The sequence below is a fragment of the Rhizorhabdus sp. GW822-FHT03C02 genome (genome assembly GCF_058801765.1).
Map to the genome: position 1 here is coordinate 142,935 of NZ_JBXANN010000004.1, position 48,605 is coordinate 191,539.

General features: G+C 69.4%; 43 protein-coding genes and 1 tRNA gene (1 of these 44 only partly in view). 23 read left to right on the forward strand and 21 right to left on the reverse strand.

The annotated features are described in order from the left end of the window. The 3 genes from AC1RM6_RS13080 to AC1RM6_RS13090 all read left to right on the forward strand — a co-directional run. Nucleotides 1–241: the final stretch of a PstS family phosphate ABC transporter substrate-binding protein gene (locus tag AC1RM6_RS13080; RefSeq protein WP_493101837.1), read on the forward strand. It extends 965 nt beyond the left edge of the window; the window shows 241 of its 1,206 coding nt (coding positions 966–1,206); its start codon lies beyond the left edge, outside the window; the stop codon is at nt 239–241. Nucleotides 242–342: 101 nt separating this feature from the next. Beyond that, nucleotides 343–1,035, forward strand: coding sequence for a response regulator transcription factor (locus tag AC1RM6_RS13085; RefSeq protein WP_493101838.1), 693 nt, complete (start codon nt 343–345; stop codon nt 1,033–1,035). A gap of 204 nt (nt 1,036–1,239) precedes the next feature. Further along, a complete protein-coding gene (locus AC1RM6_RS13090; RefSeq protein ID WP_493101839.1) occupies nt 1,240–1,653 on the forward strand; it encodes a winged helix-turn-helix domain-containing protein in 414 nt (137 codons plus the stop codon). An 85-nt stretch (nt 1,654–1,738) separates the two neighbouring features. Here AC1RM6_RS13090 and AC1RM6_RS13095 read toward each other — a convergent pair whose 3' ends face one another. The 8 genes from AC1RM6_RS13095 to AC1RM6_RS13130 all read right to left on the reverse strand — a co-directional run bounded on the left by AC1RM6_RS13095 (nt 1,739) and on the right by AC1RM6_RS13130 (nt 13,358). After that, entirely contained in the window at nt 1,739–2,380 is a 642-nt protein-coding gene (locus AC1RM6_RS13095) for a response regulator (protein ID WP_493101841.1), read from the reverse strand. A gap of 62 nt (nt 2,381–2,442) precedes the next feature. Beyond that, nucleotides 2,443–3,024 carry a winged helix-turn-helix domain-containing protein gene (locus AC1RM6_RS13100; RefSeq protein WP_493101843.1) on the reverse strand — a complete coding sequence of 194 codons (582 nt, stop codon included), beginning with the start codon at nt 3,022–3,024 and terminating at the stop codon, nt 2,443–2,445. A 98-nt stretch (nt 3,025–3,122) separates the two neighbouring features. Continuing rightward, complete coding sequence (locus AC1RM6_RS13105) at nt 3,123–4,178, reverse strand: FecR family protein (RefSeq protein ID WP_493101845.1); 1,056 nt, start codon at nt 4,176–4,178, stop codon at nt 3,123–3,125. Then, nucleotides 4,175–4,702: an RNA polymerase sigma factor gene (locus AC1RM6_RS13110; RefSeq protein ID WP_493101846.1), complete on the reverse strand. Its 528-nt coding sequence runs from the start codon at nt 4,700–4,702 to the stop codon at nt 4,175–4,177. The genes AC1RM6_RS13105 and AC1RM6_RS13110 overlap by 4 nt, the downstream gene beginning before the upstream one ends. A gap of 134 nt (nt 4,703–4,836) precedes the next feature. Further along, entirely contained in the window at nt 4,837–7,896 is a 3,060-nt protein-coding gene (locus AC1RM6_RS13115) for a TonB-dependent receptor (RefSeq protein ID WP_493101848.1), read from the reverse strand. A 195-nt stretch (nt 7,897–8,091) separates the two neighbouring features. Next, nucleotides 8,092–10,935, reverse strand: coding sequence for a TonB-dependent receptor (locus tag AC1RM6_RS13120; protein WP_493101850.1), 2,844 nt, complete (start codon nt 10,933–10,935; stop codon nt 8,092–8,094). A 205-nt stretch (nt 10,936–11,140) separates the two neighbouring features. Further along, nucleotides 11,141–12,523, reverse strand: a complete 1,383-nt coding sequence (locus AC1RM6_RS13125) for an ATP-binding protein (protein WP_493101851.1) — start codon at nt 12,521–12,523, stop codon at nt 11,141–11,143. A gap of 181 nt (nt 12,524–12,704) precedes the next feature. Next, a complete protein-coding gene (locus AC1RM6_RS13130; RefSeq protein WP_493101853.1) occupies nt 12,705–13,358 on the reverse strand; it encodes an ATP-binding protein in 654 nt (217 codons plus the stop codon). A gap of 293 nt (nt 13,359–13,651) precedes the next feature. Between AC1RM6_RS13130 and AC1RM6_RS13135 the strand changes: the two genes are divergently transcribed. Next, nucleotides 13,652–14,629, forward strand: a complete 978-nt coding sequence (locus AC1RM6_RS13135) for an alpha/beta fold hydrolase (RefSeq protein ID WP_493101855.1) — start codon at nt 13,652–13,654, stop codon at nt 14,627–14,629. A 300-nt stretch (nt 14,630–14,929) separates the two neighbouring features. Here the strand turns inward: AC1RM6_RS13135 and AC1RM6_RS13140 are convergent, their stop codons facing one another. Next, the gene (locus tag AC1RM6_RS13140; protein ID WP_493101857.1) at nt 14,930–15,892 is read right to left on the reverse strand and encodes a LysR family transcriptional regulator; all 963 of its coding nucleotides are present in this window, start codon (nt 15,890–15,892) and stop codon (nt 14,930–14,932) included. A 216-nt stretch (nt 15,893–16,108) separates the two neighbouring features. Between AC1RM6_RS13140 and AC1RM6_RS13145 the strand changes: the two genes are divergently transcribed. Continuing rightward, complete coding sequence (locus tag AC1RM6_RS13145) at nt 16,109–16,546, forward strand: GlcG/HbpS family heme-binding protein (protein ID WP_493101859.1); 438 nt, start codon at nt 16,109–16,111, stop codon at nt 16,544–16,546. Nucleotides 16,547–16,595: 49 nt separating this feature from the next. Here AC1RM6_RS13145 and AC1RM6_RS13150 read toward each other — a convergent pair whose 3' ends face one another. The 3 genes from AC1RM6_RS13150 to AC1RM6_RS13160 all read right to left on the reverse strand — a co-directional run bounded on the left by AC1RM6_RS13150 (nt 16,596) and on the right by AC1RM6_RS13160 (nt 18,398). Next, nucleotides 16,596–16,937 (reverse strand): hypothetical protein, encoded by a 342-nt coding sequence (locus AC1RM6_RS13150; protein WP_493101861.1) that lies wholly within the window; start codon nt 16,935–16,937, stop codon nt 16,596–16,598. A 136-nt stretch (nt 16,938–17,073) separates the two neighbouring features. Further along, nucleotides 17,074–17,961 carry an AraC family transcriptional regulator gene (locus tag AC1RM6_RS13155; RefSeq protein WP_493101863.1) on the reverse strand — a complete coding sequence of 296 codons (888 nt, stop codon included), beginning with the start codon at nt 17,959–17,961 and terminating at the stop codon, nt 17,074–17,076. Beyond that, entirely contained in the window at nt 17,958–18,398 is a 441-nt protein-coding gene (locus tag AC1RM6_RS13160; RefSeq protein ID WP_493101865.1) for a cupin domain-containing protein, read from the reverse strand. Before AC1RM6_RS13160 ends, AC1RM6_RS13155 begins: the two co-directional genes overlap by 4 nt. Before the next feature lie 416 nt (nt 18,399–18,814). Here AC1RM6_RS13160 and AC1RM6_RS13165 point away from each other — a divergent pair, with 416 nt between their 5' ends. From AC1RM6_RS13165 to AC1RM6_RS13175, 3 genes are all read left to right on the forward strand, one after another. Next, nucleotides 18,815–21,667 carry an ATP-binding protein gene (locus AC1RM6_RS13165; RefSeq protein WP_493101866.1) on the forward strand — a complete coding sequence of 951 codons (2,853 nt, stop codon included), beginning with the start codon at nt 18,815–18,817 and terminating at the stop codon, nt 21,665–21,667. A 143-nt stretch (nt 21,668–21,810) separates the two neighbouring features. Further along, on the forward strand, nt 21,811–22,788 hold the full coding sequence (locus AC1RM6_RS13170; RefSeq protein WP_493101868.1) for a proline iminopeptidase-family hydrolase: 978 nt from the start codon (nt 21,811–21,813) through the stop codon (nt 22,786–22,788). A gap of 146 nt (nt 22,789–22,934) precedes the next feature. Then, nucleotides 22,935–23,822 (forward strand): alpha/beta fold hydrolase, encoded by an 888-nt coding sequence (locus AC1RM6_RS13175; protein ID WP_493101870.1) that lies wholly within the window; start codon nt 22,935–22,937, stop codon nt 23,820–23,822. Between the two features lie 22 nt (nt 23,823–23,844). Here AC1RM6_RS13175 and AC1RM6_RS13180 read toward each other — a convergent pair whose 3' ends face one another. Next, nucleotides 23,845–25,509: a cation:proton antiporter domain-containing protein gene (locus AC1RM6_RS13180; protein WP_493101872.1), complete on the reverse strand. Its 1,665-nt coding sequence runs from the start codon at nt 25,507–25,509 to the stop codon at nt 23,845–23,847. Nucleotides 25,510–25,975: 466 nt separating this feature from the next. Here AC1RM6_RS13180 and AC1RM6_RS13185 point away from each other — a divergent pair, with 466 nt between their 5' ends. The 3 genes from AC1RM6_RS13185 (at nt 25,976) to AC1RM6_RS13195 (ending at nt 29,632) form a co-directional block, all read left to right on the forward strand. Next, nucleotides 25,976–27,307: an aldehyde dehydrogenase family protein gene (locus AC1RM6_RS13185; RefSeq protein ID WP_493101873.1), complete on the forward strand. Its 1,332-nt coding sequence runs from the start codon at nt 25,976–25,978 to the stop codon at nt 27,305–27,307. 136 nt (nt 27,308–27,443) lie between these two features. Further along, entirely contained in the window at nt 27,444–29,441 is a 1,998-nt protein-coding gene (locus AC1RM6_RS13190; protein WP_493102285.1) for a carbon starvation CstA family protein, read from the forward strand. Beyond that, on the forward strand, nt 29,438–29,632 hold the full coding sequence (locus AC1RM6_RS13195) for a YbdD/YjiX family protein (protein WP_493101875.1): 195 nt from the start codon (nt 29,438–29,440) through the stop codon (nt 29,630–29,632). The genes AC1RM6_RS13190 and AC1RM6_RS13195 overlap by 4 nt, the downstream gene beginning before the upstream one ends. 25 nt (nt 29,633–29,657) lie before the next feature. Here the strand turns inward: AC1RM6_RS13195 and AC1RM6_RS13200 are convergent, their stop codons facing one another. Together AC1RM6_RS13200 and AC1RM6_RS13205 are read right to left on the reverse strand one after the other, a co-directional pair. Then, nucleotides 29,658–29,954 (reverse strand): putative quinol monooxygenase, encoded by a 297-nt coding sequence (locus AC1RM6_RS13200; RefSeq protein WP_493101877.1) that lies wholly within the window; start codon nt 29,952–29,954, stop codon nt 29,658–29,660. 14 nt (nt 29,955–29,968) lie between these two features. Beyond that, a complete protein-coding gene (locus AC1RM6_RS13205; protein ID WP_493101879.1) occupies nt 29,969–30,727 on the reverse strand; it encodes an alpha/beta hydrolase in 759 nt (252 codons plus the stop codon). Between the two features lie 229 nt (nt 30,728–30,956). On the opposite strand from AC1RM6_RS13205, the gene AC1RM6_RS13210 reads away from it, so the two are divergent. From AC1RM6_RS13210 to scpC, 4 genes are all read left to right on the forward strand, one after another. Then, complete coding sequence (locus tag AC1RM6_RS13210; RefSeq protein WP_493101881.1) at nt 30,957–31,304, forward strand: cyclic nucleotide-binding domain-containing protein; 348 nt, start codon at nt 30,957–30,959, stop codon at nt 31,302–31,304. Then, nucleotides 31,304–32,596: an NAD(P)/FAD-dependent oxidoreductase gene (locus AC1RM6_RS13215; RefSeq protein WP_493101883.1), complete on the forward strand. Its 1,293-nt coding sequence runs from the start codon at nt 31,304–31,306 to the stop codon at nt 32,594–32,596. Before AC1RM6_RS13210 ends, AC1RM6_RS13215 begins: the two co-directional genes overlap by 1 nt. A 121-nt stretch (nt 32,597–32,717) precedes the next feature. Beyond that, nucleotides 32,718–32,791, forward strand: a tRNA-Gly gene (locus tag AC1RM6_RS13220). Between the two features lie 130 nt (nt 32,792–32,921). Further along, a complete protein-coding gene (gene scpC, locus AC1RM6_RS13225) occupies nt 32,922–34,433 on the forward strand; it encodes a succinyl-CoA:acetate CoA-transferase ScpC (RefSeq protein WP_493101885.1) in 1,512 nt (503 codons plus the stop codon). Between the two features lie 51 nt (nt 34,434–34,484). On the opposite strand, the gene AC1RM6_RS13230 is transcribed toward scpC, so the two are convergent. After that, on the reverse strand, nt 34,485–35,396 hold the full coding sequence (locus tag AC1RM6_RS13230; protein ID WP_493101887.1) for a LysR family transcriptional regulator: 912 nt from the start codon (nt 35,394–35,396) through the stop codon (nt 34,485–34,487). 171 nt (nt 35,397–35,567) lie between these two features. Here AC1RM6_RS13230 and AC1RM6_RS13235 point away from each other — a divergent pair, with 171 nt between their 5' ends. Genes AC1RM6_RS13235 through AC1RM6_RS13250 form a run of 4 tightly spaced genes read left to right on the forward strand, consistent with a single transcriptional unit; the run spans nt 35,568 to nt 40,318 of the window. Next, complete coding sequence (locus AC1RM6_RS13235; protein ID WP_493101889.1) at nt 35,568–36,998, forward strand: MFS transporter; 1,431 nt, start codon at nt 35,568–35,570, stop codon at nt 36,996–36,998. Further along, nucleotides 36,995–37,978, forward strand: coding sequence for a nucleoside hydrolase (locus AC1RM6_RS13240; RefSeq protein WP_493101891.1), 984 nt, complete (start codon nt 36,995–36,997; stop codon nt 37,976–37,978). Before AC1RM6_RS13235 ends, AC1RM6_RS13240 begins: the two co-directional genes overlap by 4 nt. A 4-nt stretch (nt 37,979–37,982) precedes the next feature. Beyond that, complete coding sequence (gene add, locus AC1RM6_RS13245; protein WP_493101893.1) at nt 37,983–38,957, forward strand: adenosine deaminase; 975 nt, start codon at nt 37,983–37,985, stop codon at nt 38,955–38,957. 23 nt (nt 38,958–38,980) lie between these two features. Then, nucleotides 38,981–40,318 carry an 8-oxoguanine deaminase gene (locus AC1RM6_RS13250; RefSeq protein ID WP_493101895.1) on the forward strand — a complete coding sequence of 446 codons (1,338 nt, stop codon included), beginning with the start codon at nt 38,981–38,983 and terminating at the stop codon, nt 40,316–40,318. A 117-nt stretch (nt 40,319–40,435) separates the two neighbouring features. Here the strand turns inward: AC1RM6_RS13250 and AC1RM6_RS13255 are convergent, their stop codons facing one another. After that, nucleotides 40,436–41,128: a response regulator gene (locus AC1RM6_RS13255; RefSeq protein ID WP_493101897.1), complete on the reverse strand. Its 693-nt coding sequence runs from the start codon at nt 41,126–41,128 to the stop codon at nt 40,436–40,438. Beyond that, the gene (locus AC1RM6_RS13260; RefSeq protein ID WP_493101899.1) at nt 41,125–41,991 is read right to left on the reverse strand and encodes a sensor histidine kinase; all 867 of its coding nucleotides are present in this window, start codon (nt 41,989–41,991) and stop codon (nt 41,125–41,127) included. The genes AC1RM6_RS13255 and AC1RM6_RS13260 overlap by 4 nt, the downstream gene beginning before the upstream one ends. A gap of 195 nt (nt 41,992–42,186) precedes the next feature. Here AC1RM6_RS13260 and AC1RM6_RS13265 point away from each other — a divergent pair, with 195 nt between their 5' ends. From AC1RM6_RS13265 to AC1RM6_RS13275, 3 genes are read left to right on the forward strand one after another with little or no spacing between them, the layout of a single operon-like run. Beyond that, complete coding sequence (locus tag AC1RM6_RS13265) at nt 42,187–42,753, forward strand: RNA polymerase sigma factor (protein WP_493101900.1); 567 nt, start codon at nt 42,187–42,189, stop codon at nt 42,751–42,753. Further along, complete coding sequence (locus tag AC1RM6_RS13270; RefSeq protein ID WP_493101901.1) at nt 42,743–43,717, forward strand: FecR family protein; 975 nt, start codon at nt 42,743–42,745, stop codon at nt 43,715–43,717. Before AC1RM6_RS13265 ends, AC1RM6_RS13270 begins: the two co-directional genes overlap by 11 nt. Continuing rightward, the gene (locus tag AC1RM6_RS13275) at nt 43,704–46,058 is read left to right on the forward strand and encodes a TonB-dependent receptor (RefSeq protein WP_493101903.1); all 2,355 of its coding nucleotides are present in this window, start codon (nt 43,704–43,706) and stop codon (nt 46,056–46,058) included. The genes AC1RM6_RS13270 and AC1RM6_RS13275 overlap by 14 nt, the downstream gene beginning before the upstream one ends. A 6-nt stretch (nt 46,059–46,064) precedes the next feature. Here the strand turns inward: AC1RM6_RS13275 and AC1RM6_RS13280 are convergent, their stop codons facing one another. From AC1RM6_RS13280 to AC1RM6_RS13290, 3 genes are all read right to left on the reverse strand, one after another. After that, entirely contained in the window at nt 46,065–46,787 is a 723-nt protein-coding gene (locus AC1RM6_RS13280; protein ID WP_493101905.1) for a DUF3313 domain-containing protein, read from the reverse strand. A 169-nt stretch (nt 46,788–46,956) separates the two neighbouring features. Continuing rightward, nucleotides 46,957–47,325: a DUF2147 domain-containing protein gene (locus AC1RM6_RS13285; protein WP_493102287.1), complete on the reverse strand. Its 369-nt coding sequence runs from the start codon at nt 47,323–47,325 to the stop codon at nt 46,957–46,959. A gap of 59 nt (nt 47,326–47,384) precedes the next feature. Next, entirely contained in the window at nt 47,385–47,651 is a 267-nt protein-coding gene (locus tag AC1RM6_RS13290; protein ID WP_493101907.1) for a hypothetical protein, read from the reverse strand. Between the two features lie 216 nt (nt 47,652–47,867). Here AC1RM6_RS13290 and AC1RM6_RS13295 point away from each other — a divergent pair, with 216 nt between their 5' ends. Continuing rightward, nucleotides 47,868–48,539 carry an outer membrane beta-barrel protein gene (locus AC1RM6_RS13295; protein WP_493101909.1) on the forward strand — a complete coding sequence of 224 codons (672 nt, stop codon included), beginning with the start codon at nt 47,868–47,870 and terminating at the stop codon, nt 48,537–48,539. Nucleotides 48,540–48,605 lie beyond the last annotated feature (66 nt).

Below are 48,605 nucleotides of genomic sequence, written 5' to 3' on the forward strand. Positions count from 1 at the left end.
CCCGTTCGTACCCTACACGCTCGAAACGCTGCAGGATCGCAGCTACCCGCTGACCGACGAGATCTACGCCTTCACCGACACCGGCAAGGAAGGTACGCCCAACCCGGCGGTGACCGAATTCCTGCGGTTCATCGTCAGCCGCGAGGGCCAGGAAGCGGTCATGAAGGACGGCAAATATCTTCCGCTGACCGCCGCGCTCGCAAAGGAACAGCTCGCGAAGCTCGACGGTTCGGCACAATGATGTCGGCGCGCCGGGGCAACCCGGCGCGTACCCCTTCCTTGTGGGTCTCGTCGCGGCCGATATAATCGCCATTTCCGTCCACGACGATCCGCGAGGCAAAGATGCGCATATTGCTTGTCGAGGATGACGAGGATCTGGGCGATGCCGTGATGCGGCGGCTGGGTGGCGAAGGCTATGCCGTCGACTGGGCGCGGGACGGCGAGGAAGCCGACGACATCCTGCGCTACCAGCCTTATGATCTGATCATCCTCGACATCGGCCTGCCGAAGATGGATGGCTTCGCCGTGCTGCGCGCGATGCGCGTGCGCAACGATCGTGCTTCGGTGCTGATGCTGACGGCAAGATCCGACATCGACGATCGGGTGACCGCGCTCGACGTCGGCGCCGACGATTATCTGCCCAAACCGTTCGACTTCCGGGAATTCGATGCGCGTTGCCGCGCGCTTCTGCGACGCTCGCAGGCGATCAAGTCGGGCAGCACCGTGCTTGGGCCGCTGGTCTTCGATCGCGGTGCCAAGAGCGCGCATCTCAACGATGTCCGGGTCCATCTGCCCAATCGCGAATATCGCCTGCTGGAGATCTTCATCGGCAGCCTCGGCAAGGTGATCACCAAGGAACAGATCGCGTCGCAACTGTTCAATTTCGACGATGATGCGGGCGAGAACGCGATCGAACTCTATGTCGGGCGCCTGCGTCGCAAGCTCGAGGGCGCGCTGACGATACGAACGATACGAGGCATGGGCTATATCGCCGAGCCGGGCGAGCACGCCGCGCCGGACCCCGTCGCCGGCTGACCGCGCATACGCGGCCTGGCCCGCACCGCCGGGCATCCGCGGCTACCCATCCGGGTAGGTGCCCCGGCGCAGATGAGCGATGCGCCGCCATCCGAAGTGGGCGATGACTCCTCGACGGTCTGACGACGAGGATTTCATCATGACGTACCGCGATCTCCAGCCGCGCTTGCGATTGACGGTCCAGCCCACCGAAGAGGTTCCAGGATGCTGATTCACGCCTTGTCCGCGCCGGATCTCGAACCGGCGTTTCCGGAAGCGCTCCCGGAAGCGGCCGCCGAGGCCGAACCCGCCCCGCGGTCGTTCCAGTTCGGGCCGTTCCTGCTCCAGCCCGAGCGGCAGCGGCTGCTGAAGGGCGAAACCCCGCTGCGGATCGGCGGGCGCGCGCTCGACCTGCTGACCGCGCTGGTCGAGCGGCCGGGCGAGTTGCTGAGCAAGCAGGAATTGCTGTCGCGGGTCTGGCCGCGCGTCTTCGTCGACGACTCCAACCTCAAGGTCAACATGGCCGGTCTGCGCCGGATCCTGGGGGAACGACCCGCCGCGCCGCGGTTCATCGCGACGGTGGCCGGCCGCGGTTATCGCTTTGTCGCCCCGGTCCGCTATCATACCCAATCCCGGTGAGCTTGACTCATCGGGGGTGGGTATCAGCCCGTGCGGCGCTTGAGCCTATCGATCGAGGATGCGTCAGCATCTTCGAGATCGCGTATCAGTCGTCGATATAGCCGCGCCGCACCGCCACGGTGACCGCATGGGTGCGGTCGCCGACATCGAGTTTCGCGAAGATATTCTTCAGATGCGCCTTCACCGTGTCGGTGGAAAGGCTGAGCTGCCAGGCGACATGCTTGTTGGAATGGCCGTCGGCGACCAGGCGGAGCACCGCGATCTCGCGTTCGGTCAGCGGATCGTCGAGCGCATGCATCACCAGCTCATGGGCGATATCCGGGCTGATCGCGCGGCGGCCGGCATGGACGGTGCGGATTGCCTCGACCAGTTCCTTGCGGATGCAGTTCTTCAGAAGATAGCCCGACGCACCGGCGCGCATCGCCCGGATCGCGCGGACGTCGCCGGGATAGGTGGTGAGCACCAGGATCCTGGCGTCGGGGGCCAGCCGCCGGATCGCCGCGATCGCCGCGATGCCGTCCATCTCGGGCATCTGCATGTCCATCAGGGTGACGTCGGGCGCGAGTTCGCGGAAGCGCTTGACCGCCTCGGCGCCGTCGGACGCCTCGCCGATCGCCTCCATGTCGGGCCGGCGCTGCAGCAGCGCGGTGACGCCGTCGCGGATCATCGGATGATCGTCGACGACGAGCACCCGGATCGGCCGGGTGGAGGCCGGTGCGGGCGGCATCGGATCTCCCCGATGGCAGGGGTCCGCCTCGCAGAATGATTCGGACAGGTCGTGCATGCCCATCATCCGGGCATGAGCGCGAGGCGGGCCGCGCCCGCGCAATAGCGCGCGAGCTCCGACACCGCCCGCATCACCAGCGCCTGGGTGCGGGGGTCGGCGTCGACGACGATGATCAGCGGCCGGCCGGTGGCCGGCGCCCCGGCCGGCACCGCGGTGCCCGCCGCGTCGCGGTCGTGCGCGACCAGCATATAGCCCCGGCCCGAGACCGTCTTGATCCGCCAGCGTTCGGGACCGAGCGCACGGCGTAACAGGCTGAGCTGGACCTTGAGGTTGCCGTCGGCGACGGTGACGGTCGGCCAGACCCGGCGGATGAGATCGTCCCTGGCGACGATCCCGCCCTCGGCGTCGAGCAGCGCCATCAGCAGGTCGAACGCCCGGCCGCCCAGTTCGGCGTCGATGCCGTCGACGAGCAGGGTTCGGGCATCGGGCAGGATCGCGAGCGAACCCAGCCGGATCGTCGTCGGCGGAGTCTCGGCATCCGCCGGCCGTGCGGGGGCGAGCCCGCCGGACCGGCCGCGCCGCCGGCCGGCGGCGAGGACCGGCAGGCGGCGCCGGATGGCTTTCATATCGCGATGATCGTCCATGCGCCTCTTCCCGGATGGTCTTGTTCGGGGAGACGCGCGCGGCACGAAAATCTACATCCGCCGGGTGGAAAAAATTGTCTTTGCCGCGCCTTGCCCGATCAGCGCTGCCGCACGATCGCGCGGCGGCCGTCGTCGAGCGCGGCGACGCGCACCGGATAGAGCGCGGTCAGCGTCTCGACGAAGCGGTCCATGTCGCCGGTCGGAAAGGCGCCGCTGACCCGCAGTTCGGCGACCTGCGGATCCTCGATCACCAGCGGCCGGTCGGTATAGCGATTCAGCTCGTCGACCGCCGCGGCCAGCGTCTCGCCGTCGAACTGGACGAAGCCGCGCTTCCAGGCGAGCCCGGGTTCGACATCGATGCGGCCGATCGCGTCGGGCCGGCCGGTGCGGACCACCAGCTGCTGCCCCGGCGACAGCCGCTCGATCGGCGCGTCGGGATGGGCGGGGTCGTCGCCGCGGCTGACGCCGATCGACCCCTGGACCAGCAGCACCCGGGTCTCGGCCCGCGACAGCCGGATGTTGAAGCGGGTCCCCAGCACCGAGACGATGCGGCCGCCGGCGGCCACCCGGAACGGCCGGGCGGGATCGTGGGTCACGTCGAAATAGGCCTGCCCGCGCGCCATCCGCACCATTCGCAGCCCGTCCGAATAGGCGACGTCGACCGCGCTGTCGGTGTCGAGCGTCAGCCGGCTTCCGTCGTCGAGCGTCACCGTCGTGCGCTGGCCGACCCCGGTCTTGTAATCGGGGGCGCCGAAGGCATGGGGATCGGGCCGATCGATGGCCGCGATCGTCGGCGCCGGATGCCGGTCGCCGGCGCGGTCGAGATTGAGGACCAGCACGGTCGACGCGGCCAGCGCGATCGACGCCGCCGCCGCATAGCGCAGCCAGGGCGACGATAAGCGCCGCGGCCGGAAGACGAGCGCCTCGCGGCGCATCGCGTCGAGCGTGTCGTCATCGGCCTCGTCGAAAGCATCCCACAGATCGAGCGCATGGTCCCAGGCGAGGGCGTTGGCCTCGCTCGCGCCCAGCCATTGGCGGAACAGCGCGTCATCCTGGTCGTCGGCGTCATGTTCGAGCCGTTCGAGGAAGAAGGCCGCGGCACGTGCCGGGCCGAGCGCTTCGAGCGTGGCGATGGTCGGACGATCGGCGCTCATGCCTCGTCCTCCCCGGCGATCATCAGCGTTTCGATCGCGCGCAGCATATGTTTCTGGACCGCGCTGACCGAGATGCCGAAGCGCGCCGCGATCTCGGCATAGCGCATCCCCTCCAGCCGGCAGAGGATGAAGATCGACCGGGTGCGCTCGGGCATCGTCATGAGGATCGCGGACACGTGCCGCAGCCTCTCCTGCGCCAGCAGCACGCGCAGCGCGTCGGCGGACTCAGCCTCCTCATGGTCGGGCTGCAGCGGCACATGTGCATCGGCCTGCCGCACCCCGCGCCGCCGGCGGCGATCGGCGAGCACGCTGCGCGCGGTGCGGTAGAGATAGGCGTCGGGGCAGGCGACATCGTCCTGGTCGCCGCGCTGGGTGATCCGCAGGAAGCTTTCCTGGGCCAGGTCCTCGGCCTCGGCGGGGTCGCCGACCCGGCGGCGGAACCAGGCGACCAGCGCGGCGCGCCGGTCGCGAAACTGGTGACCGATCGCATCGAACGGTTCCGAATCTGGATCTCCCCCGGCCATGCGAAACCGTTATCCATAATGGATATGATTTCCAGCATAAGCTGGGTCCGCCGCGGCCGCCGTCCTGTCATCATCGAGGCAAACGCACGCGCCGGAAAAATCTACATCCGATCCCCGGGTAAAATGAGGTGAAATCAGAAATGCGCCGACAGCGTCAGCGTGAAGCGCCGCCCGCGCGGATCGCCGTCATAGCTGTAGCCGGCGCTGAAATCCGAACTGGCGAGGATCGGCGGCGCCCGATCGAACAGGTTGGAGATGCCCAAGCGCAGCTCGGGATCGCGCAACGGCGTCGCCGCGGGCGCGTCGAACCTGTAGGCGATCGAGAGGTCGACATAGAATGTCGGCGGGATATCGGTGCCGGGCAGGTCGACCCCGTCCAGCGCCGCACTCGGCGCATCGATGGCGCGATATCCGCCATGATATTGCCCGTCGACCGCGATGGTGAGGCGGCGATGCGTCCATTGGGCGCCGATATTGCCGCGCCATCGCAGCGGGCCGTCGGCATAGCCGACCAGGTTGACGGCGGGGCCGTCGAGGACGCGTATCCGTTTCAGCCGTGGCTGCCAGATCGCGTCGGCGTGCAGCGTCACGGTGCCTCCGGCGCCGTCGGGGATCGGATATGCGGCGCGCAGCTCGACTATGTCGGCGACGGTGCTGCCGGCGTTGAACGCGGTCGCGTCGATCCGTGTCACGATCCCGCCGGTGAAGCCCTGGGCGATGTCGGCCGGAGTGAGCGGCATGCGCTCGATGCGGTCGGGATAACGGTCTTCATTGGCGAGGAGATAGCGATATGTCGGCGAGGCGACGATCTCGTCGCGCATGACGATATGGCTATAATCGAGCGTGACCCGCAGGCGGCCCGGCCCGTCGGGATTGAGCACCGCGCCGAAGGCGAGCGTTCGCGCATGGGCGGGTTTCAGCCGCGGCGAGCCGCCGAGCAGGACGGTGTAGGGACCTTCGCTGCCGGTCGGCCGGCCGCCGCGTTTCGGATCGGCGGCGGGCACGGGCAGCAGCGCGGCGCCGCTGGCGATCTGGGTCGGGGTCGGCAGCAGCAGCGAACCGGTGGCGATGCTCGCGCGCAGCATCAGCCGGTCGACCGGGAAGGCGCGCAGGCCCAGCGTATAGGCGGTGCCGCGATGGAACAGCCTGTAGTCGTCCGCGGTCGCCGCCCCTTGCGCGATCCGGGGCAACCGCGTCCCGAAGCGGTCATGGCGGACGGCGAGCTGCAGCTCGAGACCGCGCACCGGCGACGCCGCCGCGTCGCGGGGCGCGATCGGCACCCGCAGCTCGCCATAAAGCGACGACACCGCCTGTGCGAACCCGGCCGAGCTGCCGAGCTGGGTCGCGCCGGACACGGTCTGGCTGGAGGGCGACGCCAGCGTCGTTTCACGGCGGCGTTCGGCGAGCAGCGACAGCGAGACGCTGCCTGCCTCCCGGTCGACGATCGGGCCCGCCAGCCGCAGGCTGGCGTCGCTGAACCGAAGGCGGCCGGTGAAATGCCCGGCCAGCGGCGTCCTGTAGGCCTGGAGCGCCGCGACGAAGCGCGACCATGACCCGAACGGATCGGCGACCGGCTCGCCGCCGGCGCCCGGCTGGCCCAGCGCCGCCGCGAGGATGAAGCCGTCGTTGAGCGAAGCGCCGTCGATGGCGATGCGGTTGCGCACCCAGCCCGCGCTGAACCGGCCTTCGGCCTGCCAGCGCGGCGACAGGCGGGCGATCGCGCCGGCCGAAAGCCGGATCGTGCGGACCTCGTTGCGCAGCCGGGTCTCGAAGCCGGGCAGCGGGAAGGTCACCAGCACATTCTGGGCGAAGGGGTTGCTGGCGGTCGTGCCGAACAGCAGCGCATAGCCGACATTGGCCGCGGTCAGCGCCCGGCCCTGGTTGCGCAGGCCGATGAGGTCGACGAACCCCTCGATATCGTCGCCGAGATGGTGGCGCAGGTTCAGCAGGACCGAGTCGATCCGGGTGTCGCTCGTCAGGCTCTGCCGTGTCCCCCGCGCGTCGCGCGACAGGGTCGCCGGGATTTGCCCGGCATTGGCGATCAGCGCGGCGCCGCCGTCGCTGGCGATCCCGGCATATCCGGTCGGAAGAAAGCTGACGATCGATCCCAGCGCGGTGCCGCCCAGCGCCGGCTTCAGCGACAGGTCTCCCCCCGACAGGCTGCGGACGAGCAGCCCGTCGACCGCCGGCAGCTGCTGGAGAAAGCCGATCGGATCCCGGTCGATCGCGATCTGCCTGGCCCGCACCGCATAGCTGCGATCGCCCAGCCGGAGCCCGGCGGTCGCCGCGTGCGCGAAGGCGATCATCACGTCGGTGCGGCCGCCATCGGGGGTGAAGCCGATCCGCCCGTCGATGCGCCGGGCGGGGGCGTCGCCGCGATCGGTCAGGCCGTAGCTCAGCGCGACATCGGCGCCGCGATAGTCGCGCTTGAGGATGATGTTGACCACCCCGCCGGTCGCGCCGGGGCCGTAGATACCGCTCGCGGTCGCGGCGAGCAGCTCGATCCGCTCGATCGCCCGCAACGGCACCGCGTTGAGATCGGGCTGGTAGGTCGAAAAGGGAATGAGCGACGCGATGCCGGGCATGCGGGCGCCGTCGATCAGCACCAGCGTCTGGTTCGCGCCCAGCCCGTAAAGGTCGATCTCCGAACGGCTGCCGGCGAGCGTCCCGATCGGATTCTGCGCCGCCGACCGCCTGGTCGCGTCGGCCGGTGCGCGGCTGCGCAGTATCTGGTCGAGATTGTCCGCCTGCGACGCCGCGATCGTCGCCGGATCGAGGATCTGGTAGCGCTGGACGTCGTTCTCGGTGCGGCGGATATCCTCATTCTGGGTCTTGCGGCCGATCACCAGGATCTCGGGGATCGCCGGCGGCGTCGCGATCGGCGGCGCGGGATAGAGGATGATCGTCCCGGCGCCGGTGCGCCGATAGGCGAGCCCCGACCCCGCGAGGAGCCTGTCGAGGATCGTCTCGAGGCGGCCGGTGCCCGAGACGCGCGGGCTGCGGCGGTCGCCGACGAGGTCGGGCGGGAAGAGCAGGCCGGTGCCGCTCGCGATCGACAGGGTCCGCAGCGCCTCGTCCAGCCGGCCGGCCTGGAGGGTGATCGACAGCGTCGCGTCGCGCCGGCTCGCCTGCGCGGGCATCGCCAGCACCACCGCCGCGCCGAGCGCGAGAAGGCGTTTCGATCGACCTCCCAAACACCGCCCCTTCTTGCCGGAGCCGCCACTGGCCCCGTTCGCCGTGGCCGATGACGCATGTCTGCGGGAAATCTATACCGGACGGCGCCGGGTCTAAAGCATGTCCTGATCAGGTTGATCAGGACATGCTCCAAATTGTCTTTGTTTGCCGCATTTTCCGAGCCGTCAGGTGATTCCACCTGACTTGAAAATGCTCTAGAACAGCGTGAACTGCGCGCCGATCCAGAGCGTCCGGCCATTGTTGCGGGTCTGCTGGGCGGCCGCATAGCCGGTGACGCCGTAGCGATCGACGATGTCCTGATCGAGCAGATTGCGCGCCTCGACCACCAGGCGGGCATTGGTCGCGATCGCATAGCTCAGCTGGACCTCGATCAGCGGATCATATTTGGTCCGGCGGTCGTTGGCTGGATCGTAGCTCATCACCGGAACCGACGATATCTCCTGCACGAACAGGTTCGCGGCGAGCGGGCCGCGATTGTAGAAGAGCGAGGCGTTGAAATAATGGCGCGGGCCGGCATCGACCAGCCGGGTGTCGCTTGCCGCTACGCCACCGCCGCCATCGATCGCGGTCGTCCGGTAGACGATATAATCATAGGACAGCATCGCGCCGAGATTGCCGAACCGCCGCGGCAAGAGGCGGATCTGCGGATCCGACCAGACCATCTCGATCCCCTGCGATCGGCCATAGACCTTGCTGCCGTTCACCGCGGTGACGTTGCTGGTATAGGTGACGATCTCGCGCACCCCGTCCGCGGCGATCGACTGTCTGCTGCTGACCGCGGGGATATCGCGCAGATAGCGGGAGAAGCCGCCGACCGAGAGATAGGCGTCGTGCGACCCATGATAATATTCGACCGACGCGTCGAAATTGGTCGACCGGATCGGTCGCAGATAGGGATCGCTATAGCTGATCGACCGGGTGACCGGCGTGTCGTAGCTGGTGATCAGCCGGCGCGAGGCGCTGGCGATCGCGGGCCGTTCGAGGGTCCGGGTGAAGGCGCCGCGCAGCTTCACCTGCGCGCTCAGGTCGAACGATCCATGGAGGCTGGGCAGCAGGTGCCAGTAGGACTGGTCGTAATGGCGTTCGCCCCAGCGGCCGATCGCGTCGGGTTCGAACTGGTCGAGCGTGCGGTGGGTGTGCGCGGCGCGCAGGCCCGCCGACAGCCGGGCGCGGCCGATCGCATAGGAGGCGATGCCGTACAGATCGGCGATCCGTTCGGTGCCGCTGAAATCCTGGCCATAGCCGTCGGCGGGGTCGGCTTCGTAAAGCCGGTTGGCGTCGGGCGAGGGGATGCCGCGTTGTTCGACCAGCGTCAGGAAGTGATCCCGGTTCCAGTCGATCGGGTCGAACATCGCGACCGTCGACGCGCCCGTCACCTCGGCCAGGCCGATCGACTGGCCGGCCGGCAGGATGCGGGCATAACCGCGCTGGCGGTTGTTGCGGTCGAGCGTCTTGATCTGGGCGCCGGCCTTGATCCCGAAACCCCGATCGCCCGGGCCGGCATTGCGGGCGACGTCGATCCGCCCGAAAAGATTGCGGTCGTGGCTTGCGATGTCGCTGACCACGATCCTGCCGCCGAGCCGGTAGTTCGCCGGGTCCACCAGCAGCGCCGCGACGCCCGGCGAAAGCTCCAGCCGGTCGCTCGCGAAGCGATAGCCGACCGGGATGGCGAGCGCCGCCATCGGCGCTGAAAATCCGCTCGTCGCAATGCTTCTCGCCTTCACCCGGTTGAAGGTGGCGCCGAACCGTGCCGAGATCGTTCCATCGCCGCCGAGATCATGGTCGATACCGGCCTGGACGATATGATCGCGGACCAGCGGGCTTTCCGCATGGTTGAAGCCGATCGTCGCGCCGGCGCGGTCGAATTGCCCGGTCTCGCCCGACAGGATGCGCGCATCCGCCGCGTCGACGGTCACGCTCGACGTCCGCTGGTCGGTCGTGAAATGGTGCGACAGATAGAAATATTCGGCGAACAGCGCGAGCCGGTCGCTCGGCCGCAGATCGAGGCGGGCGACCGCCGAGATGCGCTGGGTGTTGGTGTAGGTCTCGCCCCGGGTCAGCGTGCCGTTCGGCGCCAGCGCGCCGCCGACATCGGTGAAGCCTGTGACCGAGACCGCATTCTGGCGCGATCCGAGCCGGTCGATGCCGGCGCTCGCCGCGAGGCCGACCCGGCCCTCCGCGTCGAGCGTGCCGCGCCAGGTGGCCGATGCGCGGACCGGTTGCCGGGTGCCGACGACCCCGTCCGAATGGCTGTTGGCGCCACCCAGCGCGCGCAGTTCGAGCAGATGGCGGCCATCGCCGTCGAGGCCGCTGATCGTCGTCAGCGCGACATGCCCCGCGTTCGAATTCTCGTCGAGGTCGGGGGTGACGGTGGTGGTGATGACGATGTTCTTGACGAAGCTCGACGGCAGCAACTCGGTCGAGGCGGCGCGCGAGCTGTTGATGTAATTGGTCAGCAGCACCCCGTCGATCGATTGCGAGGCCGCCGCATTGTTGAGCCCGCGGATCTGGACGTAGCGACTCTCGCCGCTCTGGGTCTCGTTGCGGCGGACCCCGGGCAGGCGCGCCAGCACGTCGGACAGGTCGAGATTGGGCAGCCGCCGCACCTCGAGTTCGGTCACCGTGTCGACCACCGTATCGCCGTCGCGCTTGAGCGTGCCCGCGCGCGGCGACGCGGTGACGATGATCTCCTCGGCCCGCGACGATATGTCGGCGGGTGCGACCGCGGGCGACGGAAAGATGATGATCGTGCCTGCCTCGGTGCGGCGGAACGACAGCTCCGATCCGGCGAGCAGCGCGCGCAATATCCGCTCGATCGATCCGGTCCCGGAGACGCGCGGGCTGCGGCGGTCGCCGACCACCGCCGGCGAGAACAGCAGGCCGACGCGGCTTTTGACCGATAGCGCCTGCAGCGCGTCGGCCAGCCGGCCCGCGTTCAGGACGATCGACAATTTTCCGTCGGATTCGTCCGCGCGCGCCGGCGCCGCCAGCGCCAATGCGACGCCGGCCGCGGCCAGGATGGTCGATCGCCTCCCCAAAAAATACCCCGTCCCAGGCAAGCCGACCCTTTGCAACGCCCGCCTGGATGCGGGCGGCGCGACGCCGCCCCGGTCGAAGCGCCGACGGCGCGTCGATTAGCATCAAGACGGGCGCGGCCAAAAGAGCGCATCGGTGCCCGACCGTCGCTTATCTGCTTCAGTTCAGGATATTGGCGGGACCGGTGGGTCGGGTCCGTGGCGACGGTCAGTTCGCGCCGGCGCCGGCCAGATAGGCCCGGGTGGTGTCGAACAGGCGATAGACCGGCGCCTCGCTGCGCAGGTCGACCGACAGCAGCGATTTTTCGTAAAGGCTCGACAGCGCCTCGGGCGGGCGCGCACAGCCGACCCGTTCGCACAGCGCGATCGCATCCTCGGCGGTGAAGGCGCCCGGCAATGTCGCGAGCTGGTGCAGCGCCTGCTGCTCGGCGTCGGACAGCAGCCCATAGCTCCAGTCGAGCGCCGCCGAGAGCGTCCGGTGGCGGGGCAGCGCGGTGCGGCGCCCGCGGGTGAGGATGGTGAAACAGTCGCCGAGATGGGCGGCGATCTCGTGCAGGCCGAGGTCGGCGACCCGCGCCGCCGCGAATTCGAGCGCGAGCGGTATCCCGTCGAGCCGGCGGCAGATTTCGGCGATCGTCGGCAGGTCGCGGGGGTGCAGCGCGAAATGGGTCGAGGACCGCACCCGGTCGACGAACAGCGCGATCGCCGGAAAGCGGCCGATATCGGCTTCGGCGAGCGGTTCGCCGGCTTCGGGGGAGGCGAGCGAGGCGAGCCGGTGCGTCCATTCGCCGCTCGCCCGCAGCGCCTCCCGGCTGGTCGCGAGCAGCCTGAGGCGAGGGCAATGCGCGAGCAGCGCCTCGGCGAGCGCCGCGACCGGGCCGACGATATGTTCGCAGGTATCGAGGATCAGCAGCATCTCGCGGTCGTGCAGCCGGTCGCACAGGCCGGCGAGCGCGCCGTCGCGCGGCTCGATCCCCAGCGCCAGGGCGATGACCGTCGCGGCCTCGGCGCCATCGCCGGCCTGCGACAGGTCGACGAAGCCGATCGCGCCGCGAAAGGACTCGGCGCGGCGATGCGCGGTCGCGACCGCGACCATGGTCTTGCCGATGCCGCCGGGCCCGGTGATCGTGACCAGCCGGCGTTCGTCGAGGGTCCGCGCGACCAGGTCGATCGCCTCGTCGCGTCCGAAGACCGGATAGAGCAGCCGGGGCAGGCGGGCGCCGGCGGGGAGGCGCTGCCCGTCGGCGGCGATGTCGTCGAGCTGCCGGCGGACCGGCAGGATGAAGCAATATCCGCGCAGCGCGATCGTCTCGATCGCCCGGCGCGCGCCGTCGCAGCGCGACAATATCTTGCGCAACATGCCCATCTGCACCCGCAGATTGGCTTCCTCGACCGTCACCGCCGGCCAGACGAAGTCCATCAGTTCCTTGAGGCTGACGACGGTCCCGGCGCGCGACACCAGCAGGAGCAGCACGTCGAACGCCCGCCCGCCGATCGCGACCAGTTCGGAATCGTGCAGCAGGGTTCGCTGCTGCGGATAGAGGCGGAAGCTTGCGAAGGCATAGCATTCCTCGAGGGGCTCGGGCAGCATCGCTCAGTCTCCCGGCGCGCCGGGCCGCAGCCGCGCGGGGTAAGCCGGGTGAACGGGCCGGGGCCGGCCGGACGTCATATGCAGGCAGCGGATCATCATTGCCTCCCTCGATCGGCCTAGCTTTAGCGCAGCCGGGCGGAGGCGGGCGGTTAAGTAAGGTTAAATCGGGGGTGGGCGCGGTTCAGGCCATGCGTCCGATCGGCAGGCGCAGTTCGACCATCGTTCCGATCCGGCGCGGGTGGGTGACCAGCAGGATGCCGGCGTCGCGTGCGAGATCCGCGATGATCGCGCTGCCCGCCCGTGGCCGGGCCGCGCCGGGATCGATGCCGACGCCGTCGTCGCCGACCAGGCAGACGATCTCGCCGTCGCGCTCGATCGCCTCGACCCGGACCAGCCCGCCGGGCCGGTCGAACGCATGGCGGGCGGCGTTGGTCAGCAGTTCGGAAACCAGCATCAGCAACGCCCATCCGCGCTGCGCATCGACCCGCAGGTCGCCGGCGCGCAGCCGCACGAACGCGCCCTGTTCGGCAAAACGGGCCTGGGCGTGCTGGTGGCAGAGTTCGCACAGCTGATTGCCGAGGTCGATGACGCCGCCCTTCGGCGGGTGGAGCAGGCGCTGGATCGACGCCAGCGCGTGGAGCCGGTCGGCGACGATCGCGAGCCGGTCGCGCGCTTCGTCGAGCGTGGGCTGGCGGCGGGCGACATGGACCTCGGCGCACGCGACCGCGAAATCATTCGCCGAGCGATGGAGGAATTCGGCGAGCAGCAGATGCGACGCGAAGATCGGCGTCGGCGATGCCGCGGCCCGGTCGGTCGCACTGCTAAAGGGTTGCATGGCCATTCTCCCCGGGGCCGTCGGCTACGGCCTTTCGACCTAGCATCGGGCACGTCGCCCGCGGCATTAAGCGTTGTGAAGAGTCGAAAATCGCGGCCCGACCGGCACGCGATTTACCAGATTTTATGCGGGCTTATCTCGTTTGACCGGGGGCGGCGGCGGCCCTGCTGTAAGGCTGTTCGGGCTGATTTTCCGAAACGGGACGGCGTTGTCGCGAAAGCCTTGCCCATCGGCATGCGATGGGTGCGGCGCTTCGTCTCCGCGCCGTCTGCCCCATGCGATGGAGACATGATATGAAGGCCCATTTTCTCGCGCTGGCGCTGGCCGGCGCGGCGGCGATCGCCCCCGCAACCGCCCAGGCCGCCGCCAAGCCCGCCGCCCCGGCGAAGGCGGCGATGTCGGTGCCGGTCATCCATTACCGGACCGCCACCATCGACGGGGTGAAGCTCTTCTACCGCGAGGCGGGTCCCGCCGATGGCCCGGTCGTGCTGTTGCTCCACGGCTTCCCGACCTCGTCGCACATGTTCCGCAACCTGATCCCGCTGCTGGCCGACAAATATCGGGTGATCGCGCCCGACTATCCGGGCTATGGCCAGAGCGACACCCCCGACCACAGCCAGTTCGCCTATACCTTCGCGCATCAGGCCGACATCGTCGACAAGCTTGTGACCCAGCTCGGCGCCAAGCGCTACGCGATGTACGTCATGGATTATGGTGCGCCGATCGGTTACCGGCTCGCGCTCAAGCATCCCGAACGCGTGAGCGGCCTGATCGTCCAGAACGGCAACGCCTATGACGAGGGCCTGCAGTCGCCGTTCTGGGATCCGATCAAGGTCTATTGGGCCGACCGCTCGCAGAAGAATCGCGACGCGCTGAACGGCCTGGTCACGCTGGACATCACCAAGTTCCAATATACCGACGGCATGGGCGACGTCGCGCGCATCAGCCCCGACAACTGGGTCCATGACCAGGCGCTGCTCGATCGTCCGGGCAACCGCGATATCCAGCTCGACATGCTGGGCGACTATGGCAGCAACGTGCCGCTCTATCCGCAATTCCAGGCCTTCTTCCGCGATCGCCAGCCGCCGATGCTGATCGTCTGGGGCAAGAACGACAAGATCTTCCCCGAAGCCGGCGCCCATCCCTATCTGCGCGACCTGCCCAAGGCGGAGATCCATATCCTCGACTCCGGCCATTTCGCGCTCGAAGACAGGCTCGACGTCATGGCGCCGCTGATCCGCGATTTCCTCGATCGCAAGGTGCGGCCGTGATCGGTCGGTAAGCGCGGACCGGGCCCGTCGCGCCGCACTTGTTGCGGGGGCCATGGCTGGTGCATCGGGCGCCATGGCCCGTGGAGGAAGCTGCGCAGGAAGGCTGCGTTCGATTCTCGGCGGTGAGCTGTGCGGCGATAGCCATGGACCCCGCAACAAGTGCGGGGCGACGAAGGGGTAAGCGAAGCACTATGGCCTAGAGCGCTGAGCGATTACATCGAAGCGGTCAGCGCTCCAGATTTTCCTTTGTTTTCCGCATTCTCCGAGTCGTCAGGTGATTCCACCCGACTAGAGAATGCTCTAGCAGACCCCGAGCGGCTCGCGGTCGGTGCGAAGCCGCGAGACGAGGTCATCCGCCTGCGCCGCCGCGGCCGCGCTCGGCCGGAACAGGGCCCGGTCCTGGGCGACCTGCGTCTCGATCGCGTTCATCAGCGTCCTGACCCGCGGATATTGCGCGAGGTCCTCGTGCACCGCCAGCCAGTAGGTCCGTTCGAACGCGGCGTCGTCGGGCATCACCCGCTCGAGCGCCGGATGGCCGTCGGCGACGAAGCAGGGCAGCGCCGCCAGCGCATAGCCGCCAAGCGCGGCGCCGAGCTGCACGGTCATGCTGGTCGTGCGATATTTGACGCTGATATCGTCGGAACCGCCGGGCAGCATGTCGAGCTCGGAGGTGAACAGCAGCTCCTTGATATAGCCGCACCAGGTCTCCAGCGAGAGCTCCTCGACGCTGGCGGGCCGGGGCCGCTCGTCGAAATAGGCGGCGGTGCCATAGACGCCGAATTCGAGCGCGGTCAGTTTCTTGAAGCGCACGTCGCCGGTAACCGGGCGGTCGAGGCTGATCACCAGGTCGACCTCGCGGGTCGCGAGCGAGAAGGCGCGGGGGAGCGCGACCAGTTCGATCTCGAGCCCCGGATGCGCCATGGTGAGCGCCGCGAGCCGGGGGGCGAGATAATGGGCGCCGAATTCCTCGGTGGTGCCGATCCGCACGGGGCCGACGATCCGGTCGCGCTCGTCCGACAGGCTCAGCACCTCGCGCAGAATGATCGATTCGAGCTTCTCCGCCGAGGTCACCAGCTTTTCGCCTTCGGCGGTCAGCGCCAGCCGCCGGCCCGCCCGTTCGAAAAGCTGCACCCCGGCCTCGCGTTCGAGCCGCGAGATCCGCCGGCTGATCGTCGAATGATCCATGCGCAGCACGCCGGTGGCCCCGATCATGGTGCCTTCGCGCACCACCTGGAGGAAAACGCGGATGTCGCTCCATTCCATAGATCGCTCCGATCGCTCGCTGTCGATGCGGCCCGGCGGGCCGCGTCGAGACGAAAAGCCTATCGGAGAAGCCCCGGCGCGACCCGTTAATTTAGGTTAAACCGCGCTGTCGCCGGGCGGACGCGGTCCTGTTGCGATTCCGCACAAGTCCCGTTCGCGATCTCCGATTGCCCCGCTCGGCAAAAGCGCGATCCTGGCCGCAAAGCGAGGATCGAGATGCCACAGCTCTATGCAAGCCTGACCCTGGACGATGCCAAGCGGATGCTGGAGGCCGCGGAGGCGGCCGCGGTCGCGATCGGCCTTCCCTATAATATCGCCGTGGTCGATGCCGGCGGCGACCTCATCGCCTTCGTGCGGCAGGACGGCGCGCTGATCGGCAGCATCGATCTGGCGATCGGCAAGGCCGAAACCGCGCGGCTGTTCGACAAGTCGACATCGGACCTCGCCCGCCTCGCCCAGCCGGGCGGCGAGCTGTTCGGGATCGAGCAGAGCAACGACGGCAAGGTGGTGATCTTCGGTGGCGGGCTGCCGGTGCGGGTCGGCGGCAGGATCGCCGGCGCGGTCGGGGCCAGCGCGGGTTCGGTCGAACAGGACATCGCGGTCGCGCAGGCGGCGGTCGCCGCGGTCGAGGATGCCGCCGTCACCGGCGGCTGACGAGACAAGGCGCGGCGGACGATCGGATCGCCCGCCGCACCGCATTGCGTCAGTTGGTACCCGTGAATCCGCCGGCGGCACCATGGGCGCCGGCCAGCACGTCCTGCGAACGCGCCGCGCGCAGGCTGTCGCGAACGCAGGCCTGTTGCGGGCTGGGCCGCGCCGGTGCGGTCAGCCGGCCATTGCCCGGGCCCGGCACGAACGGCGCCTGGTTCGACAGATGGCGGCAACGCTCGCGTGCGGCGGCACCGGGCGAACGGTCGGACGGGGCCGCGTAGCGCGCGTCGATGGTCTGGGCGAAGGCGCCGACCGCGGTCAGGCCGGTCATGCCGATCGCGGCGACCAGGGTCGCGGCGCGGACGAGAGGACGACGGGGAAAATGAAACGACATGGACGATTCCTCAACGCGTGAAACAAGGCCGCGAGACGGTCATGCGGCCGGCAGCGACTAGCCGCGACCGCCGTCGGTCGCCTGTCGGCGCGTGCAGGTGCTTGTGCGGGCGTGCATATCGCCGCCCGACAGCGGTTCACCCCGCCGATCGGCCGCGCAGGCAGGTCGGGGTCTCGCCGAATGCCGCCCTGAACAGCCGGCTGAGGCAGGCGCCGTCGGCAAAGCCGTTCGCCAGCGCGATCGACAGGATCGACCGGCCGTCGCATGCGGCGAGATCGCGCCGCGCGCCGTCGAGGCGGACCCCGCGGATCAGCCGCCCCGGGGTGATGCCATGGTCGGCGAGGCGGGCGTAGAGCGAGCGCCGCGACATGCCCAGATCCCGCGCCAACCGGTCGGGATCATAAGCCGGGTCGGCGATGTTGCGCGCGACCTGCAGCCGGGCCCGGGCGATCAGGGGCGGGATCGCCGCCGGCGCGGGGCCGTCCGGGCTGGCGCCCTTCAGCGCGAGATCGATCATCGCCTCGACCGCCTGCTCGGCCGAGGCATCCTTGGCGGCACCGGACAGCAGCCTCCGCGCGCCCGCCGCTGCGGTCGCGGTCGCGGCGATCTCGGGCACGACCATGCCCAGGCTCCGCGCGGCGAGGTCGGTCCAGTGCGGATGGTTGCCGGGATCGAACGTCAGCACGAGCGCCTCATGGCTCTCGCCCATTTCGAGCCGGTAGTCGGCGCCCATCGCGGTGACCAGCATGTCGCCGCCGCGCAGATCGAGCGCGCGATCCTGATCCTCGTAGCGCATCGTCCCGTCGAGCTGCCAGATCAGCTTGAGATGCTCGCCCATCCCGGCTTCGTTCGACATCCGCCCGATCGCATCGACGCTGCTGGCGGGCGCGCGCAGCAGGGTGAGCGCATATTGGCCGATCCGTCGGAACGCCAGCGACCGGTCGGTGCGCTCGCCATCGGCGGTGATCTGGAGATTGGGAAAGATCGACCGGGCCTGCAGCATCAGCTCGGTGGTCGATGTCATGGCCGGGGCCGGCTCCGGTCCGGGCGCGGTGGCTGCTGCTGCTGTCCGTCGTCGCGCAGGGTCAGGTTGCCGGCCGCCGGTTCGACGAGGTCGATCACCAGCAGTTCGACCGGCTGCGTCCCCGGGTTGCGCGCCTCGTGCCATCGCCCGACATCCTCGACGATCATCGCACCGGCGCCGAACGGCGTCGAACGCTGGGTCTCGACATTGGTGACGATCAGCCGACCCGACAGGACATAGCCGTAACGCGGAAAGGGGTGCCGGTGCACCGGCAGCGCCGCGCCGGGGGCGATGCGATATGTCGAGGCCACGAGCTGCAAGGGGCCTTGCGGCGCCCTGATCGGATCGCCCGACGTCGTCACGCCGGTCCGCAGCAGCGGTTCGACGTCGACGGGGGCAGTGGCGGGGGACGGCGCTTCCCGGGCGAGAACCGGCATGGCGATGATCAGGATCGCCAGGATCAATGGCGTCGATGTGAGGAGGATTCGGCTCAGTTTCGATATGGACAAAGGACGCAGACTCCGACGCGATAACATGCTCGCCTCAGGTCGGTATGCGACCCGCCAATGTCGAGTAAAAGGAAGTGAAATCAACCTGATCACCTGTGCACAGGCGCACGGGCGGGTTGCTTGTTCTCCGCTTGCATGCGAACCGCCGCCGAACGATGGTCGACACGGCGAAGATCTGCACCGATAGTCAGGCTTCGCCCGAAAGACTGCCCGCAGCACCGGTCATGGCCCGCGCCGAAGCCATCGGTTTCGTCGATCGCGCGATGGCGGTCGCGCGACGCCGATCATCATGGCGATGACGGGCCGGGCCGCCCAGGCGGGCTTCGACAGGCGCGCATGACATCATGATCGAACGGCGGCACAGGGAATACAGGTTCGGCGGCTTCCGGTTCGTCCCGGAACGCCAGTTGCTGCGCCATGGCGACAGGGCGATCCCGCTCGGGTCGCGGGCGCTCGATCTGCTGCACCTGCTGGTCTCGCGTTCGGGCGAGCTGATCCGCAAGGAGGAACTGAAGAGCTTCGCCTGGCCCAACACCCATCTTCACGAAAGCAATCTGAAGGTAAACATATCGGCGCTGCGCCGAGCGCTGGCGCAGGCCGCCCCCGACATCGCCTTCATCGCCACGGTGCCGGGCCGCGGCTATCGCTTCGTCGCGGCGGTCGACATCGTCGACGAACCGGCCGGTCCCGCCCCGGTTCCGATCGCGGCACAGTCGGGCGAGCTGCCGCAGGGGCCGGCGATCGTCGGGCGTGGCGATGCGATCGCCGAGATCGCGGCCAGGCTGATCGACACCGGCTTCGTCACGGTCGTCGGGCCCGCGGGCGTGGGCAAGACCACGGTCGCGATCGGCGCGGCGCATGCGCTCGCGGAACGGTTCGGCGACGGGGTCCGCTTCGTCGACCTGGCGACGGTCGACGCCGCGCCGCATGTCGCCACCGCGGTCGCGCTCGCGGTCGGGGTCGATCCCGACATGATCGACATGCCGGCGGCGCTGGTCGCCGCGCTGCGCGCCAGCGACATGCTGCTGCTGTTCGACAATTGCGAGCATGTGCTGAGTGCCGTCGCGACGCTCGCCGATCAGCTGCACGCGACGGTGCCGCGCGTCCATATCCTCGCCACCAGCCGCGAACCGATGCGGACCAGGGCCGAGACCGTCTATCGGCTGGCGCCGCTCGCCTGTCCCGATCCCGGCCGGCCGGTCGACGCGGCGGAAGCGATGGCGTTTCCGGCGGTCGAACTGTTCGTGCGCCGGGCGCGCGAGGCGCATGGCTATGCGCTCGACGACGCCGATGCGCCGGTGGTCGCGGCGATCTGCCGGCGGCTCGACGGCATCGCGCTGGCCATCGAACTGGCGGTGCCCCGGCTGTCCGATTCTACCCCGTCGGCGCTGCTCGCTCTGCTCGAACAGGGGCTCGAACCGCTCAACCAGGGATCGGGCGGCGGCATCGCCCGGCACCAGACCTTGCTGGCGACGCTCGACTGGAGCTACCGGCTGCTCTCGCGCGCCGAAGCCCGGCTGTTGCGGCTGCTGTCGGTGTTCGCCGGCAGCTTTTCGATCGAGGATATATTCGGCATTGCCGATCGCGCGGGCGGCCCCGCCGAGGAGGTCGCCGCGTGGACCGAAAGCCTGGTCGCGAAATCGCTGCTGAGCGCGACCTGGGGGCCGGGGAGCGCCCGCTATCGCCTGCTCGAAAGCACCCGCTGTTTCGCCGCCGAGGCGCTGCGGTCGGGCGGCGAGACCGCGCAGGCGCTCGCCCGCCATGCGCATTATCTGCTCGACGTCTTCGAACGCGCCGAGGCCGAATGGCCATGGCGGGCGCGGGAGGACTGGACTGCCGCTTATGGGCCGCGCGCGAACGATCTGCGCAAGGCGATCGACTGGGCGTTCGGCGAGGGCGGCGACCGCGATCTGGCGGTCCGGCTGACGGTCGCGGCGATCCCCTTGTGGGACGAGCTCTCGACCGTCGGCGAGAGCCGGCTGCGCGCCGCGCGGGCGTTGCGGACGATGGACGATATCGCGCTGCGCGACCCGGTCCTGCGCATGAAGCTGATGATATCCTATGCCTCGGGCCTCAACTTCTCCGACCGGCTCGGTCCCGAGGCCGATGCCGCCTGGGATGACGGCTATCGGCTGGCGCAGGATGTCGGGAGCGTCGACTATCAGCTCCGCGGCCTGTGGGGGCATGCGGTGCTGCAAAGCTTTTCGGGGCGGCACCGCCAGGCACTCGCGACCCTCGACCGGTTCAGGGCGCTGGCCGAGCGCGAGCATGAAAGCTCGGCGATCCCCGACGGCGACCGGCTGGCGCTGATGACCGGATTCTATCTCGGCGAGATCGAGCCGGCGCGCCAGGGGCTGGCAAGGCTTGCCCGCGAGCATGTCGCGATCGCCGCGCAATCGGGCATCGCCCGGTTCCAGGTCGATCGGCTGGTCGGAATCCGGGTGGCACTGGCCTTCGCGCTGTGGATGCGCGGCGATCATCGCCGAGCGATGGCGACCGTCCGGCTGGCGCTCGATCGCGCGGCCGAACTGCGGCATCGTGTGTCGCAGTCCAACGCGCTGGCGCAGGTCGGCATCCCGCTCGCGCTGCACGTCGGCGATATCGAGGGCGCGCGGCGCCATGCGGACATGCTCGCCGAGGATCTCGCGCTGCGCGAGACCGCGATCTGGACCCCGGTGAGCCACTTCTATCAGGGGGCGATCGCTGCCGCCGACGGCGATCCCGGATCGGTCGACGCGATGCGCGCCGCGGTCGATCAGCTGATCGCCAACGGTTTCATGGTCCGCGTGCCGATATACCTCGCCATGACCGGCGAGGCCGCGCTGAAATTCGGCCGCCTCGACGCGGCGCGCGATGCCATCGGCGCCGCGCTCGACCGCTGCGAGCGCCAGTCGGAATATTGGTGCCGGCCCGAGGCGCTCAGGATGCACGCCATGCTGGCATGGCGCGAAGGCGATCGCGCGGCGGCGGAGCGGACCCTGGCGCAGGCGGTCGAGGCCGCCGCGAAGATCGGCGCGGCCTCGTTCGAGCTGCGGTCGGCGACGAGCCTTGCCGAGCTGCTCGTCGAATCCGGGCGGCCGGTCGAGGCGGCGATCCGGCTGGCGCCGGTCCATGCCCGGTTCGATGCCGGCTTCGACAGCATCGACGTGCGCCGCGCGGGCGAACTGCTCGCGGCGCTCAAGGCGGACGGTCGATGAATCCCCGTTCGGACCGGTCGCCGGTGAATGGCGGTAAAATCTGGTGAAATCTGATGGTTGCGCGTCGTCTTCGGTCTGAACTGCCGATAGAGGGCCCGCGGCGCGCCGGGATGGGCGCTGCCAGTGACCAAGGAGTATCGTTCATGACGACATATGAAGGCTGGACGCGCCGAGTGGCCCTGACGGGCGGCGCCGCGCTGATCGGAGCCAGCCTGGGGGGTGTGAGCGTCGCCTGGGCGCGCGCGGCGGGTATCCCCGTCGACGAAGGCTATGCCTCGGTGCCCGGCGGAAGGATCTACTGGCGACGCTTCGGCGCGGGCGGCAAGACCCCGCTGCTCACCCTGCATGGCGGCCCGGGCGCGGCGCACAACTATCTCCTGTCGATGAAGGCGCTCGCCGACGAGCGCCCGGTGATCTTCTACGACCAGCTCGGCTGCGGCCGGGCCGATGCCCCGGCCGACGAGACGCTCTACACGATCCAGCGATCGGTCGACGAACTCGACGCGGTGCGCAAGGCGCTCGGGCTCGACCGGGTGGTGCTTCACGGCCACTCATGGGGGACGATCCTGGCGATCGAATATCTGTGCCAGGGGCGCGGGGCGGGGGTCGAGAAGCTGATCCTCGCGGGGGCGCTCGCCAGCGTGCCGCAGGCGGTCGCCGGCATGGCGCGGCTGATCGACGCGATGCCCGACGGCTATGCCGCCCGGATCCACGCGCTCGAGCAGGCGGGCGGGATGGCGACCCCCGAATATGCGGCGCTGGTGCAGCGTTTCTACGACAATTTCCTGCTGCGGACCAGGCCGTCGGCCGATGCGCAGGCCAGCTTCGACGCGCTCGGCCGGTCGATCGCCTATCGGGTGATGAACGGGCCCTCCGAATTCACCATCATCGGCGTCATCAAGGACTGGGATCGCCGCAAGGATCTGAAGGCGATCACCCAGAAGACGCTGATCACCACCGGCCAATATGACGAGATCACCCTCGACTGCCACGAGACGATCCGCGACGGCATCGCCGGTCCGGCGCGGCTGGCGGTGATGGCCGGCTGCTCGCACATGACGATGTGCGAACAGCCCGAGCGCTACAACCGGCTGGTGCGCAGTTTCCTCGACGAGGCATGAGTGCGGCGGGAGGCGCCCCCGCGGGGGCGCCTCCCATTGAAACAGCATGTTGCAATATTGCCTGATGCCGGGCGCCGCCCGGGCGCGGATGATGCGCGCTGCCAGCGGGTCATCCGGCCGCGCCTGGACGATGTTCGGAGAAAGATGTGCCCGATCGCACGGTAGCGTTGCCCGTCACCCATCACCGCACGATCGAGATCGACGGCCTCGAGATCTTCTTCCGCGAGGCGGGGCCGGCCGATGCGCCGGTCGTCGTGCTGCTGCACGGCTTTCCCAGCTCGTCGCACATGTACCGCAATCTCATTCCCGCGCTCGCCGACCGCTGGCATGTGATCGCGCCCGACCTGCCCGGGTTCGGCCTGTCGGCGATGCCGCCGCGCGGGAGCTTCGCTTATGGCTTCGAACGCTTCGCCGACATCGTCGACGGGCTGCTCGGCCGGCTGGGGGCCGATCGCTACGCGCTCTATGTGATGGACTATGGCGCGCCGACCGGTTTCCGGCTGGCGCTGAAGCATCCCGATCGGGTGACGGCGCTGATCGTCCAGAACGGCAATGCCTATGCCGAGGGGATGCAGTCCTTCTGGGACCAGACCCGGACGTTCTGGGCCGATCCCAGCCAGGCCAATCGCGACGCGATGCGCCCGTTCATGTCGCTGGAGGGCACGAAATTCCAATATGTCGATGGCGTCGCCGACGTCTCGCGGCTCGATCCGGCGGCGTGGCTCCACGACCAGATCTTCCTCGATCGCCCCGGCAGCGTCGATATCCAGCTCGACATCATCTACGACTATCGCACCAACGTCGCGCTCTATCCGCGCTTCCACGCGTTTTTTCGGGAGCATCGCCCGCCGGCGCTGATCGTCTGGGGCGCCAACGACCGGATCTTCCCGGTCGAGGGCGCCCGGGCGTTCCTGCGCGACCTGCCCGATGCCGAGCTCCATCTGATCGACAGCGGCCATTTCGCGCTCGAGGACCGCGCCGACGAGATCGTTCCGCTGATCCGCGACTTTCTCGGGCGCGTGCTGCCGGGCTGACCGTGCGATCGGGGCGTGGCGGTCAGGCCAGCGCCCGCCGCCGCTGTGCCCACGCGTCGATCGCCACGCTGTCGAGCCCCAGCCGGACCAGCACGGTCATCGCGGTGTCGAGCCCGGGCGGAGCCGCCGCGTCGACCACCGGCACCAGCCCGATCGAGGCGAAGCGCACCGCCTCCGACGGGCTGTCGACCACCGCGATCCGGGTGAGGTCCGGATAGAAGCTGCGCGCCACCGGCGAGATGCCGCTAGACTGTTCGAAGGAGGGGGTGGTCAGCACGCTGATCTTGCGATCCGCCATCGCGGTCGGGCCCCAGAGCCGGGGATCGGCGAGGTCGCCGAACACGACATGATAGCCGTCGGCGACCGCGCGCCGCAGCCGGTGCGGATCGTCCTCGACCGCGGCATAGCGGATGTCGAATTCGGTCAGCGCGTCGGCGACGGTGCGGCCGCGCGGTCCCATCCCGACGATGAACACCGGCCCGGTCAGTTCGCGCGGCTCGAGTTCGGTCGACGGCCGCGCCCGCCCGTTCAGCCGCAGCCGGCCGGCGAGCGCCCGCCCGACGTCCGCCAGTTGCGGGGTCACGCCGAGGCTGAGCACCACCGCGGCGATCAGGATGGCGCTGCGATCCGCGCCGATCATCGCCCGCGTCGACGGCAGGCTGAAGATCACCAGCGCGAATTCGGACCCCTGGGCGAGCAGGAAGCCGAGCTGCGCCGAACCGGGCACCGACCAGCGGAAGATCAGGCTGGCGACCGCGTTGAGCAGGATCTTGCCGAGCAGCAGGAGCAGCGTCACCGCCAGCACAGCGACCCACATCTCGCGCAGCAGCGCGATCTCGAGCGACATGCCCACCGAGATGAAGAAGAAGCCCAGCAACAGCCCGCGAAACGGCTTGATCTCCGACTGGATGATCGCCCGATAGGGGGTGTCGGCGAGCATCATCCCGCCCAGGAAGGCGCCCAGCGTCAGCGACAGGCCGAGCGTGCCGGTCACCCAGCCCGCGGCCAGCGCCACGAGCAGCGCCATCGCGGTGAACACCTCCTCGTTGCGGGTGTGGGCGACCAGGTCGAACAGTGGTCGCACCAGCAGCCGGCCGCAGAAGATCGCGGCCGCGAACGCCGCGACCGCCTTCACCACCGCGAGGCCCAGCGCCGGGGCCAGCGCCGACCCGGTCGCCATGGCGGTGGCGATGATCAGCAGGAAGATCGCCGCGACATCCTGAAACACCAGGATGCCGGTCGCGGCGAGCCCGACCGGACAGCTTTGCTGGCGCTTGTCGGCGATGATCCGCGCGACCACCGCGGTCGACGACAGCGACAGGGTGGCGCCGACGAAGAAGGCGGCCGACGGGGCCAGCCCCAACGCCATCGCCATCAGCCCCAGCCCGACCGTGCCGAGCAGCAACTGCGCCGATCCCAGGCCGAACAGGTCGAGCGCCTGTTCGCGCAGATGCCGGATCGAGAAATGGAGCCCGACATCGAACAGCAGGAAGATGACGCCGAGTTCGGCGAGGATCGACACGGCCTCGTTCGATGCGACGAGGCCCGAGGCGCCGAGCGCGATGCCGAGCAGGAGATAGCCGACGATCGGCCCGAGCCGTGCCGCGCGCGACAGGATGACGGTCGCCACCCCGAGCGCGAGCAGCAGGATCACCGGCACCAGCGCGGCGAGAAGAGGTGCTTCCATGCTTCGCTCCCCGACAGGCCGGGCGACGCATCGTCGCCGATGCACGGCAATAGCCGGGTTGCGCGCCGGCGCGCGGTTAAAACTGGTAAATCGGTGGCCGCGTCGCAGGCGGGACCCTCCCTGCGCGAGCGCTATCGGTTTCAGGCATCGGGTTGAGCCTTGCAGATCCTCCCTAAAGCGCAGCTTTGGGGAGGGGGACCGCGAAGCGGTGGAGGGGGCTGCGCAACGTCGATAGCGCGGAAGACCCCTCCACCATCCTGCGGATGGTCCCCCTCCCCACGCTACGCGCAGGGAGGATCAATAGCGCTCAACCCGCTGGGTGAAACCGGCCAGCGGCGCGATTCTCGCACCCGGCGACAATGTCGCGCACGCATCGCGAAGCTCGATCGCGCCCGGCGGCTATCGGGATGCTCCGCCGGTGCCGGAATCCGCCGCCGGCGTCCCGTCCCGGATTCGCGGAGCCGCCATGTCGATCCTTACTCCCTCGTTCCAGGCAGGCCTGCGCGATCTGATCGAGGCGCAGCGTCTCGCCTTCCACCGCGACGGCTTTCCCGAAGCGGGGTGCCGCCGCGCCCGGCTGAAGCGGCTCGACGATCTGCTGGTCGCGCACGGGGCCGACATCGCGCAGGCGCTGTCGGAGGATTTCGGCCATCGCAGCCATGACGAGACCCGGGACGAGATCGGCGGCGCGCTGTCCGCGCTGCGCGCCGCGGCCGCCAATGTCGAACGATGGATGGCGCCGGCGCCTGCCGCCGATGCCGCGCGGCGCGTCGAACAGGGGCCGCTGGGGGTGGTCGGGGTGATCGCCCCGTGGAGCTTTCCGATCATCACCCTCTTCGGCCCGCTGGCGGCGATCGTCGCCGCGGGCAACCGCGCGATCGTCAAGCCGTCGGAGCGCATCCCCCGCACCGCGCAACTGCTGGCGCGGCTGATCGCCGACCGCTGCGACCCGGCCGAGATCGCGGTCGTGCAGGGCGGCGTCGACGAGGGCGCCTCGTTCGCGGCGGCGGCGTTCGACCATATCGTCTTCACCGGCTCGCAGGCGGCCGCGCGCCACATCCTCAGGGCGGCGGCGAGCCATCTGACCCCGGTGACGGTCGAGCTCGGTGGCAAGTCGCCTGCGATCGTCACCGCGGATGCCGATTTCGAGGCGGCGGCGGCGCGGATCATGGCGGCGAAGATCCGCAATGCCGGCCAGTCCTGCCTCGCCCCCGATCATGTGTTCGTTCCCCAGGGCCGCGAGCCGGCCTTCGCCGCGGCCTGCCGCCGGGCGGTCCGCGCGTTGCTTCCCGACGGGGTGCGGTCGCCGCACTACACCGCGATCGTCTCCGACCGCCATTATCGGCGGCTCGCGCGGATCGTCGAGGATGCGCGGGCGCTGGGCGCCGAGGTGGCGACGCTGCTCGAAGGATCGGACGCCGAACGGCGGCTGTTCGCGCCGACGCTGCTGCTCGAGGCCCGGCTCGGCATGATGGCGCTCCAGGAGGAGATTTTCGGTCCGGTGCTGCCGGTCGTCGGCTATCGCGAGCTGCCGCATGTGTTCGGTGCGATCGGCACCGGGCCGCGTCCGCCGGCGCTCTCCTATTTCGGGCGCGACGACGCGGCCGCGCGCCGGGCGCTCGCCGCCACCGCATCGGGCGGGGTGGCGATCAACGCGGTCATGGGCGACACGCCGATGGTCGCCGGCGCGGGCCGTTCGGGCATGGGGGCCTGTCACGGTCGGGCCGGCTTCGAGACCTTCAGCCACACGCGGCCGGTCTATCGGCGGGCCGGGCACGCGCGGGAGGAGGCCGCCTAGCGGCCGGTCGCGCGTGCCTTCGCTATTGCGCGAATAGCGGCTATCGGTCGTTCGCGGCAGCACGGAAAGGGAGATGATCTTGCTCAAATCGATCGGCTGGGGCGCGCTGTCGCTGCTCGGGGCGCTGGCCTTCGCGATGATCGCGCTGGCGCGCGGCGAGGCGGTCAACGCGGTGTGGATCGTGATCGCCGCGGCCTGCGTCTATCTGATCGCCTATCGCTTCTACGCGCGCTTCATCGCGACGAAGGTGATGCGGCTCGATCCCGCGCGGCCGACGCCGGCGATCACCCGCGCCGACGGGCTCGATTTCGTCGCGACCGATCGCACGGTGCTGTTCGGCCATCATTTCGCGGCGATCGCCGGCGCAGGGCCGCTGGTCGGCCCGGTGCTCGCCGCGCAGATGGGCTATCTGCCGGGCCTGTTGTGGATCCTCGCCGGGGTGGTGCTGGCCGGTGCGGTCCAGGACTTCATGATCCTGTTCATCTCGATGCGGCGCGAGGGCCGCTCGCTCGGCGAACTGATCCGGCTGGAAATGGGGACGATCCCCGGCACGATCGCGCTGTTCGGCGCCTTCCTGATCATGGTCATCATCCTGGCGGTGCTCGCGCTGATCGTCGTCAAGGCGCTGGCGAACAGCCCCTGGGGGATGTTCACCGTCGCCGCGACGATCCCGCTCGCACTGCTGATGGGCGCCTATAGCCGCTGGGTGCGGCCGGGGCGGATCGGCGAGGTGTCGCTGCTCGGGCTCGCCGGGCTGCTGCTGGCGATCGTCTATGGCCGCGACGTCGCGGTGTCGGCGACGCTCGCGCCGCTGTTCACCTTCACCCCGGTGCAGCTCTGCTGGATCCTGGTCGGCTATGGCGCGATCGCGTCGCTGCTGCCGGTGTGGCTGCTGCTGGCGCCGCGCGACTATCTGTCGACCTTCCTCAAGATCGGTGCGATCCTGGCGCTGGCGATCGGCATCCTCGTCGTCGCGCCGCCGATGCGGATGCCGTCGATCACCCAGTTCGCCGGCGGCGGCGGGCCGGTCTGGTCGGGTTCGCTGTTTCCCTTCCTGTTCATCACCATCGCCTGCGGTGCGGTGTCGGGCTTTCACGCGCTGATCGCGAGCGGCACCACCCCCAAGCTGATCGCCAGCGAGGCGCATGCGCCGATCATCGGCTATGGCGCGATGCTGGCCGAGAGCATGGTCGCGGTGATGGCGCTGGTCGGCGCCTCGGTGATCGATCCGGGCATCTATTTCGCGATGAACAGCCCGGCGGCGATCGTCGGCACCGATCCGGCGAGCGCCGCGCAGGCGGTCAGCGCGATGGGCTTCGCGATCACCCCCGAGGCCCTGTCCCAGATCGCCCGCGACGTCGGCGAGACCAGCATCATCTCGCGCGCGGGCGGCGCGCCGACGCTGGCGGTGGGGATGGCGCATATCTTCAGCCAGCTCGTCGGCGGGCAGGCGATGATGGCCTTCTGGTATCATTTCGCGATCCTGTTCGAGGCGCTGTTCATCCTCACCGCGGTCGACGCCGGCACCCGCGCCTGCCGCTTCATGCTGCAGGATCTGATCGGCCTCGCGGTGCCGGGCTTCCGCAACGCGACCTCGTTCGTGCCGTCGCTGGTCGGCACCCTGCTGTGCGTCGCGTCCTGGGGCTTCTTCCTCTACCAGGGGGTCACCGATCCGCTCGGCGGGGTGAACACGCTGTGGCCGCTGTTCGGCATCTCCAACCAGATGCTCGCCGCGATCGCGCTGATGCTGGCGACGGTGGTGCTGTTCCGGATGAAGCGCGAACGCTACGCCTGGGTGACCGCGATCCCGACCGCCTGGCTGCTGATCTGTACCCTGTCGGCGGGGCTGCTCAAGCTGGTCTCGGCCGATCCCAAGGTCGGCTTCCTCGCCCATGCCGCGAAGTTCGAGGCGGCGATCGCGCGCGGCGAACTGCTGGCGCCGGCCAAGTCGGTCGCCGACATGCGGGCGATCCTGTTCAACGACTGGATCGACGCGGCGCTGACCCTGGTGTTCATGCTGGTGGTGCTGTCGATCCTCGGCTTCGGGGTGCGGACCTGCCTCGCGGCGAAGCGCGCGGATCGCCCGACCGCGCGCGAATTGCCCGAAATGGTGGCCGAACGGGGGGCGGCATGAGCAGGCTGCGCGCGCTGCTGGCGAAGCTCGCCGAGGCTGGCCGGCTGATGGTCGGCCAGACCTCCTATCCCGCCTATCGCGAGCATATGGCCGCGCATCATCCCGGCGACCCGGTGATGGACGAGCGCGCCTTCTTCCGCCACCGCCAGGACAGCCGCTACGGCGGCCGGAACGGCGGCCGCTGCTGCTGACCCTAGCGGGCGGCCCGGGATAGGGTCAGGCGACCTCGACCGGATCGAGCGCCACCGCGGTGCGGTCGGCGAGATCGCCGATCCGCGACAGATAATGCTGGAAATGCGGGCTTGCGCGGTGGGCGGTATTGGCCGCGCCGTCGACATAGAGCTCGTCGAGGACGAAGCGGGCGGGGTCGCCCTGATCGGCCCACAGATCGTAGCGCAGATTGCCGGGCTCGGCGCGGCTGGGGGCGATCAGCCCGCCGAGCAAAGCCCGCAATTCTTCGGCCTTGCCCGGCCTGGCGGCGAGGATCGCCATGACCTTCACATGCTGTGCCATGATCCTGCTCCCGCTTATTTCGACCGGGCCGCGGCCGCTTCGATGAAGCTCGTGACCTCCTGCGGGTGCGCGAGCATCACCGCATGGCTGCTGCCGATCTCCTGCACCGTCCCGCCGGTCCGCTTGGCCATCGCGCGCTGCTGGCTCGGCGGGATCATCCGATCCTGCGTCGTGACCAGGAAGGATGTCGGTTTGGTCTTCCACGCCGCGGTGGTGAATTTGAACTGCACCGCCTTCACCCCCCAGGGGACCTGCGCCGCCGCCATGAATGTCGTCGTCGACGGGTCGACCCCGGCGGCGAAGGCGTTCGGGAATTTGGCCTGGTCGACGAGCAGATAGCCGTCGGTGGGGCCGACCAGCGGCGCCTTGGCCTCGCCGGGCGTCGGCTGTTCGGCAAGGCCGATGATGCTCTCGCCGATATCGGGCGCGAACGCCGCGAGGTAGACGAGGCCCGCGACCTTGGGATCGTCCCCGGCCTGGGTGATCACCCCGCCGCCATAGGAATGGCCGACCAGGATCACCGGATGCTTCGCCGCCGCGATCACCCGCGCGGTCGCCGCGACGTCCTCCTCGATCGTGACCGTCGGATTCTGCACCACCAGCACCTCATAGCCGTCGCGGGTCAGCCGATCATAGACCGCCTTCCAGCCCGATCCGTCGACGAAGGCGCCGTGGACGAGCACGATCGACACCGGCTTTTGCGCCTGCGCCTGGCCGACCGCCGGCGCCGTCACGGCGAGCATCGCCAGAACTGCTGAAATCATCCGGATCATGACGCCACTCTCCCCTGGGCTCGGAAAATGCGGAAAACAAAGACACGCCAGGCGCGCCGGGCCGGCACGCGCGATCGGTCCGAACCTTTCGCAAGACCGCCCGGGCGACAAGCAGAGAAGATGAGACGGGCTTGTGCGGTGGTGCACAGCGGTTCGGCCGCTTGGCGGATGCGTCGGTCGGCGATCCGGTTCAGGGTGCGCCGGCACCACCCGACGGGGAACCAGGCCCATGAGCATCCTCGATACCCGCCGGCACCAGATGTTCCCGGTGCTGGCGCCCGCCCAGATCGCGACCGCGCGGCGTTTCGCCGGTGGCCCCCAACGCCGCTTCGCGCCCGGAGAGCGCGTCTATGCGATCGGCGAGATTGGCGCGCCGTCCTGGCTGGTGTTGGAGGGGAGCGTCGACATCCGCCGGCGCAGCGGCCTGAGCGGCGAGACCGCGGTCACCATCTATGGCCCCGGACAGTTCAGCGGCGAGGTCAACCAGCTTGCCGGGCGTCCGTCGATCGCGGGTGGGCGCGCCGGGCTGCAGGCTGCGTCGCGCTGCCGTTCGACGCTGCGCATCTGCGCGCGCTGATGGTCGGATCGGCCGAACTCGGCGAGATCGTGATGCGCGCGCTGATCCTGCGCCGCGCCGAACTGATCGAGGATGCCGGGGCGGGCACGATCCTGATCGGCGCGCCCGACAGTCCCGACTTCGTCCGGCTGCAGGGCTTCCTGCGGCAAAGCGCCTTTCCCAACCTCGTCCTCGACGCGGCGACCGATGCCGAGGGGCGGGCGCTGGTCGAGCGTATCGGGATCCCGCCGGACGAGCTGCCGCTGGTGGTCTGTCCCGACGGCAGGCTGCTGCGCAATCCGTCCGAGTTCGAACTCGCGACCTGCCTGGGGCTGACGCCCGCGATCGATCCTGCTGCCGCCTATGATGTCGCGATCGTCGGGGCCGGGCCGGCGGGGCTCGCCGCCGCGGTCTATGCCGCGTCCGAGGGGCTGTCGGTGATCGTCCTCGACGGGCGCAGCGCCGGCGGACAGGCGGGGGCATCGGCGCGGATCGAGAATTATCTCGGCTTTCCGACCGGCATATCGGGCCATGCGCTGGCCGCCCGCGCGTTCAACCAGGCGCTCAAATTCGGCGCCGAGATCGGGGTGCCGCTTGAGGTCGCCCATCTCGACTGCTCGACCGAAAAGCTTGCGATCGAGCTGGCCGACGGCCGGCGCCTCGCCGCCGGTGCGGTGGTGATCGCCTCCGGCGCGCGCTATCGCCGCCCCGACATTCCCGACCTGGCGACCTTCGAGGGCAATGGCGTGTCCTACTGGGCCTCGCCGATCGAGGCGCGGCTGTGCGCCGGCGAGACGGTGGCGCTGGTCGGCGGTGGCAATTCGGCGGGGCAGGCGATCGCCTTCCTCGCGCCGCAGGTGAAGCAACTGCACCTGTTCGTCCGGCGGCCGCTGGCGGAGACCATGTCGCGCTATCTGATCGACCGGATCGCCGCGCTGCCCAATGTCGAGATCCATGTCGGGACCGAGATCGTCGCGCTGACCGGCGATCGCCTGGCGGGGCTGGCCTCGGCGAGCTTCCGCAGCCTCGCCGACGGGGCGGTGAAAAGCTGCGACCTGCGCCATCTGTTCCTGTTCGTCGGCGCCGATCCCAATGCCGGCTGGCTCCATGGCTGCGTCGAGACCGACGAACAGGGCTTCATCGTCACCGGCAGGGACACGCTGGCGCTCGAGACCAGCCGGCCGGGGATCTTCGCGATCGGCGACGTGCGCGCGGGCTCGACGAAGCGCGTCGCCGCCGCGGTCGGCGAGGGCGCCGCGGTGGTCGCCCAGATCCACGCGATGATCGCCCGGCGATCGGCGCGGGCATCATGAGTGCCCGGAGGCGTATCGTGCGACGATTGGCGGCACCGGATCGAACAAAGCCCGTCGACGATATTGCGAACGCCGCGCGGCCCCGCTAAGGAACGTCCGCAGCCGTCGGAATTCCGACGATGCGGGTGTAGCTCAATGGCAGAGCAGAAGCTTCCCAAGCTTACGACGAGGGTTCGATTCCCTTCACCCGCTCCAATCTTCCCCGATGATTCTCGCGGCTGGCGCATTTCGTTCGACAGGGCTTTACAGATCGGTACGCGGCTCGCATGCGGGCGACCGATCCTACCCATCTGCCGCATGCTGGCGGCTGCCGGAGATAGCGCCCATGACCGACCGTATCGCCAACCCCGAACTGGCCGCACGCCGGATGAGCGCGCAGGACGCCGCCCGGTTCATCGAGCATGGCATGACCGTCGGGATGAGCGGCTTCACCGGATCGGGCTATCCCAAGGCGGTCCCGCTGGCGCTGGCCGAGCATATCCAGAACGAGCATGACGCCGGCCGCCCGATGCGGGTGAAGGTGTGGACCGGCGCGTCGACCGGCCCCGAGCTCGACGGCGCCCTCGCCAAGGCCGACGGCATCGAATTGCGGCTGCCGTACAACAGCGATCCGATCGCGCGCGAGCGCATCAACCGTGGCGAGATGGACTATCTCGACATGCATCTGAGCCAGGTCGCGCCGATGGCGTGGCAAGGCTTTCTCGGGCCGCTCGATGTCGCGGTGATCGAGGTGGCCGGCATCCGGGCCGATGGCTCGCTGATCCCGTCCTCGTCGGTCGGCAACAACAAGACCTGGCTCGACCGCGCGACGTCGGTGATCCTCGAGGTCAATCGCTGGCAGAATCCGGCGCTCGATGGCATGCACGACATCTATTACGGCACCGCGCTGCCGCCGCACCGCGTGCCGATCCCGCTGGTGCGGCCCGACGACCGGATCGGCGAGACCAGCCTGCGATGCGATCCCGCGAAGATCGTCGCGGTGGTCGAGACCGACGCGCCCGATCGCAATGCGCCGTTCACCCCGCCCGACGCGGCGGCGGGGGCGATCGCGGGGCATCTGCTCGAATTTCTCGGCCATGAGGTGAAACAGGGCCGCCTGCCGGCCTCGCTGCTGCCGCTGCAATCGGGTGTCGGCAATATCGCCAATGCCGTGCTGGCAGGCCTGGTCGACGGTCCCTTCGAAAATATGATGGCCTATACCGAGGTCATCCAGGACGGGATGCTCGACCTGCTCGATTCGGGCCGGCTGCGGATGGCGTCGGCCACGGCTTTCTCGCTCAGCCCCGAGGCGGCGCACCGGCTCAACGCCGACATGGCGCGCTATCGCGACAAGATGATCCTGCGCCCGCAGGAGATCAGCAACCATCCCGAACTGATCCGGCGCCTCGGCTGCATCGCGATGAACGGGCTGATCGAGGCCGACATCTACGGCAATGTGAATTCGACCTGCGTGATGGGCTCGCGCATCCAGAACGGGATCGGCGGGTCGGGCGATTTCGCGCGCAATGCCTATCTGTCGATCTTCACGACACCGTCGACCGCCAAGGGCGGCAAGATCTCGGCGATCGTGCCCCAGGCCTCGCATGTCGATCATATCATGCAGGACGTGCAGGTGATCGTCACCGAGCAGGGGCTGGCCGACCTGCGCGGCCTGTCGCCGAAGAAACGCGCCGGACTGATCATCGAGAATTGCGCGCATCCGGACTATCGCCCGGCGCTGCGCGACTATCATGCCCGCGCGCTGGCCGGCTCTTATGGCCTGCACGCGCCGTCGCTGCCGGCCGAGGCGCTGTCGTGGCACCAGCGGTTCATGGAGACCGGCTCGATGCGGCTCTGATAGCGGATAGCGGCGAGCCGACGCACCGGGGAAGGGGGGCGGCCCCCAAGCTCAGATCACCGGCACGTCCTCGCCCCGCATCAGCGTCGACAGATGGCCGATGAACAGCGACGCCGGCACCGACAATGTCCGCCCGCTCGCGCTGACCAGCGAGAAGATCGACAGCGGCGCCGGGGTGTCGGCGAGCGGCACGAAGACGAGTTCGCCGCGACCGACCTCGCTCATCGCGTCGAGCGCCGAGACGATGCCGACCCCGACCCCGCTGGCGACCAGCGACTTGACGATGTTGATCCCGCTCGACGCGATGAACGGCCGGATCGCCCCGCCGACGCTGCGCGCCCAGGCCTTGTCGAGCACCCCGCGCAGCGAGATCGATTCGTCGGGGACGATCAGCGGCAGATCGGCGCAGTCGACGAGGCCGATCTCGGACCGCGCGGCGAGCGGGTGATCGGGCAGCATCACCAGCCCGAGCGGATAGAGCAGGGTGCGCTCGACCCGCAGTTCCTGGCTCTCGGGCGAATTGGCGGTCAGGCCGATATCGCACTCGCCCGCGATCACCAGCCGCACCACCGTCTCGGCGCTGCCGGTGCGCAGCCGGAAGGCGATCGACGGATATTTGGCGCAGAAGCCGGCGATGCCGCGCTTGAGCAGTTCGGCGGCGCCCTCGATCAGCACGATCGACACCTCGCCGCGCCGCAATCCCCGGAGATCGTCGATCTGGGCCTCGACCCCGCGCAGCTCGCGCCGCCAGCGGCGGATGCCGTCGGCGAGCATCTCGCCCGCGGTGGTCATCCGCAGGCCGCGGGTGGTGCGCTCGAACAAAGGCACCCCGAAATATTGTTCGAGCTGCAAGATCTGCCGGTCGATCGCCGACGGCGCGATCCGCAGCACCTCGGAGGCGCGGCGGATCGATCCCTGCCGCGCCACCTCGTCGAAATAGATCGCCGCGCGGCCGATGATCATCGGCGGCCTCCGATAGTGCTGTTCGCATTTTGCGATTGGCTGGCCCGATTTTTGGTCATGGATTGGATCATTCCACGGCCATAGACCGGAGACAAGTCGGGTGCCGATAGCACCGGGCGGGGGGAGGAGGCGGAAAAGACCGTCACCGGCGGTGGCGCCATGGGGGGAACTATGGACAACGCTGCACGCCTGACCGGCGCTTTTCCGCCTCCGCAATCGCCCGTCCCCGACGGCGAGCCGCTGCGCGGCTTCGAGGCGGCGGCGCTGGTCGCGACCCTCACCTTCGCGGTGCTGTCCTATCAGCTCAACGCGACGATGATCACTCCGGTGCTGCCGCGGCTGGCGGCCGAGCTCGGCGAGAGCCTCGACCATATCGCCTGGGTGTCGTCGCTGTTCTTCCTGTCGGGCGGGATCGCCGGGGTGGTGCTCGCGCGGTGGAGCGACTTCATCGGCCGCAAGGCCTGCCTGATTTTCGTCCTCGTCCTGCTCGGTATCGGCACGACCCTGTGCATCGTCGCGCCCAACCTGCCGGTGCTGCTCGCCGGCCGGGTGCTGCAGGGCTGCACCAGCGCGACCTTCCAGCTCGCCTACATCCTGCTGCGCGAGGCGCTGCGCAAGGAGGCGTTCGGGCCGATGCTCGGGCTGCTCACCGCGATCTGCGGCGGTGCGGGCGGGGTCGACGGCTATCTCGGCGGGCTGCTGGCCGAGACCTATGGCGTCCGATCGGTGTTCGTCTTCATCCTGTTCGCGGGGCTGGCCGCGCTGCTGACGGTGATCTTCGTGGTGCCGCGCGACCGGCCGCAGGGCGGGCAGGGGCGGATGGACTGGCCGGGGGCGGCGGCGCTGTCGGCCGGGCTGGTCTGCACCAGCTTCTTCGTGTCGAAGGGCGCGGGCACCGGCTGGGTCAGCGGCGGCGCGCTCGGCTGGCTGGCGGGGGCGGCCATCGCCTTTGCCGGTTTCTGGCGGATCGAGGGGCGCAGCGCGACCCCGCTGATCGCCACCCGCCATCTGCGCTCGCGCCAGGTCTGGCCGCTGTTGGCGACGACCCTGCTGACGCTGGCGGGGATCTTCGCGGTGATCAACTTCACCATCGTCCTGCTCAGCCAGGATGCCAAGCATGGCTTCGGCTATGACAGCGCGACCTCGGCGCTGTTCTTCCTGTCGCCGGCGGCGCTGATCGGGCTGTTCAGCGCACCGTTCGCCGGCTGGCTGGCGGGCCGGCTCGGCTGGATCCCCGTGCTGCGCTGGGGTCTGGTCGCCAGCATCGCACTGCTGATCATGATCGCGGCCGGGCTCGGCCATCCGCTGGTGGTGATGCTCGCGGTGGCGGGGCTCGGCTTCACCTATAACGGCCTCGCGCTGACCACCGCCAACGGACTCGGGGTGCTGCTGTCGCCGAAGTCGGCGCCCGCGGCGCTGCCCGGGCTCAACGGCGCCGCCTTCGGCATCGGCGCCAATCTCGGCATCGCCGTCGTCGCGCCGTTCTGCGCGAGCGGCAGCGCGGGGGGCTATTTGACCGCGCTTTCGATCTCGTGCGGTCTGACGATCCTCGCGCTATGGGGCAGCCTGTGCATAAGGCCGCTCGAAGGAGAAGAGGATTGACCACGCCAGGACCCACCCCGGTCTATTTCGATTGCGATACCGGCATCGACGATTCGATGGCGCTCGCCTGGCTGCTGGCGTCGCCCGCGATCGATCTGGTCGGGGTCGGCACGGTCAGCGGCAATACCAGCGCCGCCCAGGCCGCGCGCAACAGCCTCGACCTGCTCGGCCTCGCCGGGCGCGGCGACGTGCCGGTTGCGATCGGCGCGCATGATCCGCTTAAGGGCAGTTTCAACGGCGGGGTGCCCTGGATCCATGGCGACAATGGCGTCGGCAATGTCGTGCTGCCGACCGCCCCGCGCGAACCCGAGCCCGGCGACGCCGCCGACCTGCTGATCCGGCTCGCCCACGAACATGGCGGCCGGCTGGCGATCGTCACCGTCGGCCCGACCACCAACATCGCGGTCGCACTGGCGCGCGATCCCGGGCTCGCCGCGCGGATCGCCCACGTGACGACGATGGGCGGCGCGGCCCTAGTCCCCGGCAATATCAGCGCGGTCGCCGAGGCCAATCTCGGCAATGATCCCGAGGCCGCCGCCGCGCTGGTCGGGGCGGGCTGGGACATCACCCTGGTGCCGCTCGACATCACCCTCGAGAACCGGCTCTACGAGGCCGACCGCCAAGCGCTGCTCGCCGCGCCGACCGCGCTGGTGCGGGCGATCGGGGCGATGCTCGATCTCTATTTCGACTTCTACGTGCCCTTCTATGGCGAGCGCAGCTGCGCGCTCCACGATCCGCTCGCCGCGGCGATCGCGACCGGCGACATCGTCGCCACCCGCGCCCCCGCGGTCGAGATCGTCGTCGACACCACGATGGGCCCCGGCCGCGGCCAGACGATCTGCGACCTGCGCGGGCAGCGGCTCGGGCCGGTCGACATGCCCGGCGTGGTCACCCGGGTCGCGCTCGCCACCGATCGCCCGCTCGGGCCGCTGCTGGTCGAGCGGCTGGCCGGTTTCGCGCCGGCGGCGGCGGTCCGCTAGCGCGATGCTGATCAACCTCCACAGCCATCTCGAAGGCCGGGTCCGGCCCGACACCGCGCGCGAGCTCGGCGCGGCGCTCGGCCTGCCCGAGCCCGCGGGCGGCTGGGAGGAGGCGCTGCAACTGCCCTGTCCGTCGAACCTCACCGTCTATCTGGCGAAGGTCAGCGCGACCTATCCCTTCTTCTCGCGCCCCGACACGCTGATCCGCATCGCCCGCGAGGCGGTCGAGGATGCCGCCGCCGACGGCGGGGATTATCTCGAGCTGCGCTTCGGCCCGCTCAGCCATGTCGGCGGTGGCATGGATCTCGACGCGGTGATCGCCGCGGTCTGCGAGGGGATCGCGCAAGGGTCGCAGGCGAGCGGCATGGCGTCGGGGGCGGTGGTCTGTTCGCTCAGGCTCCACGATGCCGAGGCCAATGCGGGGGTCGCCCGCGCCGCCGCGCGCTTCGCCGGGCGCGGGGTGGTCGGCTTCGACCTCGCCGGCGACGAGATCCTCTATCCCGATCTCGGCGTCCATGCCGATGCCTTCGCGATCGCGCGGGCCGCCGGGCTCGGCCTGACCTGCCACGCCGCCGAAGCCGGGCCGGCGCAGGCGGCGATCGACGCGGTCGACCTGCTCGGGGTCACCAGGATCGGCCATGGCACCCATATCGCCGACGACCCGCAGGTGCTGCGCGAGATCGCCGCGCGCGGCATCGTCGTCGAGGCGTGCCCGACCTCGAACTGGTATACCGGCGGCATCGCCGACATCGGCGCGCATCCCGCCGGCCATTTCCACGCCCATGGCGTTTCGCTGGTGCTCGGCGACGACAATCCGCGCCAGACCGGTTCGCCGCTGTCGGCCGAACGGCGGTTGCTGCGCGACCGGCTCGGCTTCGACGCGGCGGCGCTCGATGCGCTCGACCGGACCAGCGTGGCGGCGGGCTTCATGGAGCCGGCGGTCCGCGACCGGCTGGCCGCCCGCCTCGCGCGGGCCTGAATCGACTATCTGGAGTTTCTGAGATGCGGCTTTGGCTGAAAGACCCGCTCGCCATATTCGGTGCCGGCTGCGACGGCGGGCTCGTCGTCGAGGACGGCGTGATCGCCGAGCTGTTGCCCGCGGGCGCGGTGCCGGCGGCGCCGGTCGACGAGACGATCGATGCCGGCGGCCATGTCGTGCTGCCCGGGCTGATCAACACCCATCACCATTTCTACCAGAACATGACCCGCGCCCATCCCGCGGCGATCAACAAGTCGCTGTTCGGCTGGCTGCAGGCGCTCTACCCGATCTGGGCGCGGATGACCCCGGAGGCGCTCGAACTGGCGACCGAGGCGGCGCTGATCGAACTGCTGATGTCGGGGGTCACCACCACCTCCGACCATCATTATCTGTTCCCGGCGGGGATGGAGGAGGCGATCGACATCCAGGTCGCGGTCGCGCGCCGGGTGGGCATGCGGGTGACGCTCACCCGCGGATCGATGAGCCTGTCGGTCGACGATGGCGGGTTGCCGCCGCGTTCGGTGGTCCAGCGCGATGCGGCGATCCTCGCCGACAGCGAACGGCTGATCGCACGCTATCACGACCGGTCGCATGGTTCGTTCGTCCAGATCGCGCTCGCGCCCTGCTCGCCCTTCTCGGTGACCCCCGAGCTGATGCGCGACACCGCGCTGCTCGCCGAGCGCCATGACTGCCGGCTCCACACCCATCTCGCCGAGACCGAGGATGAGGACGCCTTCTGCCTGCACAAGTTCGGCCGGCGTCCGCTCGACCATCTCGAACATGTCGGCTGGCTCAGCGACCGCACCTGGCTGGCGCATGGCGTCCATTTCGATCCGGGCGAGATCGCCCGGCTCGGGCAGCACGGGGTCGCGGTCTGCCATTGCCCGACCTCGAACATGCTGCTCGCCTCGGGCCAGTGCCATACGCTCGCGCTCGAGGCGGCGGGCAGTCCGGTCGGGCTCGGGGTCGACGGATCGGCGTCGAACGATGCCGGCAACGGGATGGAGGCGGTGCGCCATGCGCTGCTGCTCAACCGGCTGCGCTACGGCGCCGACCGGATGACCCATCTCGACGCGCTGCGCTGGGCGACCGAGGGTTCGGCACGCTGCCTCGGCCGCGACGATATCGGCCGGCTGGCGGTGGGTGCTGCGGCCGACCTCGCGCTGTTCCGGGTCGACGACGAACTCAGCATGTCGGGCGCGCACGATCCGCTCGCGGCGCTGATACTGTGCGGCGCCACCCGCGCCGACCGGGTGATGGTCGGTGGCCGCTGGCTGGTCTGGGACCGGATGCCGGTCGGGGTCGATCTCGCGGGGTTGCGCGCGCGGCACCATGCGCTGGCGCGGCGGCTCTACGCCTGATCAGATTTATACGCGATCTCGAAGATGCTGACGCATCCTTGATCGATTTGCTCAAGCGCCGCACGGGCTGATACCAGGCCTGGGTGAGTCGGGCTCACCGGGACCTGGTATTATGGTTCAGCCGTCGGGCCACAGCCGATAGCCGATCCCGCGCACCGGCTCGATCATGCCGGTGCATCCGGCCGCAGCCAGCTTCTGGCGGAGCTTCGACAAATGGCTGTCGACGACGCGGTCGAAGGCGTCGCTGTCGGGCGACACCGCCTCGAGCAGTTCGGCGCGCGCGAAGGCGCGGCGCGGCCGGCGCGCCATATGCGCCAATATCGCATATTCGGTCGGGGTGAGCGGCAGCCTTTGTTCGGCGCCGTCATCGGCGCGGCAGCTCGCGATGTGCGCCTCGAGATCGATGAGGAGCGGGCCGACGCTCAGCGTCTGCCGTGTGGCGCTCCCCTGGGTCCGGCGCAGCACCGCGCGCACCCGTTCGACCACTTCGGCGGGGTTGAACGGCTTCACCACATAGTCGTCGGCGCCGATCCGCAGCGCCGACAGCCGGGTGACGTCGTCGTCGACCGCGGTGACCATGATCACCGGGGTGTCAAAGCGCCGCCGGACCGCGGTCAGCACGTCGATCCCGTCGCCCCCCGGCAGGCCCATGTCGAGCAGCATCAGGTCGGGCAGGAACTGTGCCTGGGTGCGGATCGCGTCGGGCACGCTGGTCGCACGCGCCACCTCGAACCCACCGCGTTCGACATAAGCGGCGAGCAGGTCGCCGATCTCGGGCTCGTCCTCGACGATCAGCACGCGGCTGCTCATCGGCGGCGCTCGCGCGGCGCGGTCCAGGACGCGTCGACGAGGGCGGGCGGGGACGGGAACGCCGCGGTCGCCCGGATCGCGCGCGGCCCCGCGATCGGCAGCCAGACCGAGAAGCAGGCGCCCGACCGGTCGCTGCGGTTCCGCGCGGTGATCCGCCCGCCATGGGCTTCGGCGAGCCGCGCCGACACGGTGAGGCCGAGGCCGCTTCCCGGCCGGCCCGCGCTGCGATTGGCCGGCGCGCGCCAGAACGGCGTGAACAGCTTCGCCGCATCCCGCGGCGCGAAGCCGGGCCCTTCGTCGAGGATATGGGTCACCACCTCGCCGTCGATGCACTCGGTCATGATCATGATCGTCCGGTCCCGCGGGCCATGCTTGATCGCGTTGGTCAGGATATTGGTGAAGATCTGGGTCAGCCGCACCGGATCGCCGAGCACCGCCACCGGCGCATAGCGTTCGACGAAGGCAATGCCGCGCGGTGCCACCAGCGAACGCAGGTCGGCGGTGGTCTCGCGCAGCAGCGCGTCGAGGTTCAGCCGCCGCCGGTCGAGCGTCAACTGCCCGGCATCGGCCTGTGCCAGCGCGCCCAGATCCTCGGTGATGTGGAGGAGATGGTCGACCTGGCGCAGCAGCCGCGCGGCCTCGTCCGATCCGGGGACGATCACCCCGTCCTCGAGCCCGTGGAGCCGCCCCTTGAGGATGGTCAGCGGGGTGCGCAGCTCATGCGCGATGCCGGCGGCGATCAGCGTGCGCCGCCGATCGGCGGTGTCGTGCCCGCGCCGCGCCATTGCCTTGATGGAGCGTCCGGCCCGGGCGAGGAACGTCGCCAGCCAGGCGGGTCGATCGGTAACTGCTTCGGCGATCATCAGGATCTCCCTTCGTCACTGAGACGCCGATGGCCACGGGCTTCCCCATCATTTTTTCGCAATCCTGTGCGAACCCCGCCGCGAAAGTCCGCCGGCAAGCCATCGCACCGTCGATGTTGCATCGCAGCAAAGCGATTGGCGATGCGCCGCCGCCGGGCTAGGAGGAGGGCGACTGCCAGCAGGATCGGCGACGAGATGGTGCGTGACGGCCTTGTTCAGGCCTTTCTGGAGACGAGGGAGGCGCTGGCGCGCTATCTGGGCCTGCGCGGCGCATCGGCCGACGAGGCCGAGGATCTGCTCCAGGAAATCTACATCAAGCTGTCGTCGGACCGCAGCGGCCCGATCGCCGAACCGCGCGCCTATCTCTACCGGATGACCAGCAACCATTTCCTCGACCATCGGCGCACCGCGGGCCGGCGGGCGCGGCGCGAGGAGGATTGGGTCGACGTCCATAGCGGCGAGGATCGCGCGATCGACGATACCCCCTCGGTCGAGGCGAGCCTGGTCGCGCGCGAGCAACTGGCGATCCTCCAGGCGGTGATCGACCGGCTGCCCGATCGCACCCGGCTGATCTTCCAGCGCTTCCGGGTCGATGGCGAGCCGCAGCGGCGGATCGCCGAGGATCTCGGCATCAGCGTCAGCGCGATCGAGAAGCATCTGACCCGCGCTTATGAGGCGATCGCCGCGGCGAAGCTGAAACTTGATGGGGAGGTGCGCGGGGATCGGCGTCTTAGCCATGAAAGGGGACGCCATGGAGGATGAGACGCAGGACGGCGTGCAGGCGCGGGCGATCGGCTGGCATGTCCGGCTGCGCGATGGCGACGATGCCGCCTGGGCCGCGTTCGCCGATTGGCTCGGCGAGGATCCGCGCCATGGCGAGGCCTATGATCTGGTCGAACGGACCGACCTCGCGGTCGACGCGCTGCTGCCCGACATCGTCTTCCGGACGGCGGCGAACGATGTCGACGAGGCCGATAGGCCGGCCGACGGCGCGCGCCATCGGCGGCGCTGGCTGTTCGGCGGCGGCGGGGCGCTGGCGGCATCGGTCGCCGCGGCGCTGATCGTCGGCCCGCAATTCGCCCCGACCCGCTACGAGGTCGCGACCGGCCCCGGCGAACATCGCATCGTCATGCTCGATCCGACCACCCGGGTCGCGCTCAACGGTGGCACCCGGATGATCTTCGACCGCAAGGACCCGCGCTTCGCCGAACTGGCCAGCGGCGAGGCACTGTTCGAGGTCCGCCACGATCCAGCGAGGCCGTTCCGGCTGATCGTCGGCGACAACCGGGTCGAGGATGTCGGGACGGTATTCGATGTCGTCCACGACCGCGAAGGCGTCCGCGTCGCGGTCGCCGAGGGCGAGGTCCGCTATAATCCGGGTGGCGACGATGTGTCGCTGCGCGCCGGCCAGGCGCTCGCCGATCCGGCCGCGGGCGGCACGATCCGGGTCGGATCGGCCGCCGCCGGATCGGTCGGCGGCTGGCGGACCGGGCAACTCGTCTATGCGGGCGAGTCGATGGCGCGGGTGGCGGCCGATCTCGGCCGGTCGCTGGGCATCCGGATCGTCGTCGCCGATGCGATCGCCGATCGGCCCTTTTCGGGCACGATCGCGCTCGACGGGACCGGGCCCGCCCAGCTCGACCGGCTGATGCCCGCGCTCGACGTGGTCTTCGTCGCCGGACAGGGCGGCTGGACGATGAAACCCGCCAGCAGTGCGGGGCGGTAGATGGGCGGCGCTGGCCGTCGGCGTCGCCTATAGCATCGGTGCGGTCGATGCCGCCGTGGCGGCGCGGTTCGACGTGCCCGCCGGCTCGCTCGCGGCGGTCGCATCGGCGATCGGTATTCAGGCCGGGATCACCGTCAGCCTGACCGACCCGTCGCTCGCCACACGCCGGTCGCCCGGGGTGCGCGGCACGATGCCGGTGCGCGCGGCGCTGGCGCGTGCCCTGCGCGGCACCGGCGCGGAGCCGGTCTTCTACGATGTCCGCACAGTCCGGATCGTCGCGCGCCGCGTCGCGCCGGTGGCGCCGCCGGCACCTGCTCGGTCCGTTCCAAACGCGATCGAAGCCGATGGCGACATCGTCGTGATGGCCAGCAAGCTCGGCCTGTCGATCGACCATTATCCGGGGTCGGTGCGCGTCGTCGAACTCGATCCCGCCGATCTCGCGCGCGGGGCGGGGGCGGGCACCGCCGCGCTGACCCGGGCGATGCCGATCCTCGGGTCGACCAATCTCGGCCCGGCGCGCAACAAGCTGTTCATCCGCGGCATCGCCGACAGCAGCTTCAACGGCCCGACCCAGGGCACGGTCGGCCAATATCTCGGCGATGTCCGCCTCAACTACAACGCCCCCGATCCCAATCTGAATCTCTACGACATGAAACGGGTCGAGATATTGGTGGGGCCGCAGGGCACGCTCTACGGCGCCAGTTCGCTCGGCGGGGTCGTCCGGCTGGTGCCCAATCCGCCCGATGCACGGCAGGTTTCGGCCAGCGCGACCGCGGGATATAGCAGCACCCGGTTCGGCAGGCCCGGCACCGACGGCGCGTTCATGATCAACGTTCCGATCGTCGATGGCCGGATCGCCTTCCGCCTGGTCGGCTTCGCCAATCGCGAGGGCGGCTATATCGACGATAGTGCGCGCGGGCTGAAGGATATCAACCGCACCGACAGCATCGGCCAGCGCTTCACCCTGCGCTTCGGCGAGGCACCGGGCTGGACCGTCGACCTGGGCGTCGCGATCCAGAACAGCAACAGCCGCGACGGCCAATATGCGCTGCGCGGCGAAGCGCCGCTGACCCGGCGCAGCGCGATCGCCCAGCCGTTCGGCAATGACTATTATCTCTTCTATCTCGCCGCGCGCGGGATGATCGGCGGGTCCGAGCTGGTCTCGACCACCTCGGCGGTGCGGCACGAGCTCAGGACCGTCTATGACGCGACCGGCTATGACGGCACCGCGACGCCCGCGCGCTACGAAGAGAATAATTTCATCATCCTGCTGTCGCACGAGACCCGGCTGTCGGGCGGGACCGTGCGCGAACCCTGGGTGATCGGCGCGACCAGCATCTACAATGCCAGCGCGCTGGTCCGCTCGCTCGGCCCGCTCGATCCGCGGGTGCGCGTCGCCGGCGTCGTCAACGAACAGCTCGAGGCCGCCCTGTTCGGCCAATATGCCAACAAGATCGGGTCCAACCTGACCGCGACGCTCGGCACCCGGCTGACCTTCGCCAACCGCATCGGCCGTTCGCTCGAACAGGCGAGGGTCAGGAAGGGCGGGGTGATCCGCAACGACCTGCGGCTGTCCTCGACGGCGGCGCTCGACTGGCATCCGGCGCGCAGCTTTTCGGCCTTCGCCCATTATCAGCAAGGCTATCGCGCGGGCGGGCTGGCGGTGACCCCGGCCGGTACCGCGGCCGACAGCCAGCGTTTCGCGGCCGACACGCTCGACACGGGCGAGCTCGGCATCAGGCTGGGCCGGATCGACCGCGACCCGCTGTCGCTGCGCGCCGCGCTGTTCCGCGCCGGCTGGGACGATATCCAGGCCGATCTGGTCGATGCGCGGGGCCTGCCCTACACCGCCAATATCGGCCGCGGCCGGATCATCGGCATCGATGGCGAGATCGGCTGGCGGCCCCTGCCGGCGCTGACGGTGACCATGTCCGGCTATGTCAGCCGCAGCCGGCTGGTCGATCCGGCCGAAGCGTTCGCCGATGCCGGGTCGAAGAGCTTGCCGGGCATCGCCGGCAATGGCGGCCGGGTCGCCGCGGTCTGGCGCGGCAGGCTGGGCGAGGGTGTCGATCTGAGCACGACCGCCTCATTGCGCTATGTCGGCCGGTCGAAGCTCGGCATCGGATCGCTGCTGGCGATTCCACAGGGCGACTATCTGTTCGGCGATGTCGGCGCGCGGATCGATTTCGGGCCGTTCGCGCTGTCGCTCGACATCGCCAATATCGGCGATGTCCGCGCGAACAGCTTCGCCTTCGGCAATCCGTTCAGCCTCGCGCAACGCGACCAGATCACCCCGCTCAGGCCGCGCACGATCCGGCTGGGAATCGACCGGCGGTTCTGACACCGGTCAGCGCCGGGATCCTTCGTCTGTCTGCGGCGCAGCGGCGGTGATCTGTTCGAGCAGGTCGTCGGCGCCCTTGCGCACCCCGGCACGCGATGCCGCGAGCGACCCGAAGCTCGCGCCGATGTTGAGCGCGTTGGGATATTGCTTGGTGACCTGCGCCAGCAGCAGCTTCTGGCTGGCGGCATCGTAGATCTCGACCGCATAGATCACCGATCCGGTGAGCGTACCCTCCTTGCCGCGCGCACCCTGGACGGCATTATAGGGGCCGCCGGCAAGATCGAAGCGCGAGAAGGTGCCCAGCACCGGTGTCGTCGTCCGCGCACCGGTCAGTGTCAGCCGGATTCGCAGCGTGCTCGGCCCGGGTTTGGCGACGATCTCGAACGCGGTCGCCAGTCTCTGCCCGAACTGTTCCTCCATATAGGCCGCGAGCGCCTCGCGATCCTCCTGCGACATCTTGCCGAACTGGGCGTCGGGGCCGTCATAGACCGCGACCGGCTCGACGATCGCCTTGTAGTAGCGGCGCCAGTTGACCGGGGTCGCAAAAGCGAACGGGATCTTACCCGAACGATCGGCCGCGTTGGCGTGCAGTTCGACGGACGAATCGAGATCGGAATAGGCAACCGGCCGGGTGGTCGCGCAGCCGCTGACGCCGATACAGGCGATCAGCAGGGCCGTGATACGAGCCGGGCGCAGTGCGGTCGTGGAGGGGCATATATTGTCGATCATGGGCAACTCCTGTGCTGCCGCCGATGATCGCGGATGATGATGGACGCCCGATGGAGGTGATGTCGGCAAAGGATGAAGACATCGCCGCCATCGGGGTCGGGCTCATGCTCATACGCGATCTCGAGGATGCTGACGCATCTCGATCGATATGCTCAAGCGCCGCACGGTATCAGGTGGTCGGCTGCCAGGTCGGACCCTTGCAGAGGAAGGCGACGCAGCCCTCGACCTTGAGCGTTCCGTCCGGATTGGCGGTCACCTTGGCACTGTAGATCTTGCCCGATCGCGGATCGAGGATCTTGCCCTTCCACAATGATCCCGAGGCGGCCAGTTCGGTCAGGATCGCGGTGCCGACCGTCGATTTCTCGCCCGGCTTGGGTTTCAGGACCTTCACGACCTTGCCGCACAGAAATTTGCCGCAGGGCGCGATCTCGACCACCGCTTCGGCATTGTCCGTGAGCCATTTGCCGGTGATCGGCCTGGCCGCGGCCGCGGCATGGGCCTGCCCCGCCATCGCCGCCGCGGCGATGATCGCATGCATTGCTGCCACTCGCTTGCTTTTCATATCGCTACCTCGCTCGTTGGTTTGAATCGTCTGGATCAAGGCCGTCCGGGCTCGAAATAAATCGTCCGTCCATCTTCGTCACGGCAATGCCGGCCGTCGCGGTCGCAGTCGGCGCGTTCGCCGTCGCGCGCTTCGGCCTTGCGCATCGCCCGCTCGGCATTGCGGTCGGCCTCGTCCTGGCTGGTCGTGGTCCAGTCGACGACCTTGCCCGTCGCCTTGAACGGCAGCGTCGCGACGGCACAGCCGCTCAGGCTCAATCCCAGCCCCAACCCCAGGCCGAGGGGCAGAACGGGGGCAGCCATCATTGTCATTCTTCGCATCGATCGCTCCATCATTTTCCGTGCCGCCATGGCGTGGGCCCGGTCGATGGACATCGGATGGAGGGATGGTGGAGCGACGGTTCGGCGGGGGCTCCATCGTCCCTCCATCGAAAGCGGGTCGGCCCTCCATCGTCGGCGGGCATCAGGGCTTCCGGACGCCGGCCCTGTTGGCCGCGAACGTCATCGAAAGGCTTGTACATGTCGCGATTCACCTCCCGCTTCCTCATGACCGCCATGCTCGGCGGGGCGCTGGCGGCGCCTGCGATGGCGCAGTCGGAACCGGACAAGGGCATTTATGCGGTCGCCCGCGTCGGCGGTGCGATCGGCAGCGAGGCGAAGATCGACGACGCCTCGTCCTTCTTTCGGGACAAGACCAAATATAAGGCCGGCATCACCGGGCAGATCGGCGGCGGCTATGATTTCGGGATGTTCCGGCTCGAACAGACGATCGGCTATTCGAGCATCGACCTGAACGGCAAGAAGGCCGCGACCGGCGGCTTCGACGCCGACGGGCGCAGCCGCATGTTCAGCACCAGCGTCGCCGGCTATATCGACATCCCGCTGCACGCGATCGTCGTGCCCTATGTCGGCGGCGGCGTCGGCATCGCCCGGGTCGACTCGCGGCTGTCGCGCGTCAGCGGAACGACCGGGGTCGGCAGCAGCTACAGCGGCAAGGACTGGGGGATGATGTTCCACGGCGATGTCGGCGTCGGCATCGAGGTCGCGCCGAAGACGACGGTCGAGGTCGGCGGCCGCTACACCCGGGTCAGCGGGCTCAAATATGACGGCCAGTCGGGCACGACCGATGCGAGCTTCAGGCCGAAGCTGTCGAGCATCTCGGCGACGCTGGGCGTGCGCCACATCTTCTGATCCGGTCGGTCGGGGGGGGGGGGGGGGGGGGGGAGCGGCGAACCCCCACGGGGGAGGTGGGTGCGG

Excerpts from the sequence above, each read along its gene's own strand:
- AC1RM6_RS13085 (WP_493101838.1), top strand. The coding sequence starts at position 343 with ATGCGCATATTGCTTGTCGAGGATGACGAGGATCTGGGCGATGCCGTG.
- AC1RM6_RS13090 (WP_493101839.1), top strand. The coding sequence starts at position 1,240 with ATGCTGATTCACGCCTTGTCCGCGCCGGATCTCGAACCGGCGTTTCCG.
- AC1RM6_RS13095 (WP_493101841.1), bottom strand. The coding sequence starts at position 2,380 with ATGCCGCCCGCACCGGCCTCCACCCGGCCGATCCGGGTGCTCGTCGTC.
- AC1RM6_RS13100 (WP_493101843.1), bottom strand. The coding sequence starts at position 3,024 with ATGGACGATCATCGCGATATGAAAGCCATCCGGCGCCGCCTGCCGGTC.
- AC1RM6_RS13105 (WP_493101845.1), bottom strand. The coding sequence starts at position 4,178 with ATGAGCGCCGATCGTCCGACCATCGCCACGCTCGAAGCGCTCGGCCCG.
- AC1RM6_RS13110 (WP_493101846.1), bottom strand. The coding sequence starts at position 4,702 with ATGGCCGGGGGAGATCCAGATTCGGAACCGTTCGATGCGATCGGTCAC.
- AC1RM6_RS13125 (WP_493101851.1), bottom strand. The coding sequence starts at position 12,523 with ATGCTGCCCGAGCCCCTCGAGGAATGCTATGCCTTCGCAAGCTTCCGC.
- AC1RM6_RS13130 (WP_493101853.1), bottom strand. The coding sequence starts at position 13,358 with ATGCAACCCTTTAGCAGTGCGACCGACCGGGCCGCGGCATCGCCGACG.
- AC1RM6_RS13135 (WP_493101855.1), top strand. The coding sequence starts at position 13,652 with ATGAAGGCCCATTTTCTCGCGCTGGCGCTGGCCGGCGCGGCGGCGATC.
- AC1RM6_RS13140 (WP_493101857.1), bottom strand. The coding sequence starts at position 15,892 with ATGGAATGGAGCGACATCCGCGTTTTCCTCCAGGTGGTGCGCGAAGGC.
- AC1RM6_RS13145 (WP_493101859.1), top strand. The coding sequence starts at position 16,109 with ATGCCACAGCTCTATGCAAGCCTGACCCTGGACGATGCCAAGCGGATG.
- AC1RM6_RS13150 (WP_493101861.1), bottom strand. The coding sequence starts at position 16,937 with ATGTCGTTTCATTTTCCCCGTCGTCCTCTCGTCCGCGCCGCGACCCTG.
- AC1RM6_RS13155 (WP_493101863.1), bottom strand. The coding sequence starts at position 17,961 with ATGACATCGACCACCGAGCTGATGCTGCAGGCCCGGTCGATCTTTCCC.
- AC1RM6_RS13160 (WP_493101865.1), bottom strand. The coding sequence starts at position 18,398 with ATGCCGGTTCTCGCCCGGGAAGCGCCGTCCCCCGCCACTGCCCCCGTC.
- AC1RM6_RS13165 (WP_493101866.1), top strand. The coding sequence starts at position 18,815 with ATGATCGAACGGCGGCACAGGGAATACAGGTTCGGCGGCTTCCGGTTC.
- AC1RM6_RS13170 (WP_493101868.1), top strand. The coding sequence starts at position 21,811 with ATGACGACATATGAAGGCTGGACGCGCCGAGTGGCCCTGACGGGCGGC.
- AC1RM6_RS13180 (WP_493101872.1), bottom strand. The coding sequence starts at position 25,509 with ATGGAAGCACCTCTTCTCGCCGCGCTGGTGCCGGTGATCCTGCTGCTC.
- AC1RM6_RS13185 (WP_493101873.1), top strand. The coding sequence starts at position 25,976 with ATGTCGATCCTTACTCCCTCGTTCCAGGCAGGCCTGCGCGATCTGATC.
- AC1RM6_RS13190 (WP_493102285.1), top strand. The coding sequence starts at position 27,444 with ATGATCGCGCTGGCGCGCGGCGAGGCGGTCAACGCGGTGTGGATCGTG.
- AC1RM6_RS13195 (WP_493101875.1), top strand. The coding sequence starts at position 29,438 with ATGAGCAGGCTGCGCGCGCTGCTGGCGAAGCTCGCCGAGGCTGGCCGG.
- AC1RM6_RS13200 (WP_493101877.1), bottom strand. The coding sequence starts at position 29,954 with ATGGCACAGCATGTGAAGGTCATGGCGATCCTCGCCGCCAGGCCGGGC.
- AC1RM6_RS13205 (WP_493101879.1), bottom strand. The coding sequence starts at position 30,727 with ATGATCCGGATGATTTCAGCAGTTCTGGCGATGCTCGCCGTGACGGCG.
- AC1RM6_RS13210 (WP_493101881.1), top strand. The coding sequence starts at position 30,957 with ATGAGCATCCTCGATACCCGCCGGCACCAGATGTTCCCGGTGCTGGCG.
- AC1RM6_RS13215 (WP_493101883.1), top strand. The coding sequence starts at position 31,304 with ATGGTCGGATCGGCCGAACTCGGCGAGATCGTGATGCGCGCGCTGATC.
- scpC (WP_493101885.1), top strand. The coding sequence starts at position 32,922 with ATGACCGACCGTATCGCCAACCCCGAACTGGCCGCACGCCGGATGAGC.
- AC1RM6_RS13230 (WP_493101887.1), bottom strand. The coding sequence starts at position 35,396 with ATGATCATCGGCCGCGCGGCGATCTATTTCGACGAGGTGGCGCGGCAG.
- AC1RM6_RS13235 (WP_493101889.1), top strand. The coding sequence starts at position 35,568 with ATGGACAACGCTGCACGCCTGACCGGCGCTTTTCCGCCTCCGCAATCG.
- add (WP_493101893.1), top strand. The coding sequence starts at position 37,983 with ATGCTGATCAACCTCCACAGCCATCTCGAAGGCCGGGTCCGGCCCGAC.
- AC1RM6_RS13250 (WP_493101895.1), top strand. The coding sequence starts at position 38,981 with ATGCGGCTTTGGCTGAAAGACCCGCTCGCCATATTCGGTGCCGGCTGC.
- AC1RM6_RS13255 (WP_493101897.1), bottom strand. The coding sequence starts at position 41,128 with ATGAGCAGCCGCGTGCTGATCGTCGAGGACGAGCCCGAGATCGGCGAC.
- AC1RM6_RS13260 (WP_493101899.1), bottom strand. The coding sequence starts at position 41,991 with ATGATCGCCGAAGCAGTTACCGATCGACCCGCCTGGCTGGCGACGTTC.
- AC1RM6_RS13265 (WP_493101900.1), top strand. The coding sequence starts at position 42,187 with ATGGTGCGTGACGGCCTTGTTCAGGCCTTTCTGGAGACGAGGGAGGCG.
- AC1RM6_RS13270 (WP_493101901.1), top strand. The coding sequence starts at position 42,743 with ATGGAGGATGAGACGCAGGACGGCGTGCAGGCGCGGGCGATCGGCTGG.
- AC1RM6_RS13280 (WP_493101905.1), bottom strand. The coding sequence starts at position 46,787 with ATGATCGACAATATATGCCCCTCCACGACCGCACTGCGCCCGGCTCGT.
- AC1RM6_RS13285 (WP_493102287.1), bottom strand. The coding sequence starts at position 47,325 with ATGCATGCGATCATCGCCGCGGCGGCGATGGCGGGGCAGGCCCATGCC.
- AC1RM6_RS13290 (WP_493101907.1), bottom strand. The coding sequence starts at position 47,651 with ATGGCTGCCCCCGTTCTGCCCCTCGGCCTGGGGTTGGGGCTGGGATTG.
- AC1RM6_RS13295 (WP_493101909.1), top strand. The coding sequence starts at position 47,868 with ATGTCGCGATTCACCTCCCGCTTCCTCATGACCGCCATGCTCGGCGGG.